Origin of the sequence: Bradyrhizobium genomosp. III, assembly GCF_000261705.1 — a bacterium.
Classification (GTDB): Bacteria; Pseudomonadota; Alphaproteobacteria; order Rhizobiales; family Xanthobacteraceae; genus Bradyrhizobium; species Bradyrhizobium ottawaense.
Map to the genome: position 1 here is coordinate 1 of NZ_AJQF01000381.1, position 53,128 is coordinate 53,128.

Here is a 53,128-nt window from a genome sequence, read left to right on the forward strand (position 1 = left end):
CGGTCGCCGCGGTGATGCAGGGCGTGCCCAATCATCGCGAGCTGATCACGGCAATGCTGGCCTACGATCTGCTCGGCTTCCAGACCGAGGAGGATTGCCAGAATTTTCTCGGCTACGTCGCGAGCGAGCTTGGCCTCGCCGTCGAGGACGGCGTTGCGATTTCGCAGCATGGCCGCACCCGCTGCGAGGTCTTCCCGATCGGAATCGATGCGGAGAAGTTTGCGCAATACGCGGCGAAATCGGCCTCGCATCCCGACGTGTCGCGGCTGCGGCGCAGCCTCAATGGCGAGCGCCTCGCGATCGGTGTCGACCGGCTCGACTATTCGAAGGGCCTCGTCAACCGCATCAGCGCGTTCGACCGGCTCTGGACCGAACAGCCGCAATTCTTGCGCAGCATCTCGCTGCTGCAGATCGCCAACCCCTCGCGCGGCGGCATCGAAGCCTATGGCAATCTGCAGAACGATGTCGCGCGCCTCGTCACCGACGTCAACGGCCGCCACGGCGAGGTCGACTGGACGCCGATCCGCTATTTGAACAAGGGCTTCAGCCAGGCGGTGCTCGCAGGGCTCTACCGGACCGCGCAGATCGGCGTGGTGACGCCGCTGCATGACGGCATGAACCTCGTCGCCAAGGAATATGTCGCCGCGCAGAACCCGGCCGATCCCGGCGTGCTGGTGCTGTCGAAATTCGCAGGCGCGGCCAACGAGCTCGATGCCGCGCTGGTCGTCAATCCGCACGACATCGACGGCATGGCCCGCGCGATCGCGATCGCCGCCGCGATGCCGCTCACCGAGCGCAAGATGCGCTGGGACGCGATGATGAAGAAGCTGCGCGGCCACACCATCCAGCAATGGTCGGCCGATTTCGTCGCCGAGCTCGAGAAGTGCCGGACGGAGAAGGCCGCTGTCACCCCGCTCGCCACGCAGCCGCCGCAGGCTCTGCGCTGGCTGAAGTCGGCGATCTCAGGCGTAAGGCTGATATAGGATTCCGCGTCATGGCCGGGCTTGTCCCGGCCATCCACGTCTCACCCCAAGTCCTTAAGAACGTGGATGCCCGGGACAAGCCCGGGCATGACGGCGTACGACTGCGGCCTCAATAGCAATACGACACCCCATCCAGAATGGCGCATTGCCGCTTGTTCGGCGCGTTGGGATCGTCCATCGGCGCCATGCCCTTGCCCTGGCCGACGAACACGCCGGGCCCGACATGCACCGAGCTCTTGTTGCCGATGATCACGCTCGGATGCGGCGTCGAGCTCGAGCGCGTGCCGTCCGGCCAGATGATGGCGTCGCCCGACAGCACCCCGCGCCGGCCGTCGTTGCAGCTGACATCGACCCCCTGCCGGGTGCAGACCTGGGCGGCGGCGGGCACGGCGAAGGCGGAGCCAAGGGCCGAAATCAGGCCAAGGGCGACGATGGTGCTGCGGATGGTCATGGCGTCCCCGGTCGTGTCTGCTGTTCTCAGGTGAATCGTCGCGCCAAACCCGTCACCGGTTCAGCCGGCAAGCCGGTCAAGGCATCTGCCACGCCAGATATTATCCCGTAAATACAATATCTTACGGAAAATTCACCCGATTTCCCCGCGATCCCTTGCAAAATCATCGGCGCCCCTTCAAGAGAGGGCGCTCCGGAGAGATGGCCGAGTGGCTTAAGGCGCACGCTTGGAAAGCGTGTGTGCGGGAAACCGTACCGTGGGTTCGAATCCCACTCTCTCCGCCATGATCACTGAAATCATTGCTGAATTTTCAGCGTCGGCGTGAAATCCCCGGCGAAACCCCCGGCTTGGCGACGGCCCGCGGGCCCGCTCTTGGACACGCTTCGTCCGCAAGATGTTCTTAACAGCCCGAACTCGCCACCCGGTGTCGCACGGGGCAAAGAATCGTTGTGGTTGTGATAAGTCCTTCTCGTTGCGGAGAAGAAGGAATCAGTCCCGTGAAACGCCTGGAAGTTTTGGACCTTTTCGAGCTGGCCGAAACCCTGGCTGAATGCCGCCCCAATTTGGATGGTGAGCGGAAAGGGCTAGACGTATTCTTTGCATGTAATCGACTCGAGACGTCATTCCGAAAGTTCGAAGCCGACCAGGCAGCCTTCCCACTTACGCGAGACAGCGCAAGACAGGTCATCAACGCGCTGCGCGAGGTCTTGAATAACTATTTCTATGATGGGCCCGGACGTAGCAAGTTTAAGGCCGGCTTAGATTTGGACCAGGATTTTGCAACTTGGCCGCTTTACTCGCTCCGGACCAAGCTTGATGAGTTTCGCCATGTTCTTAGTGCCGAGTGTCGCAACTCAGAGACCTACTTTGTTGAGAAGAAGGTCGGCTTTGATGTTCCGACATTGCTCCATAGTGCCCAAGAAAATCTTCACAGCTCAATACATCCCTATGTTCCGGATGCTGCTCTTGCGGAAATTCGACAGGCTGGCCGCTGCCTAGCTTTGGAGAGCTTTACGGCTTGTGGTTTCCACACCCTACGTGGGTTGGAGGTTGTCATGTCCGCTTACTACAAGGCCGTGAGCGGAAAGGAAAAGGGCTTCCGTAGTTGGCATGACTACATCGAGGCCCTTGAGGAGCTAGCAGCGCAGGCGAAGGAAAGTAATGCCAGTTATCCTTCGCCTAAAGTCGCATCAATGCTGGATAGAATGAGGCAGTTGGATCGAAACCCCTTGATGCATCCAAGCGACTCTCTGGACGAGATGGCGGCGGATACGCTGTTCAAGCTCGGCATCGTTACCATCACTGAGCTGGCGAAGGATTTACGCGACATGGCCGGCCAGTCTGAGCTTAAACTGGTGACGGCAGCGAGTGCATAGTGAATGCGACCCGACAGCGAAAAAAGCAGAATCTTTTTTTCTACGAATCACCTAGAAAGCAAAACGGCGGGCCGGGGTTGAGCCGGACACCGCCGCAAAACTTAGCTTGGGTTATTTACCCTTGCCGGTTTTGATGGTCTCGACAACGTGTGTGTTGGGTTTCCCCTTCGCTGTCTTAACCGTGGTGAAGCGACCGGTGACGGCGCTACGACCAATACGTGCCATGTGAATACACCTCCTTCCGGGGCCGGTAGCCCTCTGTGTAGCTATGGCGACCGGTGGTGTGGCGAATCAGACACGTCTTTAGATCTCATCAGGAAAGTACAACTGAAGCGAGTCCTTTCTGACGAGCTTCCACGGTCCTCTTTAAGGCAAAAGAAAAAGGCACCCCGTCTCCGAGGTGCCTTTCCCTTTAGATCAACCGCGCTAGTGCGGCGACTACCGAAGCCAGCGCCGGATGGAAGGACCATCCGAAGCCGATACGGTAGGTCGTACCGTGCGGCTGACTGGCTTCGAGAACGAGGAATACACCCATAGGTGTCTCCTATCCCCTTGCGTGAGGTCCCTTGCGGTAGCCGGTTCACGCATTAGGCCAGCAGTGTTGCGGGTGGGTTAGCCTGTACTTCGTCCGGTCAAGGTGCCCCGCGGTCACACGCTCCGACTATTTCGGTATCACCACGCATGTAGGCCGGGGTGGAAGCCTTTCAAGGGGGAGGCCACGACGGCGGCTCACGGGTTTGGTGCGCCTTCCATAGGAAATCCGGGGATAGACGCGGGGATTGCGCCGCCTTCACTCACTACCTGCGATACATTGTCGCCTATTCTGGGGAGGACCGAGGTGGTGGATGAAACAATGCCTGAGAAGGCGAAACCTAAGACATTCCGAGAGTTCATCGACCTATGTAATTCACTTCCGCGCGGGCGTCGGATCGTAGGTTACGCGGCAACAATTGGCGTTTTTGTCCTGCTCGCAGCTTTGGCAGCTGCTATCTATTTCAAAGTTGGCTTCTTCGCTTATCTGGTTCTCGCATTCTGTCTGTTTCTTTGCTCTGCCCATTCAAACTATGCACTCAACGTGAACCTCACTCAACGGAAGGTGAGGAGGATCGATTATTGGTACTTAGGCGCCGCGACGATTGGCATGCTTGGAGCCGCTGCTAGCTACTCACATCAACGGGATGCAGTAATCACGAAGATATTCATGAAAGCCCATCAAGCGGCTGAAGAGCCAGTAAGGGAAAAAGTGCTTTCGTCAGTCGCTGATCTAAATAAGCTTCTTTGTGAAGGCACAATTGCGAAGAAATCGAAGGCTCCGTGCGATGGACTAAAGAGGCTTTCGGCGGAGATTAAGCCACACATGCCCTCGGAGCAGATCAGATCCATCAAGGCACGGCTTGATAACGAAGTTATGATGCCATATGCCATGCTTTTCCCGCGCGACTTGCTCGTGCCTAGTCTCTTCTCCCCCTTTTCGATCGTTGCAATTAGGTTGAAGGACTGGGCCGAGTTCATGCAGGAAGCTCCTTCAGAAGAGGTATCGTCCCGCGATGAAGATGTGGAGATGATCTTCGGTTTAGGGCAGTGGGTTATTTGGCCATTCTTCTTTGCTTATGCGCTGGCCCTTCGGATAACCAAAGTAACGACCGACGTCTTTGAATGGGCGAAGTAGGGGCCAAGGTGACCATTCTTCCGGCGGCAGGCTCGTGAGATCGGGCGTGGGTGTCTCGTCATTACTCTTCTCGCGACGCCGCTGCTCCTGCTCATTGTCGCGCTTTTCCAAGCTTGGCCCTCTCGATCGCGAGAATGGGATCAGGCGCATACCGCGATACGCCATGCGCGAGCATCTTCTGTAGGAGCTTCGCGGCCTTGTAGTCGGGATGCGCCGTCCCCAACGCGAGAACGGCCTCCGGATCGTCAATTTGCGATGGCGCGGCCTGCCATGGCTTCAAGTTGAGGGCGTCGATCTGCTCGGACGAAGCCGCGAACCGCGCGACGTCCAGCCAAGGCTCGCTGGCGAGTTTGTCGCTGATCTGCCCGTGTTGCGAATGCTCGGGATTGCCCACGATGCGCGACAGCGCCAATTCTAGCGCGGCTTGATCCGCTTCATTCATCGTCGTCGTCCGTTGCGCGGTCATAGTAGCTCGCGCCGCGCTGCTTCGCGACCAACCGTCCCGCAGTCTTGCGATCAAGGCGGCTCTGGGGGCTGAGCCTCAGTTTGGTCGCGAGGCTCGCTTGCAGCCGCGCCATCCGTTCCAACGAGACGAACGCGCCGGGCGCGGGCTTCCGGTTCGCGACGGCGGCGAGCTTGCGGACCGCGAGCGTGATTTGAACCAGTGAGACCAACAATTGAACGTCGCCTCTCGCGAAGTGGCGAGGGTCGCAGGCATTGACGATTTCGTTGAAGAGCGCGCGTTCGGCTGCCGTCAGGGACGAGGGCGCGACCAGCGGGAGAGGTGTGCCGGCTACATCAAGACGGACCACGGTCGATTGCTGGTTAGCCATTGGTCTCATAATGAAAAATTAAGGACATGTGAAGGTTGTTGTCCTGCGGGCCGCACTGCAATCGGCGTCGGTTCCTCCGCGATGACCTCCCCCCGGGTCTCTTGAAAGCGTGCGGCTCCGGTCCCCTTCGGCGTGCTTACCCAGAGACCGGAGCCGCCTTCTGTCGGAGCTGTCGTCCAATGAGGGCGAGAACGGCTCATTGGGTGCGCAGCTCAACGACATTCGGAACGCCATCGCGCAGTTCTTTGGCGAGACCGGTCAGGATGCCAGCCAAGGCGAGCCGAGCGAACTGGTTGTCGTCACCGACGACTTGAACCGACGTGAATGCGAGAACTGACGCGAGCTTCAGCGGCCGGTAGTTGAGGGCTTCGCTCCGAGCTTGCTCGACCATGGCGTCAAATTCAGCTTGCGTGGTCATCGCTGTCATCCTCACTCTTGTTTTTTCTTCTGCGTCGACGCTTCATCGACTGGACCTCGGTACGCAATGCGTTAATCTCGTCACGCAGCTCTCCTCTTATTTCTCCAAGGACCATTGTCATCACATTATGGAAGAGTGAGCTGCTGAGGATGCGTTGAGCGTCAACGTCGTCTTCGGTCGGTGTCGGCTTCAGCTCTGACTCTGGTGGGGGTGTGTACGCCTCGGGGATCAGCCCTAGCGCCTCGCGAGCACGCCGCTCCGCGATGTCAGCGTTGATGCCAGACGTGCGTCCCAACGTTTCGTGGGCTCTTGCGAGAGCGGCGCAGGTGCGTTCGTAACTCACCAAGCCACTCCCGTCATGTAAGCGATTGCTAACGAGCTTCTGAGGCCCCAAGAGATTTGAAGGATGACGCGCAATGCGAGCGTGTCGGTCTGGAAGAGAGAGCGCGCCGGAGCCGCGACGACATTGGGAGTGCCGACCATGCTAAGCTGCCCAGCCGCGTCGTCCATGACGAGCGCGCCTTCGCTTGCGATCTCGAACCTTGGCACGGGGTCGATAGCTGAGGCAAGCCCGCTTGGCGCGATAGCGATCACCGTTCCGGCAGCGAGCGCAGCGGAGGCGAGAACTGGATACACCTCGCGCGATTGCCGTAGTCGCAGGGCGACGGCCTGATCTGTGGCGGCGACAAGCACAACCTCGCCATTGCCCGCGATAGGTGCAACGGCCGAGACCAGCGCTTTGATGTCGGCGATCATGGCATCTTGCGGACTGGTTGCGGTCGAATGCGCGATTGGGGTGATGCCGAGCAGTAATCCTGGCGGGCGGATCGAGTTGCCGACGGAATTTGAGAACATTGCGGCGTCGAAAGCCAGCCCCAGTGATTCGAGGAGAACCGCGCGCACGATTGCCTCGATGGTTGATATCTCGCGCGTAAACGGAATGATCGTCGCGAACTTCCTTGGAGACAGTGTCGGACCATCTAGGCTCAAGGCCTTGACCGGAATGGGCGCGGCCTCGCCAACAAAGCTGACGTTGTTCGGGTGGGCCACCATACCCGGCACGAGAATGCCGTTGTGCCCGTCGAAGGCGAGTTCCAGCCCATCTGCGAGTAGCGCGGCCGAAGCGCTCGCGCTGCCCATGACAGAGACGAAGTCCGCGACAGCGGTGCTGGCGAGCGAACCGGCCCAATTGCTCGATGATGTCGTTGCTGGCGATGTCGCCGCCTTGAGCAGCATGGATGTATCGATGTCCCCGGGCCAGGTCGCCTTCGCGATGTGGCCCGGAAAGCCGTTGGTGACGCTCGCCAGGAGCGTTGCGACCGCTGCACGGACGAAAGGCGCGGCGCGGTCGCGGCGGAATTTATCGGTGGCCAGAAGCGGCCTTCTTGAAATGCTCATAATCCGAAATATAGTTGCTCCCGGATCGGAGCGGCGCTACCAACGTAGCGTGGGCACAAAATTTATTTCGGGTGGTGCGCGTCCCAACAATCCCGGAGCTTGGACCAGTCGGCCAGCATCGCCTCTAGGCGAGCGGCGACCCTATCCGGGTCGGTCGCGTCCGCTTCGGATAGGAGCCCCCGGCGGAGCGCGTCCGCGAGGAGAGCGTTTGACGCGTAGACCCAGTACTTCCGGCCTTCGCCGCGCCGCCAGCGCCGAAAGCGATCCCGTTCCTTCGGGGAGCACTTTCGAGCAGGTTTCTTTTTCGTCGTCACGGGTTTCTTCTCCCGACTGAGCCCAACGCCGCGCGGCCGGACGGATCGGACGGGAGAAACGGATAACGACGTACGCTTACGCGCGCGCGGGCGTTTAAAATAGGCCTTCCCGTCCGATCCGTCCTGGCCGAGGCTCCTTACCACGGCGGCTCCCAAATTTTTTGGCTTGTGGCGTTCTTGGGATCGGGCGGCTCTCGGTAGATCGTGACGCCCCTAAAGCCGCGCTGACCTTTTTCCTTCTCCGGCATGAAATTGTGGCTCTCCAATCTTTGCGAGAACCGCTTTTGGGTGCCTGAGAATTCCCCCGCGGCCTCAGTCCATTGCCTCCAGCACGCGAACAAAAGGCTGGTTTGGGTCCAGTATTGAGGTCCCGTCCGGCAGCACTCTTCCAACCACCTTTGCAAGCTATCCTCGGTTGCCAAATAGCTCTCGGTGGCCTCTACGACGGAGGATGGATGTTGTAGGCCAACACGCCGCCATTCGGCGCATCCGTCCACCATCCACTTCAAGATACCGGGCCACTCCGCTTTCAATTTCTCCGTCAATTCAGTGTCGCGATCCTCTCGGGGGATCGTTACTGAAAATGGTATCAAGTTCATGCGTCGTCGAATTGCTTCGTCAACCGAGCGCAATCCCGGTCGGTGATTTCCCGCAATCATCAGCTTGAATTGCGGCGTGAAGTCGAAGAAGTCCTGACGCATAAAGCGGGCAGAGATGGTGTCCCCACCGGTAAGCTGCTTCAATCGACTTTCCGCCCACTGTCGCCCTTCCTCTGTCTCAGTGGCAGTTACCAACCGAGCGCCCATTAACCCCGCTAGCTCAGTCGGATGTCTATCGGACATGCTCGCTGTGAAAGTCTCGATCGGCGTCACCCGGTGATACTCGCCCATCACACCAGCAATTGTAGCGAGGAATACGCTCTTGCCGTTGGCTCCAAGTCCATGAAGGAAGAAGATCGCATGCTCGCGAGTCATTCCAGTCAACGCGTAGCCACACACGCGCTGTAGATAGCTCTGTTGCTCGGCGTTGCCGCCGGTTACTTTCACCAAGAACTCAAGCCATTTAGGGCACTCGCCGTTCGGACCAACTGCTGTGGTTTTGGTCATGTAGTCGTCTGGTCGGGCAGGCCGCAGTATCTCATTTGCTAGGTCAAGAACGCCATCAGGGGTATTTAACAGCCAAAGATCTGCGTCCCACTGTTCGACTGTCGCCGCAATCCTAGGATCGTCGGAAACTAGACTTACAACGGCCGCACGCGTCTTCGCGCTAGCAATTGTCTTCGCCAAATTCTCCTTGTTGATGCCCTGAGCAATTTCTCGGCAGATATCTCGCGCGAGCGAGTAGACCCGGCGCTTGTCATCGAACCGCCATCGTCCGGCGTCCCAGATGAGCCATCGGCTCCATTTCGCCACGTAGCGCACTTCGTGGCGGTGCCGGCTCACAAATTCCAGTGCGAGAGCTTCCTCGGAGAAAGGGGGAGCGAGGTCAGCAGCACTTATCTTTCGCGCGGCATCGACGATTTGAGCGATGCTATCGCCCATCGCGCGCCTCCATCAGCAGATCATTAAAATCTTTCCCGCGTGGCGCACGCGCAATTCTCACATCGCGGCCTTCTCCCGCCCACCGCGCAGCAGCGCGACGTGCTGCCCGCTCTCCCGGTTCATCGCCGTCTGCGGCAATCGTCACGCGGCGAACCTCGGATGGGAGCATCAGAAGTTCCATCGCCTTCGCTGAGCCGGCCGCCCACCCCGGACACCCCGTGTCTTGGATCACCGAGAGCGTCGTCTCGATCCCTTCGCCAATGATGAGCTCTTCGGCGACAGGGGATAGTCGGATCGCGGTGCCGGCAGTAGGCCCAAGGTCCATCCGTTGCGGCTCAACGGGAGCCTTTCTTGGGCTATCCCAGTCCAGGAAGGTTCGATGAATCGCTGTCATCGCGCCATGAACGTCACGTCGTTCTGCAATCATAGCCGGAAAGAAGGAACCGCTCGGCTTGTGGAATAAGCGCTTATGGAACAACAGGCACGAGGGCAGGGGCAATATCAAAGCGCGACCACGCAGATACTGCTCGACAACCGTCCCATCAGCCGAACTGCAGTCCACCGAAGCGAGAGTTGCGCCTATGATTTCGCTCTGATCTCGACGAACGGGCTCGCGCAAGTTCAGTCGAGATCGCACAAAGGCGTAGGCGGCCCCCTCGCTCCCGTCGCATTCATAGATGTAAAAGCTCTCCGGCGCGTAGAAGCGGGCAAAGCACGATCGATCATCCGGCGGACGCCCCGGCGAGGGACAACGGACGAAGTTACCGTCAACCTCTCCACTAAGGGCTGCTGCTATAGCGGCCAAGTCGACGACAATTTCTTCTTCGGGCATTCGCCATTCGTTGGCATTGGCCCGGCGTATGAGAAGTCCCTTGTAGTAGCCCATCGGCCCGGTTCACGCGCTTTGCTTCGCGGCCGCTTCTTCTCTCGACCTCTGCCACGCAAGAATGGCTCGGCCAAACCAACCGCGCGCGCGTCCGCTGTTTGATAGAGAAACCGGCCTCGGCACTTCGCCAGCCTCGATCTTTTCCGCGAGAACCGTTGCGCCATATCCAAAGAAGTGCGGGCCGTCAGCCAATCGGTAAAAGTGATCAGGGCAAAGGACAGGAGGCGGCCGCCGCCGCTCTTTCTTTTCTTTTGGTTCGGGGGCTGTCTTCGTTCGGTGCTGGGGCATGCAGTTCGCTCCGTGTTGTGCCGGGGTGATCCGGGCCGGAGCGAACCTTCTCCTAAAAACTGTACGCCTAAAAAGACGGGGGATTTCGGGCGGGCTAGGGCTGCTGCTTGCGCGCATCGCCGCGCCTGCCGGACCTTAGATCAGCGAGCGACTTTGCCGACATCCCCCATCGAGGCGCGATTTCGGCGACTGCTGCTTTCACAGGCCGTCCCTCCTCGACCAACTTGCGAACGTCTTCTAGCGCGAGGTGGTTTCTGATTGCCGTCGATGTCGGAAGAATGCTTGGCCGACCAGCTTTGCGGCCCAGCCGAGCCTTCAGCAGTGCAGCGAGAAAGGGCATTATGGGAGCGGGTACTTTGTTCGCAGATATCAGGTTGATCAGTCGTTCTGGATCACACTTTGCATCGGCGGCATAAATCGCGTCGATCCATGGCCAGTCACGTTGTGAAATGGAAAGCGTTGAGGCGTTGTCGCTGGGCCATTCGCTAAGCCCTCCCTTGCCCGCGTCGGCCTCGAACGACTGCTGCAGACTGTTTGACTGGCTTGCTCTTCTGGTTTTGCTCATCGCGCACCCCTCATCGGCAGCACCTTAGCGCTGGCCGCCGGAGGAGCGGCGCAGTACCGCGCCCAATCCACCATCAGCCGCCGTCTCTTATTGAACAGATCACCGCGCCGATAAGCTGCCTCGACCTTATCGGCCACAATATGCCATAGCGCAGCTTCGGAGACATGGTTGGGATAGTTCGTAGTCTCCGACACCCAATCCTTGAAGGTCGAGCGGAAGCCGTGGACAGTCGCGATCCGATCCGGCGTCGTGGAAGGCCAAGCCATGTCCTTCAGTAGCTCGGCCATCGCCATATTGCTCAGGCCCGATCCAGCCTTGCCGCCAATAAAGAGAAACGGATTATCGTCTTCAATCGGCAACTCCTTCAGGATAACCATCGCCCGATCGCTTAGCGGGACCCGGCGCGGCTGATCCACGCTAATCTTCGTCTCTGCCCGGTCGGGAGGCACGGTCCAAATCTTCTGGTCGAAGTCGACTTCATCGCGCCGCGCGCCAATGACCGCACCGGTGCGGGCGGCGGTTAGGGTCAGAAACTCCAAAGCGCGCGCTGCAATACCTTCGCGCCTGCGCAAATCGGACATAAAGTCTGGAATTTGCACAAAGGCGAGGGCGGGGTGGTGCCTGACCTTTCGGATACTCCCTCGCGCGGGGAGGACATTGTCGAGGTGCCCTTTCCAGCGCGCGGGATTGTCACCCTTTCGATGCCCACGCACCGTCGCCCAATCCAGCACCTGCTCGATGCGGCCGCGCAAGCGATTGGCCGTCTCGGGGATTGCGTCCCAAAGCCGCTGATCCGGGTAGTTTGCGTGGCGCTGCTCTAGGACCGCGATGAGCCGGGGCGTGTCAATCTGGCTGACCGCGACGCGTCCCATGAGCGGAAACGCGTACTGTTCGAGCGTCGATAGGAATTGCGCGCGGTGTTTCGTGTTTCGCCATTTCTGCTGGTGCTGATCGAAGTATTGCCGGGCGGCTTCTTCAAACGAAAGCGTCGAGCTCGGCTCTGCAGCACGTGCCGCCTTCTCCCTCTTCCGTTGCTCCATCGGATCGATGCCGTTGAAGAGTAGCTTCCGTGCTTCGTGAGCCTTGTCGCGAGCTTCCGAGAGCGAGACCAAAGTGAGTGGGCCGAGACCTAGCCATCGTTCCCGCCCGACGCGCTCGTATCTGAAAATCCAACTCGCATTCGTAGGCGAGATGACCTGGAGCAGGAGCCCCCGCCCGTCTCGATAGCGTCCCGGCTTCTTCAGCGCCCGCTCTATGCCCTTTACCGATAGCTTCATCGATCCCGCTCCGAATGAACCCCCGGGGCGACCCCCGGATTGGCTCCGACTTCTAGCGGGTAATATCGGGGTTCGGCGGTGCGAAGAAAAGACCTAAGTCATTGTTATTTCACTAGTATTGCGAGTTTTAGCGAGGGTTAGCGGGGCTCTCCGAGAGGGCGAAAATCGGCCACTCTCTCCGCCAGCCTTCGCAAACAAAGTTTGCGCAAGGCTGTCGCGCCGAAGCCCGCGGGGCGGAGCGGACTCGTTGCCGTTTGCTTTGGTTCAGCAAGCCGGGGCGAACTTTTTTTCAAGGTCTCCGCTCCGACGCCGCCAGCATTCCCTGGACGGAATGCCGATGCCATCCTCTTCTGATGATCCACCGCGGACGCCGCACGAGCGTTCAGCACCGACCTGACGGGAAGCCGACACGCGTCGGATTACACTCCGGCAGCTTGTCCAACGAGCTGCCAAACCATCTACTCGCCAACGAGCCATCATTGTCGATCCAGGGGATCGGTGGCAATCGCGGCAGGTAGGATGCATACGGCATGACTTTCGCAAGCATCACTCTGCCCGGAAATTGTGTGAGGAATGCCTTGTTCATTCCGCCGTCCAGTCCGCTGTATATCGGGGCAGCCGGCAAATTGTCTTCAAGCAATCGCGCGTATTCGAGCTCGTCGGAGCGCCTCTTCTCCAGCGCCCGCCGCGCGATTTCCGGGTTGACGACGAAGGTGGGACATTTTTCGGTAGGGTTGAACACTGGAGGCGACGGCGAATTCGGGGGAGGTCGCGCATCGAACACATAGCGGCGGTCGCACACATCCACCCTTGGTTCGAGTCGCGTCGTCTCGAAATGATCGTTGCCGATCTTGAGCATTTTCCAGAAGGCCAGGTTGGGGCTATTTCGATGCCGCGCCAGGTTTGCCGGCGTCAGGCGGAACGGATAGGCCTGGACCTGGAACGACGGCCGGCCGCCGAGGAATGAGTCGCGTGCCAGCGAATAGATTTCGCTGATCTGTTCGTCGGTCATGGCATAGCAACCGCTCGACCAGCAGTCGCCGTGGATCATGAGGAAGCTGCCGTTGCGCTTGTTCGCCTTGTCGAACGTGTTGGGAAAGCCGAGGTTGATCGAAAGATGGAAGTTGGAGTTGGGATTCATCAGCTCGGGTGTAATCGTATAGAACCCTTCCGGAGCCTGGCGGTCGCCCTCGTACAATTTCGGCCCGAGATCGCCCGACCACCGACAGATCGGATAGGTCTTGAGGATCTGGAAATGGCCGGTCGCGTCCTGCTTCCAGACCTCGAGCTCGGCCTCCTCCTTGAACAGGCGCACGACGATAGGTGAATATTTCGGCATCTTCTTCTGTTCGAGCAGCGAGAGCAGCTCAGCGGGTAGTTCCCTCGTTGCCTTGGCTGGCAAAGGCTTGCTGCTTTCGCCAAGACAAATGACCGGCGTCAAGGCAGTGGCAAAAGCCGCCGCCAGCACAAGTACACGTCGGACCATGGCGCGGATCAATGCTGTGCCTCCAGCCCTTCCGACCGCACGCCGCTACGTCTCGAAACCGACGAACACCGTCGCTTCCTCGACGGACTTCCGCTCCGACACCACGGCATTCGCCGGAAAGGTTTCATCCGGCCAGCCCAGCGCGATGCTTTTCATGATGACTTGATCGTCGGCTATGCCCGCGTGCTCGCGCACCACGGGGGACTGCATGATACCCTGGCTGTTGATCACGGCGCCGAGCCCGCGGGACCACGCGGCATTGACCAGGGCGGTCGCCACGGCGCCGCAGTCGAAGGGCGTATCGTCGCTACCGTCAAGCACGCGATCATAGGTGATGATCACGCAGACGGGCGCGTCGAACTGGCGGAAGCCGCGCAGCACCCAGTCCTGGCGCTTTTCCGTGTTGTCGCGCTCGATTCCCATCGCGGAGAATAATTGTTTGGCGACGCCGACCTGCCTGTCACGGTGCTTGCCTGCAAAGGCCTGGCCCGTGCGGAACTCGCGCGACTGCGGGATGCCCGCCACCATCCGTTCGGTGTTGCCGGCGCGGATCCGATCCAGCGGTTCGCCGGTGATGACATAGAAATTCCAGGGCTGGGTGTTCATCGACGAGGGAGCGCGCATCGCCAAACCAATGATTTCCGCAATCAGCTCCTTGGGTACCGGATCGGGTTTGTAGCCGCGGATACTCCGGCGACCGAGGATGACGTCATCGAACTGCATTTGTGTGGAATTCCCCTGGCAAGCTCTGAAACAGTTAGGACTTTCGCGGTTTCGGCACCCTCGCGCAAGCGTCGGCGGTGCGTCCTCAACGGTCCAGCCACGCGGAACACGATCGCATCAGTCTGGATTGACTGACGCTCTCTCCGCCATCAGCCTCATCCCGCCAGTTTCCACCTCCCATCCCCCGCCCGCTTCAGCGCGGGATCGCTCACTCGCACATGCTCGGCAAGGAAATCGATGAACGCGCGGACGCGTGCGGGCAGGGGGGCGGTGTGGCCGACATAGACGGCGTGGATGTCTTCGCGGTCGCCGGGATTGTAGTTCTGCAGCACCGGCACGAGGCGGCCGGATTCGATGTCGGGGCCGATATGGAAGAGCGCGAGGCGGGCGAGGCCGACGCCGCCCAGCGCCAGCCGGCGGGCGACTTCGCCGTCGCTGGCGCGTGCGACCGGCGGCGGCACGGCTTCCTCGGTGCGATCGCCGCGCCGGAATGGCCATCCGCCGCGGATGCGCGGAAAGGTCCAGCCGATGCCGCGGTGCTCAGTGAGATCCGCCGGCGTCCTGGGCGTGCCAAAGCGCGCCAGATAGTTTGGGGTGCCGACGACCACCATGCGGCTGCTGCCGAGCTTGCGCGCGATCAGGCGGGACGCTTTCAGAGGTCCCACACGGATCGCAACGTCGGCATGCTCCTGCATCAAGTCGACCAGCGTGTCGGTCAGCACGAGATCGAGCGTGACCTCGGGATGCTGTTCCAGGAAGCGGGGGATCAGCGGCATCATATGCAGCATGCCGAACGGGATATTGCAGTTGACCGTGAGGCGGCCGCGCGGCGCCGCGCCTGACGCCGCCTCGCGCTCGGCTTCCTCCATCTCCGCGAGGATCCGCACGGCCCGCTGATAGAACGCCTGGCCTTCCTCGGTCAGGGTCAGCTTGCGCGTGGTGCGGTTGACGAGGCGCGAGCCGAGGCGGGCCTCCAGTCGCGACATCAGCTTGCTCACGCCCGACGGCGTCAGCCGCAGCTTTCGCGCGGCCTGGGTGAACCCGCCGAGATCGACGACGCGGACGAAGACCTCCATCTCGGCGGAGCGGTTGGTGTCGAAGCGGGCCATGTTGAATTCACGTCACAAATGATTGGATTGAGGACATTCTAATGGTTTTGCACGGGCACGGCTATCTGTGGCTCGTCTCATCCATCGGAGCCCACGCATGCCTCCCGCCGTCCTCGCGCTCACCGCCGGTGCCTTCGGCATCGGCACCACTGAATTCATCATCATGGGCCTCTTGCTCCAGGTCGCCGCCGACATGCATGTCTCGGTACCGGTCGCGGGCCTGCTCATCTCCGGTTATGCGCTCGGCGTGTTCGTCGGTGCGCCCGTCCTGACGCTGGCGACGCGGCGGATGCCGCGCAAAACCGTGCTGCTCGCGCTGATGGCGATCTTCACGCTCGGCAATGCGGCCTGTGCGCTGGCGCCGAACTACGAATTGCTGATGGCCGCGCGGGTGCTGACCTCGCTTGCCCACGGTACTTTCTTCGGTGTCGGGTCGGTGGTGGCGACGAGCCTCGTCGCCGAGGACAAGCGGGCCTCCGCGATTTCCACCATGTTCATCGGTCTCACCGTCGCGACGTTGCTGGGCGTGCCCTTCGGCGCCTGGTTCGGTCTGATGCTCGGCTGGCGCGCGGCGTTCTGGGCCGTGACGGTCATCGGCGTGATCGCCTTTGCCGTGGTTGCGGCCCTCGTGCCCGGCCATGTCGGCAACGGCGACAAGCCGGTCTCGCTTGCCGAGGAAGTATCGGTGCTCGGCCGCCCGCAAGTGTTGCTCGGCCTTGCCATGACCGTGTTCGGCTTTGCCGGCCTGTTCGTCGTCTTCACCTACATCCAGCCGATCCTGACGCGCTTCACCGGCTTTTCGGAAGGCGCGGTGTCGCCGATCCTGCTGGTGTTCGGCGTCGGCCTCGCGATCGGCAACGTTGCCGGCGGCAAGCTCGCCGACCGGGGCCTCGCTGGCGCGCTGATCGGAACGCTTGCCGCGCTCGCCATCGTGCTGCTTGGCCTTGCCGCCGTGCTGTCGGTCAAGATCCCGGCGATCGCGCTGATCCTGCTGCTGGGTATCGCCGCCTTTGCGACCGTCGCCCCGCTCCAGCTTCGCGTGCTGGAAGCGGCCGGCCCCAGCGGCCGGACGCTCGCCTCCAGCCTCAACATCGCCGCGTTCAATCTCGGCAACGCGCTTGGCGCCTGGGCCGGCGGCGTCACCATCGACCGCGGGCTCGGCCTCTCGGCGCTGCCTCTGGTCGCAGCCGGCATCACCGCTGTCGGTCTGGTGCTGGCGCTGTGGAGCCTGCGGCTCGACCGCGCGCCGGCGGCCGTCGCGGCCTGCCCCGCGGAATAGCGCAAGCGGCGCGATCGCGGACAATTCGCCGCGTCGCGCCGTTGGCCCATGCAGAAAACGCACCTGTACACATCCTTTCGCCATCCGTAACTTCCTCGGCGCAATTTCAGGAGGTGCGACGTGGCGAAGAAGACGGCCAAGAAGACTGCCGAGAAGAAGACAGCTTCGAAGAAACCGGCGAAAACCTCCAGCAAGACCAGCGCAAGCCGCAAGGCCGTCGTTGCAAAGAAGGCGAAGAAGGCCGCGCAGCTCAAGCCGGCTTCATCGCGCCGTCCCAAGGGACCGGCCTGGCAGTGGTCGGCGGTGGAGACCGCGGCTGCAATCCGCTCCGGCGCAATCTCCGCAGTCGAAACCGTCGAAGCGCATCTCGAACGGATGCGCGCCGTCAATCCGAAGCTGAACGCGATCGTCGTCGATCTCTCGGAAGAGGCGTTGAAGGCGGCGCATGCCGCGGACAAGCAGCGCGCCAAGGGCGGCGAGCTCGGCCTCCTGCACGGCGTGCCCATCACCATCAAGGAAAACGTCGATTACGAGGGGCGGCCGAATTTCAACGGCGTGCCCGCCAACAAGGACCTGGTCGCGCCGTCGGATGCGCCGGTCGTGCGCAACCTGAAGAAATCAGGCGCGATCGTCATTGGGCTCACCAACACACCGGAATTCTCCTTTCGCGGTTTTACCGACAATCCGCTGCACGGGCTGACGCTCAATCCCTGGGATCCCAATATCACCTGCGGCGGCTCCTCGGGCGGTGCGGGTTCGGCGGTCGCCGCCGGCATCGGCACCATCGCCCATGGCAATGACATCGGCGGCTCGCTGCGCTGGCCCGCGCATTGCAACGGTGTCGCCACCATCAAGCCGACGCAGGGGCGCATCCCCGCGTTCAACGCGAGCGCAACGGCCGAGCGGCCGATGCTGGCGCATCTGATGTCGGCGCAGGGGCCGCTCGCGCGCCATGTCGCGGACGTTCGCCTTGCACTCGAGGTGATGAGCCGGCGCGATCCGCGCGATCCCTGGTGGGTGCCGGCGCCGCTGGTCGGCGAGAGGCCGAAGGGGCCGATCAAGGTGGCGCTGGCCAAGATCCCCGAGGACATGGAGGTCGACCCCTCCGTACGCGCCGCACTGCGCCAGGCCGCCGATCATCTCGAACGTTCCGGCTATCGCGTCAGCGAGGTCGAGGTGCCCGACATCAACGGCGTCTGGCAGACCTGGTGCGACATCATCACCAACGAGACCGTGGTGATGCAGGAGGCCGGCATGCTGAAGGTCACCTCCGAGGACTTCCACAAGGCCTGGGGCGGCATGAAGGCCAAGGCCAATGTGCTCGATCTCAAGGCCTGGATGCAGGCGACCGCCGCGCGCAACGGCCACATCCGCGCCTGGCAATTGTTCTTCGAGGAGTACCCGGTCGTGCTGGCGCCGACCACGGTGAAGCCGACGCCGGGCCCGCGCGAGGATACCGTCAGCGCCGAGCGCGTGCGCGAGATCTTCTGGGGCGAGATCCGCTTCATCTCGGCGATCAACGTGCTGGGCCTGCCCGGCGCCGTGGTGCCGGTGGCCGTGCACGACGGCAAGCCGATCGGCGTGCAGCTCATTGCCGGGCGTTATCGCGAGGACCTCGCGCTCGACGCGGCGGCCGCGATCGAGAAGCGCGCCGGCGTGCTCGCGCATCGGCTGTGGGAGAGCATGGTTTAGTCCATGATTGTCGCCGCATTGGCGGCGCCATCTTTCTCCGCAAGGAGAAGGCATGGCGCCGCCACGGCCGTGCAGGTCGCACTTCGTTAATCCGCTTTAACCCGGATTCCGGCCAATTCGCCGACAAGCATTAGGGTTACTTCCTCGATCTCTAAGCGAATTATTGTCCGCTTTACCACCCGCCTCTAACACGGGGGCGGCGGACAACGCACATGCCTCATACAGGCCAATAAGTGCGGCCCGCCCCACGCGGAGGTGGCACGATGCGCAACGAGACGATCGCTATTCACGCCGGCTACGAGCCCGAAGCGACCACGCACGCGGTCGCCGTGCCGATCTACCAGACCGCGGCCTACGCTTTCGATAGCGCCGATCACGGCGCGGCGCTCTTCAATCTCGAGGCCGAAGGCTTTCGCTACAGCCGCATCGCCAATCCGACCAGCGCCGTGCTGGAGAAGCGCATCGCCCAGCTCGAAGGCGGCGTCGGTGCGCTTGCGGTTGCGACCGGACAGGCGGCGCTGCATTTCGCCTTCGTCAACGTCGCCGATCACGGCGGCAACATCGTCTCCGTGCCGCAGCTTTACGGCACCACGCACACGCTGCTCTCACACATCCTGCCGCGGCAGGGCATCACTGGCCGCTTCGCCGAGAGCGACAAGCCGGAGGCGGTCGCGAAGCTGATCGACGAGAACACCCGCGCGGTGTTCGCCGAGACCATCGGCAATCCCGCCGGCAATGTCTGCGATATCGAGGCGCTGGCCAAAATCGCGCATGCACATGGCGTGCCCCTGATCGTCGACAACACCGTCGCAACCCCGATTCTGCTCAAGCCGTTCGACTACGGCGCCGACATCGCCGTGCACTCACTGACAAAGTTTCTGGGAGGCCACGGTACCACGCTCGGCGGTGCCATCGTCGATTCCGGGAACTTCCCGTGGGCGAAATACGCCGATCGCTTCCCGGCCTACAACAAGCCCGACGCCTCCTATCACGGCCTCGTCTATGCCGAGCGCTTCGGCAAGACCGCCTATATCGAGCGCGCGCGCAGCGTCTATCAGCGCACCATGGGCTCGGTGCTGTCGCCGTTCAACGCTTTCCTGCTGCTGCAGGGCATCGAGACCGTGGCGCTGCGCATGGAGCGCCATGTCGAGAACGCGCGCAAGGTCGCCGAATTCCTCCGCAAGGATCCGCGCGTTGCCTGGGTCAATTACACCGGCTTTCCCGACAGCCCCTATTATCCGCTGGTGCAGAAATATCTCGATGGCAACGCCTCGTCACTGTTCACCTTCGGCATCAAGGGCGGGATGGAGGCCGGCAAGTCCTTCTATGACGCGCTGAAGCTGATCACGCGCCTCGTCAATATCGGCGATGCCAAGTCGCTGGCCTGCCATCCGGCCTCGACCACCCATCGGCAGATGTCGGCAGAGCAGCAGCGCGTCGCCGGCGTGCTGCCGGAAACGATCCGGCTCTCGATCGGCATCGAGCATGTCTCTGACATCATCGAGGACATCGACCAGGCGCTGGACAAGGCCTGCCTCTCGGCGCGCCTCGAGGCCGCGGAGTAGGCGGCGGCGTCAATGACGATCTTGATCGACAGGGATCAAGTCATATCGAGCCCGGCGCTGGTGCCGGCCGAGCGCGATCTCGCGCGCGATCACGGCGCTGAGCTCACGATCGGGCTCGTCAACAACATGCCGGATCCGGCGCTGAAGGCGACCGAGCGTCAGTTCTTGAAGCTGCTTCAGGCGGCGGCCGGTCCGCGCCGCATCCGCTTCCATTGCTTCTCGCTGCCCAGCGTGAAGCGCTCGCCGGAGGCGAAGTGGCATGTCGAGAGCGAATATTCCGACCTCTCCGATCTGAAGCGCCAGAAATTCGACGGGCTGATCGTGACAGGCGCCGAGCCGGTTGCGCCCGAGCTCGACCAGGAGCCTTATTGGCGTGACCTCGCCGACCTCATTGACTGGGCCAAGGCCAACACGCGCTCGACGATCTGGTCGTGCCTTGCCGCGCATGCGGCGGTGCTGCATCTCGACGGCATCGAACGGCGGCGGCTGCCGGCCAAATGTCACGGCATCTTCGATTGCGACGCCGTGACGAGCGATGCCCTGACGCGTGCCGCGCCGGCGCCGCTGAAGGTGTCGCATTCGCGCCTCAACGAGCTCGCGGAGAGCGACCTGGTGCAGGCCGGTTATCAGGTGCTGACACGCTCGGCGGAGGCCGGCGTCGACATTTTCGTTCGCCAATATGCCAGCCGGTTCGTGTTCTTCCAGGGGCATCCGGAATATGACGCGCTGTCGCTCCAGCGCGAATATCTGCGCGACATCGGCCGCTACCTTGCGCGGGAGCGTGAGAACTATCCGCGCCTGCCCGTGGGCTATTTTGACGCAGCGACGGAAGAGAAATTGGTCCGCTTCGAGAAGAAGGCGGCGCACCAACGCCATCCGGCGCTCACCAACGAACTGCCCGGGCTGAATTTGCGCGCCGATATCGGCTCCGGCAGTGCGGCCGCGGTGCTTTTCCGCAATTGGTTGCAATATCTCAGTGTGGAAACCGAAGCGCCGGCCCTTGCGCGTTAGCGAAGGATATTGGTTCCGCGTTAGGATTACCCAGGCGTTAGGCTTGCCTCGACCAGCGCGCGAATGTTTCAGTACAGACATACGGAATCACGGGAAACGCAGTCGTGTGGTCGGCACTCCAGGGACGCGTGAGCAATCGGCTGGCCCGGCATTTCCGCGCCGCGCCGCACCGGCTGCCTGCGCATGCGCCGATCGTGAGCTTCACCTTCGACGATGCCCCGGATAGCGCCGCAGGCGAGGGCGCCGCGCTACTGGAAGAGCATGGCGGCCGCGGTACGTTTTATCTCGCCGGCAGCCTGATCGGGCAGCCGTCGGACCATTGGCATGGCCTGTCGGACGATGCGATCGTGCGGCTTCACCGCGCCGGTCACGAGATTGCCTGCCACACCTTCTCGCACCAGAGCTCGGCCAATCTCGACGAGGCCGCGATGGCTCGCGAGATCGAGCGGAACCGCACCTATTTTCGCAGCATCGATTCCTCGATCAATCTGGAGAACTTCGCCTATCCCTATGGGATTGCCTCGGTCTGGCGCAAGCCGCAGCTCGCCAAGGCCTTCCGTTCTGCGCGCGGCATCCTTCCCGGCGTCAACAGCGACGTCATCGATCTCCAGTTCCTGCGTGCGTCGCCCTTGGTCAATTGTGAGATCGACAAGGCAGGCGTCGATCGCTATTTCGACGAGGCGGTGGCGAGCGGTGGATGGCTGATCTTCTACGGCCATGACGTCGCGGACGCGCCGAGCCCCTACGGCTGCACGCCGGACCTGATGCGTCATGCGCTGGAAGCCGCCGGACAGCGCAACATGCCGATCGTGACGGTCGCAGAAGCGCTGCGCAGGATCGGGGCGTAGGGCTTATTCACCTCTCCCCGTAGGAATGGGGAGAGGGAGGAAGCAGCCGCGCCTCGACCCTCAAACGCTCTTGCCACGCCGACGCCAGCATGCGACTGGCCTTGTGACGAATCTCTTGGCCTTGTTCCCCGAACGCCCATGAATGCCCCTTCCACCGCCCCGCGACCTGCGCCGGCCAACGGCCGCGATGCGCGGTCGGAGCTGCATTCGGTGTTCGGCCTGCCGGGCTTTCGCGGTTCGCAGGGCGAGATCATCCGGCACGTCACGGACGGCGGCAATTGCCTGGTGCTGATGCCCACCGGCGGCGGCAAGTCGTTGTGCTATCAGCTGCCGTCCCTGCTGCGCGAAGGCTGCGGCATCGTGGTGTCGCCGTTGATCGCCCTGATGCGCGACCAGGTTGCCGGCCTGCTCGAGGCCGGCGTCAACGCCGCCGCGCTGAATTCGTCGCTGACGCTGCAGGAGGCCTCCGACATCGAGCGGCGGCTGCTCGCGGGCGATCTCGATCTGCTCTATGTCGCGCCGGAACGCCTGGTGACGCCGCGGTGCCTGTCGCTGCTGGCGCAGGCCAAGGTGGCGCTGTTCGCGATCGACGAGGCGCATTGCGTCTCGCAATGGGGCCACGACTTCCGCCCCGAATATGTCGGCCTCTCCATCATCGCCGAACGGTTCCCCGACGTGCCGCGCATCGCGCTGACCGCGACCGCCGACGAGTTGACGCGCAAGGAGATCGTCGCCCGGCTTCAGCTCGCGGACTCGCCGCAGTTCGTCTCCAGCTTCGACCGGCCCAACATCCGCTACGAGATCGTCGACAAGCGCAGTGCGGTGTCGCAGCTGAAGGAGTTCATCCGGGAGCGGCATGCCGGGGACGCCGGCGTGGTCTATTGCCTGTCCCGCAACCGTGTCGAGGAGGTCGCCGCCGCGCTCGACGAGGCCGGCATAGCCGCGCTGCCATATCACGCCGGGCTCGACAGCCAGGTGCGTTCGCGCAACCAGGACCGCTTCCTCAACGAGGACGGCATCGTCATCGTCGCGACCGTCGCGTTCGGCATGGGCATCGACAAGCCCGACGTGCGCTTCGTCGCCCATCTCGACCTGCCCAAGAGCATCGAGGCCTATTACCAGGAGACCGGGCGCGCCGGTCGCGACGGCAAGCCGTCGGCGGCCTGGATGGCCTACGGCCTCTCCGACATCGTGCAGCAGCGTCGCATGATCGACGAATCCAGCGCCTCCGACGAATTCAAGCGGGTCTCGATCGGCAAGCTCGATGCGCTGGTCGGCCTTGCCGAGACGCCGCACTGCCGGCGTCGGCGGCTGCTCGCCTATTTCGGCGAGATCGTGATGGGCGAGAGCTGCGGCAATTGCGACAACTGCCTGACGCCGCCGAAAATGCGGGACGGCAAGGTGCTGGCGCAGAAGCTGCTGTCGTGCGTCTATCGCACCGGGCAACGTTTCGGCGCGATGCATCTGATCGACGTGCTGGTCGGGCGCCTGACCGAGAAGGTGACGCAGTTCGGCCACGACAAATTGTCCGTGTTCGGCATCGGACGCGAGCTCAACGAAAAGCAGTGGCGCACCGTGCTGCGGCAATTGGTGGCGATGGGGCATTTGCAGAGCGACAGCGAAGCCTATGGCGCGCTGAAGCTGACCGAGACCGCGCGCGGCGTGTTGCGCGGTGAGACCGAGGTGTGGCTGCGCGAGGAAGCGCCCGGCACGCGCCTTCGCGCAAGCCGCGGCAAATCCCGCCGCGGCGACCTTGCGCCCGACGCCAACGCCCCGCAAGGCGATGTCGATCCCGAACTGCGCGCGCGGCTGCGCTCGTGGCGTTCGGACATTGCGCGCGAGCGCGGTGTGCCGGCCTATGTGGTGCTGCACGATGCCACCATCGACGGCATCGTCCGGGCCTGGCCGACGACACTCGACGAGCTGCGCAACGTGCCCGGCATCGGCGACAAGAAGCTCGAGCATTATGGCGACGAGCTGCTGCAGATCGTCAGGACGCGGTAGGGCTTCTCGTCATCCCGGACAAGCGGAAGCGCAGATCCGGGATCCATACCGCGTGATTTATCTTGGGGCACGCGGGGAGACGTTCTTCGCCAAACGTCTCCCTGGGGTTATGGGTCCCGGGTCTGCGCTTCCGCTTGCCCGGGACGACAGCGAGTGGAGGCGCGAGGTACGGCGCAGCCTCACCCATTCCTAAACGCGTAGGCATACCCGTTCAGCGCGGGCGCGCCGCCGAGATGCGCGTACAGAATCTTCGCGCCCTTCTCGAAATAGCCCTTCTGCGCGAGGTCGATCAGGCCCTGCATCGACTTGCCCTCGTAGACGGGGTCGGTGATCATGCCTTCGAGACGCGCGGTGAGGCGGATCGCTTCCTTGGTCTCTTCCGACGGCACGCCGTAGGCGGGATAGGCGTAGTCCTCGATCAGCACGACGTCCTCAGTGACGAGGTCCTTGCCGAGCTCGACCAGCTTTGCGGTGTTCTGCGCGATCTCGAGCACCTGCGATTTCGTCTGCGCCGGCGTGAAGGACGCATCGATGCCGATCACCTTGCGGGCGCGGCCGTCGGCGGCGAAGCCGACCAGCATGCCGGCATGGGTCGAGCCGGTGACGGTGCAGACGACGATGTAGTCGAACTTGAAGCCAAGCTCGGCTTCCTGCTTGCGCACCTCTTCGGCGAAGCCGACATAGCCGAGGCCGCCGAACTTGTGCACGGAGGCGCCGGCGGGAATCGCGTAGGGCTTGCCGCCCGCCGCCTTCACCTCGTCGATCGCCTGCTCCCAGCTCTTGCGGATGCCGATGTCGAAGCCGTCGTCGACGAGGCGCACGTCGGCGCCCATGATGCGCGAGAGCATGATGTTGCCGACACGGTCATAGACCGCGTCCTCGTGCGGCACCCAGGCTTCCTGCACCAGGCGGCACTTCATTCCGATCTTGGCGGCGACGGCGGCGATCATGCGGGTGTGGTTCGACTGCACGCCGCCGATCGAGACCAGCGTGTCGGCGTTGGACGCGATCGCGTCGGGGATGATGTATTCGAGCTTGCGCAGCTTGTTGCCGCCATAGGCGAGGCCGGAATTGCAGTCCTCGCGCTTGGCGTAGACCTCGACATTGCCGCCGAGATGTTTTGACAGCCGCTCCAGCTTCTCGATGGGCGTGGGGCCGAAGGTCAGCGGGTAGCGCGGAAATTTGTCCAGCTTCATGGGTCATCCCGATTGGCGTTGGTGTTGGCAGCTGCCTAGCATCGCGTCGGAAAAATGTGCTCTCGAATATTGCGCCAATGTTGCGCCATTTCTTGCGGAAATAGGGCCAATCGCTAATAATCCTTCCGAAAGATCACCTATCTATGAAAGCTTCTTTCATGTCTGCCCGGCTCGATCGCACCGACCTTAAGATATTGAGATTGCTGCAAAACAACGGTCGGCTGAGCAATGCCGAGCTGGCCGAAACCGTCGCAATCAGCCCCGCCACCTGCCATCGCCGCACCCAGCGCCTGTTCGAGGGCGGGTTCATCGCCACTGTGCGCGCCATGGTCGCGCCGAAGAAGGTGGCGAAGGGCACGCTGGTGATGGTCGGCGTCGTGCTCGACCGCTCGACGCCGGAGAGCTTTGCGATCTTCGAGCAGGCGATCGCCAAGCTGAAATTCGTGCTCGACTGCCACCTCGTCGCCGGCGACTTCGACTATTTCCTCAAGATCCGCGTCGGCGACATGGAGGATTTCAACCGCATCCATGGCGAGCAGCTCATCGCGCTGCCCGGCGTGCGCCAGACCCGCACCTTCTTCGTGATGAAGGAAGTCGTCGACAACGCGCCGCTGGAATTTTGAGCGCGCCCTTGATGCGCAATGCGTGTCGTGAGAGATTCGCTCGATGCAGACATTTCCCTTCCGCCCGCACAATCCGGCCGGACCGGCCTATCGGCGCGGCTGGGTCGACGAGGCCGTGGCCGCGATCGAGGCCGACCAGTGCCGCACAGCGGACACGCATCTGATCCGGCTGATCGTGCCGGCGCTATCAGGCATCGACATCTATCTGAAGGATGAGTCGACCCATCCGACCGGCAGCCTGAAGCATCGCCTCGCGCGCTCGCTGTTCCTCTACGCGCTCTGCAACGGCCACATCCGTGAAGGCACGCCCGTCGTCGAGGCCTCGTCCGGGTCGACCGCGGTGTCGGAGGCCTATTTCGCGCAGATGATCGGCGTGCCCTTCTACGCCGTGATGCCGCGCACGACCTCGGCGGAGAAGATCGCCGCGATCGAGCATTATGGCGGCAATTGCCATCTGATCGACGACGGCCGCGCGCTGTATGCGGAGGCCGCCGCGCTCGCCGCGCGCCTGAACGGCCATTACATGGACCAGTTCACCTTCGCCGAGCGCGCGACGGACTGGCGCGGCAACAACAACATCGCTGAATCGATCTTCACGCAATTGCACGGCGAGCCGCGGCCGTTGCCGGACTGGATCGTGATGGGCGCGGGCACCGGCGGCACCTCGGCCACCATCGGACGCTATCTGCGCTATCGCCAATATCCGACGCGGCTCTGCGTTGCCGATGTCGAGCATTCCGCCTTCTTCGATTGCTTCCGCTCGCAGGACCGGTCTCGTGTGTGCGACCGCCCGTCACTGATCGAGGGCGTCGGCCGTCCGCGCTGCGAGCCCTCCTTCGTGCCTGGCGTGGTCGACCGCATGATGAAGATCCCGGATGCGGCCACGATCGCGGCGATGAACGTGTTGTCGCGCCGGCTGCGCCGCCCGGTGGGCGGCTCCACCGGCACAAATTTCCTGGCGCTGTGCCGGCTTGCCTCGGAGATGCGCCAGTCGAACGCGACGGGATCGCTGGTGACGCTGATCTGCGATTCCGGCGAGCGCTATCGGCAGACCTATTACGAGCCCGCTTGGCTGAAGGCGCGCGGGCTCGATCCGACGCCGTTCGAGGCCAATTTGTCGTCGTTTCTCGCGACAGGTGAGCCGCTGACGCTCGCCGTCGACGATTTCGCAAATCCCCAGAGCGCACGAGGCCCCGAGGCGACATAATCGAATTTGTCGGAACGCCCGCCTGGCGTGCGATGTCACGGCAACTTCACTTGCGTTGCGCGCACCTGCGGGCAAGCCTCGTATTCTCAACGAGGAGATCTCCACCGTGCGCCTTCCCATTCTCGATCCGAAGGATCTGACCGACGAACAGAAGCCGCTCTATGACGACATGCGAGCCGGCATCAAGGACCACTTCAAGGGCTTCGTGAATATGCGCGACGACGGCGCGCTGCTCGGGCCCTGGAATCCCTGGGTCCGCGAGCCGCGCTTCGGCAAGCCGGTGTGGGAGCTGGTCAAGGCGATCGCGTCGAACCCGCTGCTGCCGGCCCCGGTGCGCGAGGTCGCCATCCTCGTCACCGGCTCGCACTTCCGCTCCGGTTACGAGCTCTATGCCCATGTGCTGGTCGCCGAGCAGCGCGGCCTGTCTGACGAAAAGCTCGCGACCATCGTCGCCGGTCAGCGGCCGGTGGATCTCACCAGGCAGGAGGCCATCGCGTATGACGTGGCGTCCGCGCTGGTCAGTGGCGGCGTGCTGCCGGAATTGACCTGGCGCGCCGCCGTGAAGGAGTTCGGCGAGCACGGCGCGGCCGAGCTGTCCTATCTCGTCGGCGTCTATTGCATGGTCTCGGTCACGCTCAACACGTTCGACGTGCCGGTGCCGGACTAAAAGCCGCGTCCTTCGATCACTCCGCCGCCTTGCTTGCAGGCGGCGGGGGCGCGAAGGCGATGCAGCGGTTGCGGCCCTCGGCCTTGGCCTGGTAGAGCGCATGATCGGCCGCGCCCATCAGCGCGTCGATGCCGGACATGCTGACGGCGGCCTCGGCGATCCCGACGCTCACGGTGAGGCCGAACTGAATTTCGCCGGCGACGATTTGCGCGCTCATCACACGTTTGCGGATGCGATCGGCCACGGTCCTTGCACGAGACAGGCTGGTCTCGGGAGATCCGGTTTACCACCTATCCACCATGATCCCAGTCAGTTGCGGACCGCATAGAGCGGCGTTCGCAACGTCACCTGGTAGGACGGCTTCGGCATCCAGGCGATCTGCGCGGTGATGCCGAACAGGCGGTTGTCGTTGTCGTCCATGCGATCGAGGTCGAGCCGCAGGATCGGCTGCGTGAAAGACTCCGCCAGCGTCCGGCCCGCGAGCTGCGCCCCGCCGAACGACTGCATGCCGAGGCGCCCGGTGAACTTCCAGTTGCTCGGCCATTGGTAATAGCCGCCGGCATAGAGGATCGTGTTGGGCCGGATGCTGGCGAACGGGCTGGCGATGGTGGTGGTGGTGTACTGCACTCCGGCCAGCCAGCCGCGCGTCTCGTCCTCGTCGAGCGCGTAGTCGAATTCCAGGATGTTGTTGAACGAGTTCGTCATGCCCTGATCGTTCGGCACCGATTGCGTCAAGGTCGATTGCAACGTGATGGTCGGGATCGAGCCGCCATTCTGCCGATAGAGGTCGGCCTGCACGCCAATGTTCCAGCTTGTGACGTCGAACGTCGACCAGCCGCCGCCGATGTCGGTCGTCGAGCCCGACACGCCGCCATAGAGCGAGACGCGGTCGCTGACGTCGACGGTCAGCGGCAGGGGGACGGCAAACGATTTCGCGGCCGGCAAGCCGTTCGACAGCGCTGCGCCTCTGCGCACCGCCAAAGCCTCGAGCGCGGCCGACAGTGACGTGTTGCCGAAGCCGAGCCCGAGCGTGCCCGCCGGAATCGTCGCGTAGGTCGTGCGCAGATCGAGATAGATGTTCGGGACCGCCGGCTTTGCCGGTGCGTCCTCCTCGGCTTCGGCGGAGCAGGCGGCGCTGGTCGAAATCGCCAGACAGGCCAGTCCCATTGCGACAGTGCGCAGAGCCGGACGATGCGATAGGCAGTGACTGGGCACGTGACAATCCGACGCGCGGGGTCTGTGTGGCGAAATCGTGTGCTAGATGGAACGTGATCGCTCCCGTGGTCAAGCGCTATCCGCAAACGATGGACGGCATCGATGTGCGCGGCTACCCTGTCGTGATTGCACCGATACGCTTCGCCGGCCAGAGTGCAGGCCGGGCAATGGAGGACGACAGCCATGACCACGTCACGCCGCATCCTGCTCGCCGGAATGGCGGGGCTCGCCGTCGCTCCGACCGCTGTCGCGGCCGCACCCGCGCCAGTGCGCGATGACGCGACGGTTGCCGAAGAACGCTTTGCGCGCCTGATCGCCGCGGCGCATGCGCCCGACGTCACCTGCGCCCGGCAGGCCGAACGTTATGCGGACGCGCATTGGGCTGACTATGTTGTGGCAGCGAGGGCCGTTATCGATGCGCGCGCCTGATACGCGCTCTTACCTCGCAACCGCTCGTCGAACCTGCTCGCCGATCTGCGACAGCACCAGCTGCGCCTGCGGCAGGATCGCGCCCATGGCGTGGAAATTGTGAACCATGCCGTCGTGGCAGACATGCTCGACGGCGACGCCCGCGGCGAGCAACTTGCGGGCATAGGCATTGCCTTCATCGCGCATCGGATCGTACTCGGCCGTGTGGATGATCGCGGTCGGCAGACCCGTGAGCCGTGTTGCCCGCAAGGGAGAAACGCGGGGATCGGCGGTGTCGATACCGTCAGGCAGATAGTCGGAGAGATCGGCCTCGATCGTGACGCGGTCGATCAGATGGCCCTCGGCAAAGGCCTCTCGTGAGGGCGAGGTTTCCTCGAAATCCAGCACCGGGCAGATCAGGCATTGCGCGGCGATGGCGAGGCCGGCGGTCTGCGCCGCCTCCTGGCATACGATCGCAGCGAGTGTTGCACCCGCGGAATCGCCGCCGACCACCAGACGGTCCGCATCGATGCCGAGCGATTCGGCCTCGCGCGCGACCCATTCGGTGGCGGCAATCGCGTCATCGACGGCGGCAGGGAATTTGTGCTCCGGTGCGAGCCGGTAGTCGACCGAGACGAGGCGGCAGCCGGTGGCATGCGCCAGCGCCGCCGCGATGCGATCATGCGTGGCAATGCCGCCCGCGACCATGCCGCCGCCATGGAAAAACACGAAGCCAGGCGCACGCTGATCGGCATTTGCAGGCGTGTAGAGCCGATAGGGCAGTTCGCTGGCGCGGCCGGGCATCATACCGTCGCGCACCGTCACGTCCGGCGCATCGGTGCGCGCGAACTGCATCAGCTTCGCCAGCGATTGCCGCCGCGCCTCCACGCTCGGCCGGCCGCTGGCCCGCGGCCCAGCCGCAGCCATCATGGTCAACAGGCGCTTTGCGAGCGGATCGAGCGACATGCTGCCTCCTTCTTCCCGTGCGGGAGAGGGTAAACCACCAATTCCGCGCAGGGAATCATTTAGATGTTGCGTCCAATAGTGGCGCTATATTGCGGCAGCATGCCAAGGGAGGCCTGATATGGCCGAGATCAGGAAGCCGATCGAATATTCGCCGAGCTGGACCTTCTTCGAGGGTAAATGGCACGACGGCAATGTGCCGATCATGGGCCCGCGCACGCATGCGGCCTGGCTCGGCTCGATCGTGTTCGACGGTGCACGCGCGTTCGAGGGTGTTGCGCCCGATCTCGATCGTCACGTCGCCCGCGCCAATCAATCCGCGATCAATTTTGGCCTGAAGCCGGTAGTCGATACCGGCACCTGGCTCACGCTCGCAACCGAAGGCATTGCCCGCTTTGCGGCCAATGCAGAGCTCTACGTCCGTCCGATGTATTGGGCGCAGAACGGCTCGGGCGGCGGCGTGCTGTTCGACCCCGAGACCACCAATTGGTGCCTGTGCATCTACGAGGCGCCGATGCCCAAACCCGTCGGCAACGCCATCACCCTGTCGCCATTCCGCAGGCCGACCGCCGAATGCGCCCCGGTCGAGGCCAAGGCGGGCCTGCCTCTACCCGAATAATTCGCGCGCGCTCGCGGAAGCCGCCTCGCGCGGCTTCCAGAACGCGTTGATGCTCGACATGCTCGGCAACGTCGCCGAGTTCGGCAATTCCAACGTGTTCATGGCCAAGGACGGCGTGGTCTATACGCCGGTGCCGAACGGCACCTTCCTCAACGGCATCACGCGCCAGCGCGTCATCACCCTGCTTCGCGGCGACGGCGTCACCGTGGTCGAGAAGACGCTGCGCTATGCCGACTTCCTGGCTGCCGACGAGATCTTCTCCACCGGCAATTTCGCCAAGGTCGCCCCGGTGATCCGCATCGACGAGCGTGAGCTGAAGCCGGGCCCGTTCTACACCCGTGCGCGCAAGCTCTATTGGGACTTCGCGCATGCGGTGAAGCTGGCGGCATAGCTGCCATTTACTCCGCTGTCATCCAGCATTCCAGAGACAGCATGATTGAACCGATGGGCCTCGGCGTGCTGGATGCCCCTTCGCGGGGCATGACAGCTGATCTTAGTTGCGCTTTCGAAACCGGCTGAACTGAAACGCCTGCGTCGAACCCCAGGGCGTATGATGCGTCTCGCGGCGCGTCTCGACCAGCTCGAAATCCGGCCCGAGCTCCGCAGCAAGGCTGGCGCTGTCATGGCGTTGCACCGGCAAGCCGCTGCATTTCTCCGGACCATCGGGCGCAAAGGTCGCGATGATGATCTGGCCGCCAGGCGCAATCGCGGATCGCAGGCGCTCGACGTAAGCCGCCCTGTCGTGGGGGTCGGTCAGGAAGTGAAACGCCGCGCGGTCGTGCCACACATCGTAAGTCCTGGTCGGCCGCCAAGTCGTGGCGTCGGCGACGATCCAGTCGACCGCGGAAGAGGCCCGACCGATTCGCGTCTTCGCCGCGTCGAGCGCGTTGGCGGAGAGGTCCAGCACGGTGAGATCGCGATATCCGTCTTGAAGAAGAGCATCGACCAGCCGCGAAGCGCCCCCGCCGATATCGATGATCGCCGCGTCGCGATCCGGATTGGCAGCGCGGATCATGTCGCGCGAGATCGTCGGGCTATCCTGAAACCAGCTGACCTCGGCCTCGCCCTTGGTGGCGTAGACGTTGTCCCAATGCATGGTGCGGTCGGGCATCGCGCGCTCCGTGCGTGTCAACCCGTCATCCTGAGGCGCCGGAGCGGAGGCCTCCAGCGACAACGGCTTCGCCGTTGCGCGAGGATGACTGGGTTAAAGCCGGTGAGGAAGAAATGGTAGGCGCGCGCGAAATTGCCAATCGCGCGCCCGCCGCGGGCGGACGCGCTGGTCGACGCGAAAGGTCCTACTCGTCCTTCTTCGACATGCGCTCGAGGCGCTCCTGCATGTCCTTCATCTGCTGGCGCAAATCGTCGATGTTGCTGTCCTTCGGCGTCTCGGCGTTCGCGTCGGACTCCGGCTCGGCGGCGGCCGCCGGACGGCCCGCATTGGGAGCAAACGGCTTGAACATCGAGAAGGTCTGCTGGAACAGCTCCATGTTCCGGCGGACTTGTTCTTCCAGAGGAGCAAAAGGAGTGCCGGACAGGGTGTTGGCGATCTGCTTGCGGAACTTCTCTTGCTCCTGGGTCAGGGTCGCAATCGACTGCTCCAGATATTTCGGCACCACCATCTGCATGCTGTCGCCGTAGAAGCGGATGAGCTGGCGCAGGAAGGTGGTCGGGAGCAGGTTCTGGCCGGCCTTGTTCTCCTGCTCGAAGATGATCTGGGCGAGCACGGAGCGGGTGATGTCGTCGCCGGTCTTGGCGTCATAGACCAGGAAATCTTCGCCATCCTTGACCATCGCGGCGAGGTCTTCCAGCGTCACATAGGTACTCGTTCCGGTGTTATAGAGCCGGCGGTTCGCGTATTTCTTGATGGTCGTGGGTTGGTCTGATTTCGCCATGGGCTCTCACTTGCAAGCGCGGAGAACGGGAACCGAGCGGGCTATGCCGCAGGGCGGGAAGAGTACGCAACGCAACAAAATAAGCATTTTCAAAGGGCTCACGCTACCGTTTTGTGCGGCACGGTTAATCGCAGAGCAAAATCTTGCTTGCGAAAGCGCCAAGAACGCTATTTTGAATGCGCTGCGGTATGAATTCGGTCGCCGGCCGATTGACATGCCTCAACGACGTTAACAGGATGGCTGACGAGACTGGCGAGCCGTTTTCTCAAAGCCCCGCCTGCCCCTTTCAAGAAACCTCAAGCCTCAGGAGATGCCCATGTCAGACGATGTCGTCATCGTCAGCGCCGCCCGCACCCCGGTCGGAAGCTTCAACGGAGCGTTCGCGACACTTCCCGCCCACGATCTCGGCGCCATTGCCATTAAGGCCGCGCTGGAGCGCGGTGGCATCGAGCCCGGTCGGGTCTCGGAAGTCATCATGGGTCAGATCCTGACCGCCGCCCAGGGCCAGAACCCGGCCCGTCAGGCCTCGATCGCCGCCGGTATTCCGGTGGAGAGCCCGGCCTGGGGCGTCAACCAGCTTTGCGGTTCGGGCCTGCGCACGGTCGCACTCGGTTACCAGGCGCTGCTCAACGGCGATTCCGAGATCGTGGTCGCCGGCGGCCAGGAATCCATGAGCATGGCCCCGCACGCCCAGTATCTGCGTGGCGGCGTCAAGATGGGTCCTGTCGAGTTCGTCGACACCATGATCAAGGACGGCCTGTGGGATGCCTTCAACGGCTACCACATGGGCAACACCGCCGAGAACGTCGCACGGCAGTGGCAGATCACCCGCGCCCAGCAGGACGAGTTCGCGGTCGCCTCGCAGCAGAAGGCCGAAGCGGCGCAGAAGGCCGGCAAGTTCACCGACGAGATCGTTCCCGTCACCATCAAGACCCGCAAGGGCGACATCGTCGTCAGCGCCGACGAATATCCGCGTCATGGCGCCACGCTCGACGGCATGGCCAAGCTCAAGCCCGCCTTCGAGAAGGACGGCACGGTCACCGCGGGCTCGGCATCCGGCATCAATGACGGCGCCGCCGCCGTGGTGCTGATGACCGCCAAGCAGGCCGCCAAGGAAGGCAAGAAGCCGCTCGCCCGGATCGTGTCCTGGGCGCAGGCCGGCGTCGATCCGAAGATCATGGGCTCCGGCCCCATCCCGGCCTCGCGCGCCGCGCTGAAGAAGGCCGGCTGGAATGTCGGCGATCTCGACCTGATCGAGGCCAACGAGGCCTTCGCGGCGCAAGCCTGCGCCGTCAACAAGGATCTCGGCTGGGATACCTCCAAGGTCAATGTCAACGGCGGCGCGATCGCGATCGGTCATCCGGTCGGCGCGTCCGGCGCACGCGTCCTGGTGACGCTGCTGCACGAGATGCAGAAGCGCGATTCGAAGAAGGGCCTCGCCACGCTGTGCATCGGCGGCGGCATGGGCATCGCGATGTGCATCGCGCGCGACTGAAGATGGCTGACACGTAGCTTACGCGCAGTTTGCGCGTGCGCTGCACACGTCAGTGAGTGCGTTGCACGCGACTAAAAAGGCAGCGGTTGCAAATCAAATATTCTTCGCAATCTTGCAGGCCTCGACTAAATACAAACGCCCGGCTCAACGCCGGGCGTTTTGTTCTTGATGTCCGTCAAACCAACCGCATAATCCAACGTTAAAAAACAATCGCTTCAGAAACGTCCGAAGAGTCCAAGGGAAGGAATACGACATGGCACGTGTTGCATTGGTCACGGGTGGTACGCGGGGCATCGGTGCTGCGATCAGCAAGGCACTGAAGGCGGCGGGATACAAGGTTGCGGCGAGCTATGCCGGCAACGATACGGCGGCGGAGAAGTTCAAGGCCGAGACCGGCATTGCCGTCTACAAATGGGACGTCAGCAGTTTCGATGCCTGCGCCGAGGGCGTGAAGAAGGTCGAGGCCGAACTCGGACCGATCGAGGTGCTCGTCAACAATGCCGGCATCACCCGCGACACCGCCTTCCACAAGATGACGCTGGAGCAGTGGAACGCGGTCATCAACACCAATCTCGGCTCGCTCTTCAACATGACGCGCCAGGTCATCGAGGGCATGCGTTCGCGCAAGTTCGGCCGCATCATCTCGATCTCGTCGATCAACGGCCAGAAGGGGCAGTTCGGTCAGGTCAATTATTCCGCGGCGAAGGCCGGCGACATCGGCTTCACCAAGGCGCTCGCGCTGGAGAATGCCAAGGGCGGCATCACCGTCAATGCGATCTGCCCCGGCTACATCAACACCGAAATGGTGCAGGCGGTGCCGAAGGACGTCCTGGAGAAGAACGTGATCCCGCAGATCCCGGTCAGCCGGCTCGGCGAGCCCGAGGAGATCGCGCGGGCGGTCGTGTTCCTGGCGGCCGACGAAGCCGGTTTCATCACGGGCTCGACGATGACCATCAATGGCGGCCAGTATCAGGCCTGATATGGCGCCAAGCCTTCAGGTCAAAAGCCTGTAGCTTCAGGCGCGACAAGGCGTTAGTGAAGACGACAATGCCCGGCCTCGTGCCGGGCATCGTTGTCCTCAGAGCCTTCGTCAATGACCCCGCGCACAGCCACGCTGATCGGATTGACCGCGATCCTGATGTGGTCGTTGCTGTCGGTGATGACGGTGGCGACCGGAACGATCCCGGCGTTCCAGCTCGCCGCGATGACCTTCGCGATCGGCGGCCTGGTCGGCCTGCTCACCTGGATCGGCCGCGGCGAGGCGGCGAAGAGCCTGCGTCAGCCGCTGGTCGTCTGGGCTGTCGGCGTCGGCGGCCTGTTCGGCTATCACGCGCTGTATTTTCTCGCGCTGCGCTTTGCGCCGCCGGCCGAAGCCGGCCTGCTGAATTATCTGTGGCCGCTGCTGATCGTGCTGTTCTCGTCCTTCCTGCCGGGCGAGCGGCTCGCCCTCCATCACATCGTCGGCGCGATGCTCGGCCTTGTCGGCACCGTGCTGCTGTTCGCCGGCAACACCTCCGGCTTCGTGGCGGGGCAGGTGCCGGGATTGGCCGCGGCCTTCATCGCCGCGTTCGTCTGGGCGGCCTATTCGGTGCTGTCGCGCCGGCTCAAGGCCGTTCCGACCGATGCGGTCGCCGGATTCTGTCTGGCCACCGCCGTGCTTGCCGCGCTGATGCATGGCCTGCTCGAGACCACCGTCTGGCCGGAGACCACGCTGCAATGGCTCTCGGTGATCGCGCTCGGCATCGGTCCCGTCGGTGCCGCGTTCTACGCCTGGGACATCGGCATGAAGCGCGGTGACATCCGCGTGCTCGGCGCTGCCTCCTACGCGACGCCGCTGCTCTCGACCGGCTTCCTCATCGCCGCCGGTTTCGCCAAGGCCAGCGCCAACATCGCGATTGCTGCGATCCTGATTGCCGGCGGCGGTTTGATTGCCGCGAAGGATATGGTGCTACGGAAGCGGTGATCGTCATTCCGGGCGAATCCGGAATGACGGTGCGGGACTACGGCTCCCAGCCCTGTGGTGCGAGCTCGAAGCCTGCGAATTCGAATGCCGGGGCCACGGTGCAGCCGACCAGCGTCCACTCGCCCGTCGTCTCCGCCGATTGCCAGGCCTGTGCCGGCACGATCGCCTGCGGCCGGTCTCCATTCGCAAGGTCAGTGCCGAGCCGCACCTGGTGCTGCGAGCAGCCGTCGTGGGCGATGCGCAGCATCAAGGGACTGCCGGCGTAATAGTGCCATGTCTCGACCGCGTCGACGCGATGCCAGTGCGAACGCTCGCCGCGTGCCAGCAGGAAGTAGATCAGGGTCGAGCGCGAACGCCCGTTGGCGTCCGTGGTCTGGTCGCGAAACGTCTCGCGATAGTGGCCGCCCTCGGGATGCGGACGGAGTTCGAGGCGCGCGATGATCTCGGCTGCAGTCGGCATCGATCCAGTCAGGACTTTCTTCTGCAGGACTTGTGCTTCAGGACTTGTTTTTGCGCTCGCGCAGCTCGCCGAAGACTGCGGCGGCATCCGCGCCCTTCATGTGCAGCCTTGCCGCGACCTGCGGCTCATCGGCGCGCAGGAACACGTTGGCCCGCTTCTCGTCGCCAAGCAGCGTGGGAATGGTCGGCTTGTTCTCGGCCCGGAGCCTCGTCACCTCCGCTGCACGCGCCTGGAGCGCCGCATTGTCGGGATCGACGGTGAGCGCGAACTTGACGTTGGAGGCCGTGTATTCGTGGCCGCAATAGAGCTTGAAGTCGTCGGGCAGGGCACGCAGCTTCAGAAGCGAATCCCACATCATCGGATAGGTGCCCTCGAACACCCGGCCGCAGCCGATCGAGAACAGCGTGTCGGCGGCGAACACCGTCTTCTCGGTGTCGAACACGTAGGAGATGTGGTCGAGCGTGTGGCCGGGCGTCTCCAGGACGCGCGCCAGCAAATTGCCGATCTTGATCACGTCGGCATTGGCAACACGCAGATCGACGTCCGCAATTTTCGTGGTCTTGTCGTGCGGCGCGACGACGCGGCAGTTGTATTTCCGCTTGAGTTCGGCGACCCCGCCGACATGATCGCCGTGATGATGGGTGATCAGGATGTCTGTGAGCTGCCAGCCCTCGCGCTCCAGCGCTGCCAGGATGGGGCCGGCCTCGGGCGCGTCGATCGACGCCGTCGCCTTGGTTTCCACATCGTGGATCAGATAGCCGAAATTGTCGTTTAAACAGCTGAAAGTACGAATTTCGGCGGCCATGTCATCTCCATCGGGCTCAGCCCCGCCAGACAAATATGGCGTTAACGTTGCGCAGGCAATGCAATATTCCGCGCGCGGCGGCGGTCTCGCGCATGTTACATTGCCGTCATGACCATCGACGTCGTCGACCTCCGCGAGTTCTATTCCCGCCGCCTCGGGATCGTGGCGCGGCAAATGATCAATCGCGGCATCAGGGAACGCTGGCCGAGGGCGGAGGGCCACCGCGTGCTCGGCCTCGGCTATCCCACCCCCTATCTGGGGTTGTTCCGCGAAGACGCCGAGCGCTGCCTCGCCTTCATGCCGGCGGCCCAGGGCGTCCTGAAATGGCCGACGGGACGGCCGGCGCTGGCCTCTCTGGTCGACGAATTCTCGCTGCCGCTTCCCGACGCCGCGGTCGACCGCATCCTGCTGGTTCACGCGCTGGAGATGTCGGACGATCCGGCCGCGCTGCTGCGCGAGGTCTGGCGGGTACTGTCGCCGTCCGGGCGCGTGATCGCGGTGATCCCGAACCGGCGCGGGGTATGGACCCGCACCGACAGCACGCCGTTCGGTCACGGCCGGCCCTATTCGCGCTCGCAGATCACCGACCTGCTGCGCCAGACCTGGTTCACGCCGACCGCCTGGGGAGAGGCGCTGTTCATGCCGCCCTATGCCGGCGGCTGGGTGCTGAAATCGGCGCAGATGTGGGAGCGCGCCGGTGCGGCACTGTCGCTGCCCTTTGCCGGCGTCCATATCGTGGAGGCGACCAAGCAGGTCTACCGCGCGATCCCCGCCAAGCGCGAGCGGGCGCGGCTCATTCCCTCGCTCGCGAAGCCCGTGCTGGTGCCATCCTCGACGACGGTGACGCGCGGCTAGGTCACAAGCGTTGCCGCGACCGATGGTCGTCAAAAACAAAATCGTCCCGGCGAGGCCGGGACGATTCCAGATCAGTCGATCAGAAGAAGCTCACTTACTCGCTGGGCGCGAGATCATCGCCGGACGCGGCCGGAGCTGCTTCGCGCTCGGGGCGCGGGCCATGCGGCCGGCGCCGCCGGCGCGGGAAGCGTTCGCCACCGCCGGCACCGCCCTCGAAACCGGCCTGGCCGCCATTCGCGCCGCCGTTCACCTGCGGCTGCGCGCCGGTGATGAAGGAGGGCAGGCGATCGACGCTGCCGGTGTCGGTGACGACGGGCTGCGGCTGATTCTGCGGTTGCGGCTGGGGCTGATATTGCGGCTGCGGGCGATGGTCGCGCTCGCGGTGCTCGCGCGGTTGCTGCTGATCGCGCTGATAGGGCTGGTTTTCGCGCTGCTGATGGTCACGCTGGTGATGATCGCGCTGGCCGTCGCGGTCGCGCGCGAAGGGCTGCTGCTGTTGCGGCTGCGGGACGAAGCCCGGCTCCTGGCCGAAATTCGAGAAATTCTCGCCGTCGTCGTCGCTGTCGTCGCTGTTGCTGCTGATCGGCTCGTCGCCGCGCGGCTGCTGATTCTGGCGGAACTGTTCCTGGGCCGCGGCGATCAGACGGAAATAATGCTCGGCGTGCTGGTAGTAGTTCTCGGCTGCAACGGGGTCGCCGGAAGAGCGCGCGTCGCGCGCGAGCTGGAGATACTTTTCAGCGATGTGCGAGGCGGTGCCGCGGATCTTGATGTCGGGTCCGTTGGACTCGTAGACCCGGGTCATCGGGTTCTGGCTGCGCCGGTTGTTGTTGTTATTGTTATTGTTGCGGTTGCGCATCCGCTGCTTGTTCTGACCGTTTCTCATGTCCTGCCTTTAATTCCAGCCCTAAACGTTGCACGCATTACTTGATTGCTAGGAGTGACCTGGACAGCGGTTCACATCGCTCGCGCGCACCGCGCGCAAGAGCGGATCGAACCCTGCCGATGTTCGTCGACCGTCGCGTTCAAACAAGGACGCGTTCCCCACCCGCCAGCACTGATCGCCAGCGAACCCATTCATTTTGCCTGCCGAAACAAGCCCAGCTGTGTTGCGTAAGTCTTCAAGCGCAATATCAGGCTTTCGTTCACTTTGCGGTCGGAGAGCAGCGCAGCTCCAATGGCTATCGCGCTTCACAGGACCTGCGGCTTGGAACCTTTATCAGTAAAGCTCTCGCCCGAGAGCCCGGCTTTCGCCCGTAGGTCTACGGGGCCGGCACCGATGTCTTGATCGGAACGTAGTCGTTCCCAAGGGATATTCCAAGAGCTTTTTGCAAGCCAATCCGGCTTTTATGGGGGCATTTTTCGGGCCGAAACGGCCCGCAGAATGCCCGCCAGGTCGGCCTTGGGCGGCCTGTCCACCGTTAACGCGCCTGCTATCATCAAGGTTTCAATATTTCTGGCCTGCCCCTGTCCGGCCTCGACGATCAGCGCTCCGCCGGGGGCGAGACGCTCGGCGGCCTGCGGGATCAGGGCGCGATAGGCGTCATATCCGTCATTGCCGCCGTCGAGCGCTAGATGCGGATCGTGCTCGCGCACCTCGATGCTCAGTTTCGGAATTTCGGCGGAGGGAATATAGGGCGGGTTCGAGACGATGAGGTCAAACGGGCCGCGCAGCGCCGTCAGATAGGAGCAGGCGACGAAGCCGGCGCGATCGACGAGGCCGAGGGCGGCCGCATTGTCGCGCGCCGTATCGAGCGCCGTCGGGCTGACATCGGTGCCGACGCCAAACGCGTCGGGAATCTCCCGCAGCAATGCGAGCAGGATGGCGCCCGATCCGACGCCGATATCAGCGATTCGCGGGCGCCGCCCCGATATCGACAGGCCCCAGAAGATCTCGAGCGCCAGTTCGACGACGGTCTCGGTGTCCGGCCGCGGTACCAGCGTCGCCTCCGACAACCGCAACGGCATGCCCCAGAAGTCTCGCACGCCGAGAATGCGGGCGACCGGCTCATGCGCGAGCCGGCGTTGCGCGTATCGTTCGAGCCGCGTGGTCTCCTCAGGCGTGAGTTGTCGCGATGCCTGCGTCACCATACCGGTCAGATCGAGCTCCAACGCGGCCCCGACGAGCAGGCGCGCATCGAGGGTCGCCTGCTCGATGCCGGCCGCTTGCAGCCGTGCCCCGAGCGCGCGCCGCGCACTCTCGACATTATGTCCGGGATCGATATTTGTCGCCAATGGAGCCATCCTGCCTGCCATCGTGGATAGATCGGCCGGCTCGCTTGCGTCAACGGAAAGGAGCGCGTTTGATCGCGCCTCGCAAGCGTGGAGGGGTCCATGACGGCCTATGACGATCAGAACGTCTTCGCAAAGATCCTGCGCGGCGAGATTCCCTGCTTCGAGGTTTTCAGGGACGACCGCAGTCTGGCCTTTCTCGACATCATGCCGCGCGCGCCCGGACACACGCTGGTGATTCCGCGGGCGCCGGCGCGCGGCATCCTGGATATCGCGGAGGACGATCTGGCCGCCGTCGCCCGGACGGCCAAGCGAATCGCGATTGCGGCGATGAAGGCGTTTGACGCGGAGGGTATCATCCTCCAGCAGTTCAGCGAGCCGGCCAGCGGGCAGGTGGTGCTTCACCTGCACATGCACGTCATGCCTGTCAGGGCCGGCGTCGATCTCTTGCCGGCGCAGACGCGCAAGGAAGATATGGCCGTGCTCGCCGATCACGCCAAGCGGATGATCGCGGCGCTTGGCGGCTGAGCCTGACAGCCGAGATCGGCGGGTGGCTAGACGCCGAGATAGCGCTGCAGCAGCTCCGGCTGGGCCTTGAGCTCCTGCGCCGGACCCTCGTGCACGATGTGGCCGTTGTTGACGATGTAGATCCGGCTTGCCAGCGCCAGCGTCGCCGCCAAATTCTGCTCGACCAGCACGATGGTCTGGCCGGCCGCCGCCAGCTCGCGGCAGGCCTTGACGAGATCGTGGACGATGACGGGCGCGAGCCCCTCGAACGGCTCGTCCAGCAGCACGATCTTGGGATCGCGCACCAGCGCCCGCGCGATCGCGAGCATCTGCTGCTCGCCGCCGGAGAGCTCGGTGCCGCGGTTGCTCCGTCGCTCCTTCAGCCGCGGAAACATCTCGTAGACGCGGTCGAGCGGCCAGCGTTTCGGCGCGGTGATCCCGGCAAGGGTGATGTTCTCCTCCACCGACAGGCTGCCGAAGATACGGCGCTCCTCGTGCACGAGCTGCATGCCCGCCTGCGCGATCCTGTGGCTCCTGCGTCCGGCGATATCGATGCCGTCGAACCTCACGCTGCCGCTGCGCGGCGTCACGACGCCCATCAGGCTCTTCAGCGTCGTGCTCTTGCCGGCGCCGTTGCGGCCGAGCAGCGCCACCACCTCGTGACGTTCGACGTGCATGGCGACGTCGAACAGGATGTGGGAATCCCCGTAATAGCTGTTCAGGCCGTTGACCTCGATCAGGCTCATGCGGCGATCTCCCCGTGCACGCCGCCGAGATAGGCCTCCTGCACCGCGGCGTTGGTCCTGATTTCCTCCGGCGTGCCGTCGAGCAGCACCTTGCCCTCCTGAAGCACCGTCACGCGCTCGACCAGCTCGAACAGCGAATCCATGTCGTGGTCGATGATGATCGTGGTGCGGCCGCGCGCGATCGATTTGAGCAGCTTGACGGTCTCGACCCGCTCGCGCGGGCTCATGCCCGCGAGCGGCTCGTCGAGCAGCAGCAGGCGTGGCGAGGTCGCCAGCGCGAGCCCGATCTCGAGCCGGCGCTTCTCGCCATAAGCGAGTTCGGCGACCGGCGTGTCGGCGCGGCGGGTCAGATTGACCAAAGCGAGCGTATGCTCCACCTGCTCCGCCAGGCCCTTGACGCTGGAGAGCTTGCGGAAGAGATCGAGGCGGAACTTGCCGCGCAGCTCGGCGAGCGCGGCAATCGTCAGGTTCTGCCGCACCGTCAGCCCGGTGAAGAGCTGGTTGACCTGGTAGCTCTTGGTGAGCCCGAGCTGGCAAACCTCGGTGACCTTCAATCCCGTGATGTCGCGTCCCTCGAACACGATCTGGCCCGATGTCGGCGCGATCTCGCAGGTCAGCATCTTGAAGAAGGTCGACTTGCCGGCGCCGTTGGGGCCGATGATGCCGCGCAGCTCGCCTTGATTGACGCTGAAATCGATGTCGCTGTTGGCGACGAGGCCGCCATAGCGCTTGGTGAGACCGGTGGCTTTCAGGATCGGCCCGGAATAGGCGGGGTGCGCGACCTCCTTGGCCTGCATCGGCGCGGGCGCAAGGTGCAGTGTCGTCTCAGTGTCAGGCTCGGCCTCCGTATCGCTTCGCTTACGCCTGCCGGAGAGAAGGCGATAAAGGTCCGCAAGACCGCCGATGATGCCGCCGCGCAGGAAGCAGACCAGCAGCACGAACACGACGCCGAGCACCAGCTTCCAGGCGGCGCCCAGGCCCAGCGCGGACTGGAGGAAATCCTGGAGGAAGAGCCAGACGGTCGCGCCGACCAGCGGCCCGAACAGCGTGCCTCGGCCGCCAATGGCGGTCTGCATCACCAATTGACCGGACGTGTCGAAAGTGAAGGCGTCCGGCGGCATGAAGGCCTGGAGCACGCCGAGCAGGCCGCCGGCGAAACCGGCGTAGGCGGCTGCGATCACGAAAGCAGTCAATTTGTAGCCGTGGATGTTGTGGCCGACCGCGGTGGCGCGCAGCGGATTGTCGCGGATTGCGCTGAGGATGGCGCCGACCGGCGAGCGCACGATCCTGAGTGCGATGATGACGCCGATGAAATAGCACAGCGCGATGAACTGGTAGAGCGACCAGCCATTGGTGAAGTGGACGGTGGTGAAGCCGAGATTGAAGCTCGGCGTTGGCACGCCCGGCAGGCCGTTCTCGCCGCCGGTGAAGTCGGAGAGCGGATTGAACTCGACAAAGAAGAACACCTCTGCGATCGCCACGGTGATCATGGCGAAGTAGATGCCGGTGCGGCGGAGCGCGATCAGGCCGATCAGATAGCCGGTCGCGGCCGCCGCGATCATGCCGATGATCAGCGCGCCCAGCACGTTGCCGAAGCCGGCGCGGGTCAGGAGGTAGGCGGCGACGAAGCCGCCGGTGCCGTAGAAGGCGGACTGGCCGAACGACAACAGGCCCGTGAAGCCGAACAGGATGTCGAAGCCGAGGCCGAACAGGCCCCAGACCAGGATCCGGTTCACGGTGTTGGGTGCGAAGCCGAGATGGGGCAGCACGAAGGGAGCCGCGATCAGGCCGATGGCCGTCAGTGCCTCGATCAGGAAGGGGCGTTGCTTGAGCATCAGGCGATCACTCACTCGCGGCCCTGGACGCCGAGCAGGCCATGCGGTCGCACCACGAGCACGAGCGTCATCGCCGCAAACAGCATCACATAGGCGTAGCCGGGGTTGAACATGGAGGTGACGCTGATGATCTCGCCGGCGATCAGGCCGCCCAGGATCGCGCCTGGGAACGAGCCGACGCCGCCGATCACCACCACCACGAAGGTCTGGACCAGGATGTCGTCACCGATGCCCGGCGTCAGCGACACCACCGGCGCGTTGACGATGCCGGCAAAGCCGGCGGCCATCGCGCCGATGCCGAACACCACCATGAAGACCCGGTAGACATTGATGCCGAGCGAATCCACCATCACGGAATCCTCGATGCCGGCCCGCACGATCATGCCGAGACGGGTCCGGTAGAGGATGATGAACAGCGCGCCGAGTGCGATCGCGACGATGCCGACCACCGCGAGGCGGTAGGTCGGATAGAACATGAAGCCGAGATTGGTGATGCCCTGGAATATCGCCGGCGGCGGCACCAGCTGCGACTGGCTGGAGAAGATCAGCCGGATGATTTCGACGAAGCAGATGCCGAGCCCGAAGGTCACGAGCAACTGGTCCTCGTGCGGCCGATGATAGAAATGGCGAATGATGACGCGTTCCATCGCAACGCCGAGCAGCATCACGAACAGCGAGCCGGCGATCACCGCAAGGATGAACGATTCGGTGTACTGGTAGGCGACGAAGCCGGCATAGCCGCCGATCATGAACATCGCGCCATGCGCGAGGTTGAGCACGCCGAGCGTGCCGTAGATAATGGTCAGGCCGGAGCTGATCAGTGCGAGCAGCGCGCCGAGCGCGAGCCCGTTGAAGAGCTGCGAGACGAGGTTGGGCCAACTAATCATGCAATGGTCACGGTTGTGGCGCGTTCCGGCGGTGCGCAAAAATGGGTGACGCCGCAGGAGCCGGAAGCGACCTACGGCGTCACAGGGGGTTAGCGCGAGCTCAGCTGTAGTCGCCGGGATGGCAGCCAAAGGCGTCCGGCTTCTGCATCAAGCCTTCGCCGGGCACGATCTCGACCACATCGTACCAGTCTTCCTTGGTCTTCATGTCCTTCTGCTGCTTGCCCTTGACGATGATCACCGGGCGGACGCACTGATGGTCCTCGGGGCGGTAATGCACGTCGCCGACCAGGGACGGCAGCGTCTCGCCCTTCTCATAGGCCTTGATCACGTCGGGCGGGTTGAAGCTGCCGGCCTGCTCGCACATGCGGGCCCAGTGCGCGAAGCTGACATAGGCGTTCTCCGCGCCCCATTCCGGCTTGTAGCCGTACTTCTTCTCGAAGGCCTCGTTGAACATCTTGGCGAGCGGAAACTTGTCCTCGAGCGTCCACCAATAGTCGGTCGCGGCGTAGACGCCCTGCATCAGCCCGCCGGTCTCGCGCGCGATGAAGGGCACCTGGTAGGGGACGACCAGCTTCATCTTGTCGAGCACGCCGAACTGCTTGGCCTGCTGGGTCGACAGCACCGCGTCGTGGCCCCAGTTGACGTTGATCAGCACGTCGGCGCCGGAATTCGCGACGTTCAGCAGATAGGAGGAATAGTCGGGCGCGCCGAGCGGCGCGACCTGGTTGGTGACGGTGGTCCAGCCGGCAGTCGCAAGGAAGTCCTGCATCGACTTGGTGACGGTGTGACCGTAGGTGTAATCAGGCGTGAGATACGCAGCCTTTTTGCCCTTGCCGAACTCCTTGACCATGACGGGGCCGATCGCCGCCGCGGCGGTCTGGCCGAAGAAGTTCTGGCGGAAGCCGTAGCGGACGCAGTCCTTGCCGGTGGTGTCGTTCGAGCCGGAGATGCCGCAGACGAAGATCACCTTCTCGCGCTGGGCGAGCTTGTTCAGCGCGACCGCAACGGCGCTCGAGGTGCCGCCGGTGATCATGATCGCCTTGTTCTCGCTGATGAAGCGCTGCTGCGCCTGCACCGCCTCGTTCGGCTTGGCCGCGGAATCCGCGACGCCGAATTTAAGCTCCTTGCCGAGCACGCCCTTGCTGGTCTTCGGCGAGATCTTCTTGATCAGGTCGTGACCGCTGTTGATGTGCTCGATCGCGAGCTGATAGCCCTTGAGCTCGTCCTCGCCCTGCACGGCATAGGTGCCGGTGCGCGGCACCGAGATGCCGATGAAGGCGGTGGAGCCCGAAACGCCCGCGGGATAGGAGCCGACGGCCGGCTTGTCCTCGGCGAAGGCCGGCATCGCAGGCAGCACCGAGCCGCCGATGAGGCCTGCCGTGGTCTGGAGCAGGCCGCGGCGCGAGAGGCCACGGCGAATGAGATGGTCGGTCATGATCGTTTCCTCCGGATATCGTTCTTGTTTGCAGGCAAAACACGACCTGTCCGGCGGCAACCGGCCTCGAAAGGCCTGCCTGCACCGGGCGCGTCACATCCGCGTGTAGCTCCTGGACCTAAACATTGCTCGTGAGCACCATCTGTCAATTTCGCCTTTGGTCGAACGACGAAAATTATCGCGTGAAAACATATCGGATCACGATATATATTAGCCTTTGTGAGTACGAGATTGGCAGGTTCGGCGAGAGAGATGCCGCGGCAGACGACAGTAGCGGGTACCCGGAAGCGACGGTCCTGGCCGCAAGAGGCGGAGCGGCAGGAGGCGGCGTGGCCTGCCGGGGAGGGAAGCGACCAGCGCGCATCGCCGCAGTCCGGCGATGCCTCGCGCATGCCGGAGTCGCGCGGCCGGTCCGCCGGGCAGCGGGGGCCGGCCATCGGCTCCGTTCAGGCCAAACGCACGCCGGTGCCGATGCAGAGACTGAGCGTGCGGGCCCAGAATGTCCTGAAGGAGCTCGCGGTCGAGCTCACCGGCGAGCAGCCGCCGAAGGGGACCTGGTCGCCCTCGCGCGAGCTGCTGCTCGCACTGACGGCGGAGCGGCTTGCGACGACGCGCAATTGCGGTCCTCACACCATGCGGGAGATCGTGGACTGGGCGCAGGGCTGCGGCGTGACCATCAAGCCGGTGATCCCGCCCGGCGGCTCGCTGTCGCAGATGTGGGGCGAGTTGATCACGAATGCATCCGAAGGCGCCTTGACCAGCGCCGAGATCGCCAGTGCGCTCCAGCGCTCGATCAGGCGGAAGAGCGTTCGTATTCCGATCGCGTTTCAGGTCATCCTGGTGAAGATCCTGCTCTCCAACTTCGAATAGGAGGGCTGCAAAGCCCGCTATATTTGTGCATCTGCGAGGCCCATCGGTGGTTCCGCCCCGCCTTCCTTGCTAGTCTCGGCAGCGCCCGCTCCGCCGGCGGGCGGAGGTCGAAAGGCACGGAATGGCTGACTCGAAGCGGAAGACGGGACGCACGGCGCGTGCTGCGCCCTCGAGGGGCGGCGCGATGCGCGAGGCTGACTACGCCGCGCTCGCCCAATTCCGCTACCAGCTGCGCACCTTCCTCGCCTTCAGCGAAGCGGCGGCCCAGAACGCCGGATTGACGCCGCAGCAGCACCAGGCGCTGCTGGCGATCAAGGGATTGGCCGACCCCAACGGCGCCAGCGTCGGCGACATCGCCGGCTTCCTCCTGATCCGGCACCATACGGCGGTGGAGCTGGTGGACCGCATGGCGAAGTTGAAGCTGATCGGCCGGGAGGCCGATCCCGAGGATGCAAGGCGCGTCCTGGTCAAGCTGACGGCCAAGGGCGAGCAGAAGCTTCGCTCGCTCTCGCGCATTCACCTGGACGAGCTGAGCGCCGCTGCACCCGCATTGGGCAAGATCCTGCGATCGTTCCTGGCAAAGGTGCGCTGAGCAGGGATCAGGCTGCCGCGCCTTGTGCGGCGAGCTGCGCGGCCTGGTGTTCGGTGGTCAGCGCGTCGGTCAACTCGCCGAGCGCTTCGCCCGCGATCACCTGCGGCAGCTTGTAGAGCGTCAGGTTGATGCGGTGGTCGGTGACGCGGCCTTGCGGAAAATTGTAGGTGCGGATGCGCTCGGAGCGGTCGCCTGAGCCGACCTTCTCCTTGCGCTCGGCCGACCGTGCCGCATCGACGCGCTGGCGTTCGGCGTCGTAGATGCGCGAGCGCAGAATGTTCATGGCCGAGGCGCGATTCTTGTGCTGCGACCGGCTGTCCTGCATCATCACCACGATGCCGGTCGGGATGTGGGTGATGCGGATCGCCGATTCGGTCTTGTTGACGTGCTGGCCGCCGGCGCCTTGCGCGCGCATGGTCTCGATGCGCAAATCGTCGTTCTTGATGTCGACGTCGACGTCCTCGACCTCCGGCAGCACGGCCACCGTCGCGGCCGAAGTGTGGATGCGCCCCTGCGTCTCGGTGTCCGGCACGCGCTGCACGCGATGCACGCCGGACTCGAACTTCAGCTTGGAGAACGCGCCGCGGCCCTGCACCTCCGCGATGATTTCCTTGTAGCCGCCGACGGTGCCTTCGCTGGCCGAGATCACCTCGACCTTCCAGCCCTGCAAGGCAGCGAAGCGCTCGTACATCCGGAACAGGTCGCCGGCAAACAGCGAAGCCTCGTCGCCGCCGGTGCCGGCGCGGATTTCCAGCACCACGTTGCGGTCGTCCATGGCGTCCTTGGGCAGCAGCGCAACGCGAATCTTCTGGACCAGCTCCTCGATTTTCGGCGCGAGCTCGTCGCGCTCGGCTTCCGCCATGCCGCGCATCTCGGCATCGGTCGCGGGATCGGCGATCAGCGCCTCGGTGTCGGCGAGTTCTTTGACGGCAGACCGATATGCCTTCACCGCTTCGATCAGCGGGGTGATCTCGGCGAGCTCGCGCGTGATCTGCACGTAGCGCTCGGAGGCGAGCTGTCCCAACGATTCGGCCTCGAGAGAGGCATGATGTGCAAGGAGCACGTCCAGTTTGGCTTCGGGGAGTGACGACATCGGTTCAGTCTCAAATGGCGGAAGGAGGCGAGGCGGCAGGGAGCGGCGACAGGCCCGCTACAACGCCAGGCCTTCGGCCTCGGCGAATTCCGTCAGTTTCTGCCGGATCGAGACGCTGCCCGCCGGCGCGTCGAGGAGCGGACCGAGCACGGCTTCGGCCTTCTTTGCATCGAGATCGATGACCATGGCCTTCACCGGACCGAGCGCGGTTGCCGAAAGCGACAACGAGCGGTAGCCCAGCGCAATCAGCGCCAGCGCGCCAAGTGGCTTGGACGCCATCTCGCCGCAGAGCGAGAGCGACTTCTTCGCCGCCTGTGACTTGCGTGCGATCTCGCGCAGCGCGCGCAGGATCGGCGCCGACATGGTGTCGAAGCGCTCGGAGACCTTGGCATTGCCGCGGTCGACCGCGAACAGGAACTGGAACAGATCGTTGGAACCGACCGAGATGAAGTCGACCTTCTTCAAGAGCTCGTCGAGCTGATAGAGCAAAGCGGGGACCTCGACCATGGTGCCGATGTCGATACGCTCCGGCAGCGTGTGGCCGTGCTGGCGCAGATAAGTGAGCTCGCGTTCGACCAGCGCCTTCGCCGAATCGAATTCGGCGACCTCCGAGATCATCGGGAACATGATGCGCAGCGCGCGGCCGCCACCGGCGCGCAGCAGCGCGCGGATCTGGCCGCGCAGCAGGCCGGGACGATCGAGCCCGAGCCGGATCGCGCGCCAGCCGAGCGCGGGATTTTCCTCGATCACGGCTTCCATATAGGGCAGCGCCTTGTCGCCGCCGATGTCGAGGGTGCGGAAGGTGACGGGCTTGGTGCCGGCCGCATCCAGCACGGTGCGATACAGCGCCAGCTGGTCGCTGGTGCGCGGCAGGCTCTGGCCGACCATGAATTGCAGCTCGGTGCGAAACAGGCCAATGCCGGCGCTGCCGGTGTCCTCGATATGCGGCAGGTCGATGGCAAGGCCCGCGTTGATCATCAGCTCGACCTTCTGGCCGTCCCTGGTGACGCAGGGCAGGTCGCGCAGCGCCAGATATTGCGCCTGGCGGCGGGCGCGGAAGCGCACGCGCTCGGCGAAGGCCGCCTCGACTTCCTGCGAGGGGCGCACATAGATCGAACCGGAGGTGCCATCGACGATGATGGCATCGCCGGGATCGGCAATGCCGGGCGCGTTCGGCACCTCACCGACCGCGGGGATGCCGAGCGCGCGCGCCACGATCGAGACGTGGGAGTTGGCGGTGCCTTCCTCCAGCACGATGCCGCGCAGGCGCTTGCGGTCGTAGTCGAGCAGCGCCGCCGGGCCCATCGCGCGGGCGATGACGATGGCGTTGTCGGGCAGCTGCTCGCGCGAGGGCGCGTGGTCCTGGCCGACCAGCTGCCGCATCAGGCGGTAGCCGAGATCCTCGAGATCGTGCAGCCGGTCGCGCAGATAGGGGTCGGTCGAGCGCAGCATGCGCGCGCGGGTGTCGGACTGCACGCGCTCGACGGCGGCTTCCGCTGTGAGGCCGGTGGCGACCGCCTCGTGCAGCTTGTGCGACCAGCCCTGGTCGTTGGCGAACATGCGATAGGCTTCCAGCACCTCGCGATGCTCGCCGCCCTCGGCGACGTCGCCGCGCTCCAGCATGCGGTCGAGATCGGCGCGGAGCTTGGCCAGCGCGGTGTCGAGCCGCTTGATTTCCTTGGGCAGGTCCTCGGCGATGTAGTCCTTGATGACGACGCGCGGCTCGTGCAGCACGACATGGCCGAGCGCGATGCCCTCCGACAGGATCGCGCCGACCTTCTGCGCGGAATGGCGCGCGGCAGGCTCCAGCCCCGGCTGGGCCAGCGCGGACAGCTCGCCGGAGGCGATCAGCTCGGCCAGCACCATCGCGGTGGTCTGCAGCGCCTCGAGCTCCTCCTCGACATAGTTGCGCTTGGCGCGGTTCTGCACCACCAGCACGCCAAGCGTGTTGCCGGCCCGCAGGATCGGCACGCCGAGGAAGGAGTGGTAGATTTCTTCGCCGGTCTCCGGGCGGAACGAGAAGGCCGGGTGGGTTTGCGCATCGCTCAGGTTGAGCGGCGTCGCCTCGCTGGCGACGAGGCCGACCAGGCCCTCATGGGCGCTCAGCACGGTGTGATGCACGGCCTCACGGTTGAGGCCTTCGGTGGCGTAGAGCTCCAGCGTGTTGTCGATGCGCAGCACATAGACCGAGCACACCTCGGCCACCATGTTGGCGGCGATCAGCACCACGATCTTGTCCAGCCGCTCCTGGGCCGAGACCTGTTCCGCCATGGTTTCGCGGAGCCGTCTCAACAAGACGCGGGGACCTCCCGACGCGCTCCGCATGTCCCGTCAATCTCCTCCGTGTGCCCGGCCCGGCCGTATCGGCCGGCGGCTGGCCTAAAATTCCAGAAAAACAACCAATTTGTTTGTCCGGCGCCGGCACAAGCCCAAAATCCACTGGAGATTTAGCGCTTGCACCGAATCAGCGCCGCCTAACTGGGACACAGTCTGCGGCAGCCCACCCTGTTCGCCGTATAGCGAATTGAGGCTTGTTTTGCCAAGCAAAACGCCTGCCAAACGCGAAGGTGTGTACACCTTCGCGTTTGCTGCGACCGCTAAGAGAAAATTAGTCCAGGCATGGTCCGGAAAGTGCGAAACGGTTTTCCGGAAAGACCATGCTCAAACAACAACCTGAAGCGCGACGATGGTCGCGTTTCAGGCCTGATCGAGACCGTAGAGCGTGTGCAGGGTGCGCACCGCGAGCTCGGTATAGGCGGTATCGATCAAAACCGAGAATTTGATCTCGGAGGTTGTAATGGCCCGGATGTTGATATTCCGTCCGGCGAGGGCCGAGAACGCCTGGGCGGCGACGCCGGCATGGCTGCGCATGCCGCTGCCGATCACCGAGATCTTGGCGACGTCGGTGGCGGTATCGAGCCGCGCGTAGCCGATCTTGCCCTTGGCGGCGGTAATCGTGTCCTTGGCGCGGGTATAGTCGGCCGCCGGCACCGTGAAGGTGAGGTCGGTCGTCTTGCCGTCCTCGGAGACGTTCTGCACGATCATGTCGACGTTGATGTTGGCTTCTGCCAGCGGGCCGAAGATCGAGGCCGCAACGCCCGGCTTGTCCTCGATCTGGCGCACCGAGATCTGGGCCTCGTCCTTGGAGAAGGCGATACCAGTGACGACGTGGCTTTCCATGATCTCCTCCTCGCTGCAGATCAGCGTGCCGGGCGGCTGGTTGGCATGCGGGTCGATATCCTCGGGCTTGTCGAAGCTCGAGCGGACGAAGATCGGCATGTTGTGGACCATGCCGAGTTCCACCGAGCGGACCTGGAGCACTTTGGCGCCCTGGGAGGCCAGTTCCAGCATGTCTTCGAATGCGATCTTGTCGAGCCTCTTGGCCTTCGGCACGATTCGCGGGTCGGTTGTGTAGACGCCGTCGACGTCGGTGTAGATGTCGCAGCGGTCGGCCTTGACGGCGGCGGCGATCGCCACGGCCGAGGTGTCGGAGCCGCCGCGGCCGAGCGTGGTGATGCGGTTGGTCTTCGGGTCGATGCCCTGGAAGCCGGCGATGACCGCGACTTCCTTGCGATCCTTGAAACGGCTGATGATCTCGCTGCCGTCGATGTCCTCGATCCGGGCCGAGGCGTGGGCGTCGCTGGTCTTGATCGGGATCTGCCAGCCCTGCCAGGAGCGGGCCTGGATGCCCATGCCCTGAAGCACGATGGCAAGCAGGCCGGATGTCACCTGTTCGCCGGAGGCGACGACGGCGTCGTATTCGCGCGCGTCGTGCATCGGCGAGGCCTCGGTGCACCAAGCCACCAGCTCGTTGGTTTTGCCGGACATCGCCGAGACGACCACGGCCACTTCGTGGCCGGCGTCGACCTCACGCTTCACATGGCGTGCGACGTTGCGGATACGTTCGATGTTGGCGACGGATGTGCCGCCGAATTTCATCACGAGGCGGCTCATGACGACGCGTGCATTCCCTCATAAGGATAAGTATGGTGACCCGCGCGAGGCGATGCCGCAGGCCCGACCGCGCGTATACAGAGGGGCGGGGCCGGGGGCAAGCGGGTTCCTGCTGCGGCCAATCCGGGCAATGGGTTATCAGAGGTTATGGCGCGCTATATTGACGAAATCCTGCAGCCCGGGGAGCGGGTGCTGTATTCGACCAATGCGCATTGGATCTTCTATTTTCCGGCGATTTTGGCCTGGATCGTGGCCTTGGGCCTGCTGATCCTGTCGCGGCAGGCGGCCGTCGACTGGCTCGTTTTGCTTTGCCTGGGAGCCGCAAGTGTCGCGGCGCTGGCGGCCGTGTATTGGACCCTCAAGGGCTGGTTCCACCGCTTCACCACCGAGACCGACGTCACCAATCTCAGGGTCGTGCACAAGACCGGCTTCATCAAGCGCCGCACCTTCGAGATGGCGCTCGACAAGGTCGAGAGCGTCGATGTCGATCAGACCATCCTTGGACGTATTCTCAACTACGGCGACGTGACGATTCGCGGCGTCGGCGAGGGGATCGAGACGATCAAGACCATCGCCTCGCCGCTCGCCTTCCGTAGTTCGATCACCACGCGGTAGGACCGCGCGTAACCATGAGCATGCAGCAAAATACTTCCCTCTCCGCCAGCCCGCAGCCGGGCTCGACCGTCGACGCCGCCGAGATCGCAAAATTCTCGAAGCTCTCGGCGGAGTGGTGGGACCCCAACGGCAAGATGGCGCCGCTGCACCGGATCAACCCGCTGCGGCTCGGCTACATCCGCGACGCCGCCTGCCGCAAGTTCGAGCGCAACGTGCGCAGCCTCAACTGCCTCGGCGGCCTGCGCGTGCTCGACATCGGCTGCGGCGCCGGCCTGTTGTGC

The 53,128-nt window shown here is 63.8% G+C and carries 51 protein-coding genes, 1 tRNA gene and 2 pseudogenes; 24 read left to right on the forward strand and 30 right to left on the reverse strand.

The window, feature by feature from the left end; genetic code table 11:
* Window positions 1–983: alpha,alpha-trehalose-phosphate synthase (UDP-forming) (locus tag IC66_RS0130865; protein WP_038950225.1), on the forward strand; the 983-nt coding region annotated here is incomplete at its 5' end.
* Between the two features lie 109 nt (window positions 984–1,092).
* Here IC66_RS0130865 and IC66_RS0130870 read toward each other — a convergent pair.
* Complete coding sequence (locus IC66_RS0130870; protein ID WP_038950227.1) at window positions 1,093–1,434, reverse strand: hypothetical protein; 342 nt, start codon at window positions 1,432–1,434, stop codon at window positions 1,093–1,095.
* Window positions 1,435–1,628: 194 nt separating this feature from the next.
* Here IC66_RS0130870 and IC66_RS0130875 point away from each other — a divergent pair.
* From IC66_RS0130875 to IC66_RS0130885, 3 genes are all read left to right on the forward strand, one after another.
* Window positions 1,629–1,718, forward strand: a tRNA-Ser gene (locus IC66_RS0130875).
* Window positions 1,719–1,931: 213 nt separating this feature from the next.
* Window positions 1,932–2,810 (forward strand): hypothetical protein, encoded by an 879-nt coding sequence (locus tag IC66_RS0130880; RefSeq protein WP_038950228.1) that lies wholly within the window; start codon window positions 1,932–1,934, stop codon window positions 2,808–2,810.
* 838 nt (window positions 2,811–3,648) lie between these two features.
* On the forward strand, window positions 3,649–4,479 hold the full coding sequence (locus IC66_RS0130885) for a hypothetical protein (RefSeq protein WP_157158108.1): 831 nt from the start codon (window positions 3,649–3,651) through the stop codon (window positions 4,477–4,479).
* Window positions 4,480–4,570: 91 nt separating this feature from the next.
* On the opposite strand, the gene IC66_RS0130890 is transcribed toward IC66_RS0130885, so the two are convergent.
* The 12 genes from IC66_RS0130890 to IC66_RS0130945 all read right to left on the reverse strand — a co-directional run bounded on the left by IC66_RS0130890 (window position 4,571) and on the right by IC66_RS0130945 (window position 15,317).
* Entirely contained in the window at window positions 4,571–4,921 is a 351-nt protein-coding gene (locus IC66_RS0130890) for a hypothetical protein (protein WP_038950231.1), read from the reverse strand.
* A complete protein-coding gene (locus IC66_RS0130895; RefSeq protein ID WP_038950232.1) occupies window positions 4,914–5,312 on the reverse strand; it encodes a hypothetical protein in 399 nt (132 codons plus the stop codon). Before IC66_RS0130895 ends, IC66_RS0130890 begins: the two co-directional genes overlap by 8 nt.
* Before the next feature lie 196 nt (window positions 5,313–5,508).
* A complete protein-coding gene (locus IC66_RS0130900; RefSeq protein ID WP_157158109.1) occupies window positions 5,509–5,730 on the reverse strand; it encodes a hypothetical protein in 222 nt (73 codons plus the stop codon).
* The gene (locus IC66_RS0130905) at window positions 5,714–6,073 is read right to left on the reverse strand and encodes a hypothetical protein (protein ID WP_038950235.1); all 360 of its coding nucleotides are present in this window, start codon (window positions 6,071–6,073) and stop codon (window positions 5,714–5,716) included. The genes IC66_RS0130900 and IC66_RS0130905 overlap by 17 nt, the downstream gene beginning before the upstream one ends.
* Window positions 6,070–6,966, reverse strand: coding sequence for a phage major capsid protein (locus tag IC66_RS0130910; protein WP_157158110.1), 897 nt, complete (start codon window positions 6,964–6,966; stop codon window positions 6,070–6,072). Before IC66_RS0130910 ends, IC66_RS0130905 begins: the two co-directional genes overlap by 4 nt.
* A 613-nt stretch (window positions 6,967–7,579) precedes the next feature.
* On the reverse strand, window positions 7,580–8,983 hold the full coding sequence (locus IC66_RS0130920; protein ID WP_049806677.1) for a phage/plasmid primase, P4 family: 1,404 nt from the start codon (window positions 8,981–8,983) through the stop codon (window positions 7,580–7,582).
* Window positions 8,973–9,869: a DUF7146 domain-containing protein gene (locus tag IC66_RS42725; protein ID WP_083859357.1), complete on the reverse strand. Its 897-nt coding sequence runs from the start codon at window positions 9,867–9,869 to the stop codon at window positions 8,973–8,975. The genes IC66_RS0130920 and IC66_RS42725 overlap by 11 nt, the downstream gene beginning before the upstream one ends.
* Before the next feature lie 382 nt (window positions 9,870–10,251).
* On the reverse strand, window positions 10,252–10,722 hold the full coding sequence (locus tag IC66_RS46540; RefSeq protein WP_157158111.1) for a hypothetical protein: 471 nt from the start codon (window positions 10,720–10,722) through the stop codon (window positions 10,252–10,254).
* Window positions 10,719–11,999 (reverse strand): tyrosine-type recombinase/integrase, encoded by a 1,281-nt coding sequence (locus tag IC66_RS0130930; RefSeq protein ID WP_049806679.1) that lies wholly within the window; start codon window positions 11,997–11,999, stop codon window positions 10,719–10,721. Before IC66_RS0130930 ends, IC66_RS46540 begins: the two co-directional genes overlap by 4 nt.
* Before the next feature lie 382 nt (window positions 12,000–12,381).
* On the reverse strand, window positions 12,382–13,497 hold the full coding sequence (locus IC66_RS0130935; RefSeq protein WP_244429196.1) for a L,D-transpeptidase family protein: 1,116 nt from the start codon (window positions 13,495–13,497) through the stop codon (window positions 12,382–12,384).
* A 33-nt stretch (window positions 13,498–13,530) separates the two neighbouring features.
* Complete coding sequence (locus IC66_RS0130940) at window positions 13,531–14,208, reverse strand: nitroreductase (RefSeq protein WP_038950243.1); 678 nt, start codon at window positions 14,206–14,208, stop codon at window positions 13,531–13,533.
* 155 nt (window positions 14,209–14,363) lie between these two features.
* Window positions 14,364–15,317: a LysR family transcriptional regulator gene (locus tag IC66_RS0130945; RefSeq protein ID WP_028141932.1), complete on the reverse strand. Its 954-nt coding sequence runs from the start codon at window positions 15,315–15,317 to the stop codon at window positions 14,364–14,366.
* A gap of 97 nt (window positions 15,318–15,414) precedes the next feature.
* Between IC66_RS0130945 and IC66_RS0130950 the strand changes: the two genes are divergently transcribed.
* The 6 genes from IC66_RS0130950 (at window position 15,415) to recQ (ending at window position 23,716) form a co-directional block, all read left to right on the forward strand.
* Complete coding sequence (locus IC66_RS0130950; protein ID WP_038950244.1) at window positions 15,415–16,596, forward strand: MFS transporter; 1,182 nt, start codon at window positions 15,415–15,417, stop codon at window positions 16,594–16,596.
* Window positions 16,597–16,716: 120 nt separating this feature from the next.
* On the forward strand, window positions 16,717–18,288 hold the full coding sequence (locus IC66_RS0130955; RefSeq protein WP_038950245.1) for an amidase family protein: 1,572 nt from the start codon (window positions 16,717–16,719) through the stop codon (window positions 18,286–18,288).
* Window positions 18,289–18,551: 263 nt separating this feature from the next.
* Entirely contained in the window at window positions 18,552–19,853 is a 1,302-nt protein-coding gene (locus tag IC66_RS0130960; RefSeq protein ID WP_038950247.1) for an O-acetylhomoserine aminocarboxypropyltransferase/cysteine synthase family protein, read from the forward strand.
* A 12-nt stretch (window positions 19,854–19,865) separates the two neighbouring features.
* Window positions 19,866–20,864, forward strand: a complete 999-nt coding sequence (metA, locus tag IC66_RS0130965) for a homoserine O-succinyltransferase MetA (protein WP_038950248.1) — start codon at window positions 19,866–19,868, stop codon at window positions 20,862–20,864.
* A 104-nt stretch (window positions 20,865–20,968) separates the two neighbouring features.
* Window positions 20,969–21,712: a polysaccharide deacetylase family protein gene (locus IC66_RS0130970; RefSeq protein WP_038950250.1), complete on the forward strand. Its 744-nt coding sequence runs from the start codon at window positions 20,969–20,971 to the stop codon at window positions 21,710–21,712.
* Between the two features lie 138 nt (window positions 21,713–21,850).
* The gene (gene recQ / locus IC66_RS0130975; RefSeq protein ID WP_038950251.1) at window positions 21,851–23,716 is read left to right on the forward strand and encodes a DNA helicase RecQ; all 1,866 of its coding nucleotides are present in this window, start codon (window positions 21,851–21,853) and stop codon (window positions 23,714–23,716) included.
* Between the two features lie 179 nt (window positions 23,717–23,895).
* On the opposite strand, the gene IC66_RS0130980 is transcribed toward recQ, so the two are convergent.
* The gene (locus IC66_RS0130980) at window positions 23,896–24,912 is read right to left on the reverse strand and encodes a 1-aminocyclopropane-1-carboxylate deaminase (protein ID WP_038950252.1); all 1,017 of its coding nucleotides are present in this window, start codon (window positions 24,910–24,912) and stop codon (window positions 23,896–23,898) included.
* Window positions 24,913–25,070: 158 nt separating this feature from the next.
* On the opposite strand from IC66_RS0130980, the gene IC66_RS0130985 reads away from it, so the two are divergent.
* From IC66_RS0130985 to IC66_RS0130995, 3 genes are all read left to right on the forward strand, one after another.
* Window positions 25,071–25,535: an Lrp/AsnC family transcriptional regulator gene (locus IC66_RS0130985; RefSeq protein WP_038950254.1), complete on the forward strand. Its 465-nt coding sequence runs from the start codon at window positions 25,071–25,073 to the stop codon at window positions 25,533–25,535.
* A 43-nt stretch (window positions 25,536–25,578) separates the two neighbouring features.
* Window positions 25,579–26,742, forward strand: a complete 1,164-nt coding sequence (locus IC66_RS0130990) for a PLP-dependent cysteine synthase family protein (RefSeq protein WP_038950255.1) — start codon at window positions 25,579–25,581, stop codon at window positions 26,740–26,742.
* A gap of 106 nt (window positions 26,743–26,848) precedes the next feature.
* On the forward strand, window positions 26,849–27,409 hold the full coding sequence (locus IC66_RS0130995; protein ID WP_038950256.1) for a carboxymuconolactone decarboxylase family protein: 561 nt from the start codon (window positions 26,849–26,851) through the stop codon (window positions 27,407–27,409).
* Window positions 27,410–27,425: 16 nt separating this feature from the next.
* Here IC66_RS0130995 and IC66_RS0131000 read toward each other — a convergent pair whose 3' ends face one another.
* Together IC66_RS0131000 and IC66_RS0131005 are read right to left on the reverse strand one after the other, a co-directional pair.
* Window positions 27,426–27,671 carry a diguanylate cyclase gene (locus IC66_RS0131000; RefSeq protein WP_085971847.1) on the reverse strand — a complete coding sequence of 82 codons (246 nt, stop codon included), beginning with the start codon at window positions 27,669–27,671 and terminating at the stop codon, window positions 27,426–27,428.
* Between the two features lie 47 nt (window positions 27,672–27,718).
* Complete coding sequence (locus IC66_RS0131005; RefSeq protein ID WP_038950259.1) at window positions 27,719–28,591, reverse strand: hypothetical protein; 873 nt, start codon at window positions 28,589–28,591, stop codon at window positions 27,719–27,721.
* Window positions 28,592–28,807: 216 nt separating this feature from the next.
* Between IC66_RS0131005 and IC66_RS43760 the strand changes: the two genes are divergently transcribed.
* Window positions 28,808–29,053 (forward strand): hypothetical protein, encoded by a 246-nt coding sequence (locus IC66_RS43760; protein ID WP_083859358.1) that lies wholly within the window; start codon window positions 28,808–28,810, stop codon window positions 29,051–29,053.
* A gap of 9 nt (window positions 29,054–29,062) precedes the next feature.
* On the opposite strand, the gene IC66_RS0131015 is transcribed toward IC66_RS43760, so the two are convergent.
* A complete protein-coding gene (locus IC66_RS0131015) occupies window positions 29,063–29,998 on the reverse strand; it encodes an alpha/beta hydrolase (RefSeq protein WP_038950260.1) in 936 nt (311 codons plus the stop codon).
* Between the two features lie 118 nt (window positions 29,999–30,116).
* On the opposite strand from IC66_RS0131015, the pseudogene IC66_RS0131020 reads away from it, so the two are divergent.
* Window positions 30,117–31,005: pseudogene (locus tag IC66_RS0131020) on the forward strand (branched-chain amino acid aminotransferase).
* A gap of 102 nt (window positions 31,006–31,107) precedes the next feature.
* On the opposite strand, the gene IC66_RS0131025 reads toward IC66_RS0131020, so the two are convergent.
* A complete protein-coding gene (locus IC66_RS0131025) occupies window positions 31,108–31,725 on the reverse strand; it encodes a class I SAM-dependent methyltransferase (protein ID WP_038950261.1) in 618 nt (205 codons plus the stop codon).
* Between the two features lie 184 nt (window positions 31,726–31,909).
* Window positions 31,910–32,506 (reverse strand): polyhydroxyalkanoate synthesis repressor PhaR, encoded by a 597-nt coding sequence (gene phaR, locus IC66_RS0131030; protein WP_038950262.1) that lies wholly within the window; start codon window positions 32,504–32,506, stop codon window positions 31,910–31,912.
* A 316-nt stretch (window positions 32,507–32,822) separates the two neighbouring features.
* Between phaR and IC66_RS0131035 the strand changes: the two genes are divergently transcribed.
* The 3 genes from IC66_RS0131035 to yddG all read left to right on the forward strand — a co-directional run bounded on the left by IC66_RS0131035 (window position 32,823) and on the right by yddG (window position 35,964).
* On the forward strand, window positions 32,823–34,001 hold the full coding sequence (locus IC66_RS0131035; RefSeq protein WP_028141914.1) for an acetyl-CoA C-acetyltransferase: 1,179 nt from the start codon (window positions 32,823–32,825) through the stop codon (window positions 33,999–34,001).
* A gap of 253 nt (window positions 34,002–34,254) precedes the next feature.
* A complete protein-coding gene (gene phbB / locus IC66_RS0131040; RefSeq protein WP_028141913.1) occupies window positions 34,255–34,980 on the forward strand; it encodes an acetoacetyl-CoA reductase in 726 nt (241 codons plus the stop codon).
* A gap of 114 nt (window positions 34,981–35,094) precedes the next feature.
* The gene (gene yddG, locus IC66_RS0131045; protein ID WP_028141912.1) at window positions 35,095–35,964 is read left to right on the forward strand and encodes an aromatic amino acid exporter YddG; all 870 of its coding nucleotides are present in this window, start codon (window positions 35,095–35,097) and stop codon (window positions 35,962–35,964) included.
* Window positions 35,965–36,001: 37 nt separating this feature from the next.
* On the opposite strand, the gene IC66_RS0131050 is transcribed toward yddG, so the two are convergent.
* The gene (locus IC66_RS0131050) at window positions 36,002–36,424 is read right to left on the reverse strand and encodes a cupin domain-containing protein (protein ID WP_018320528.1); all 423 of its coding nucleotides are present in this window, start codon (window positions 36,422–36,424) and stop codon (window positions 36,002–36,004) included.
* A 37-nt stretch (window positions 36,425–36,461) separates the two neighbouring features.
* Window positions 36,462–37,229, reverse strand: a complete 768-nt coding sequence (gene gloB, locus IC66_RS0131055; protein WP_038950263.1) for a hydroxyacylglutathione hydrolase — start codon at window positions 37,227–37,229, stop codon at window positions 36,462–36,464.
* A gap of 108 nt (window positions 37,230–37,337) precedes the next feature.
* On the opposite strand from gloB, the gene IC66_RS0131060 reads away from it, so the two are divergent.
* Entirely contained in the window at window positions 37,338–38,084 is a 747-nt protein-coding gene (locus tag IC66_RS0131060; protein WP_028141910.1) for a methyltransferase domain-containing protein, read from the forward strand.
* Between the two features lie 94 nt (window positions 38,085–38,178).
* Here the strand turns inward: IC66_RS0131060 and IC66_RS0131065 are convergent, their stop codons facing one another.
* Both IC66_RS0131065 and prmC read right to left on the reverse strand, forming a co-directional pair.
* Window positions 38,179–38,967 (reverse strand): DUF4167 domain-containing protein, encoded by a 789-nt coding sequence (locus IC66_RS0131065; protein ID WP_038950264.1) that lies wholly within the window; start codon window positions 38,965–38,967, stop codon window positions 38,179–38,181.
* Between the two features lie 461 nt (window positions 38,968–39,428).
* Window positions 39,429–40,325 (reverse strand): peptide chain release factor N(5)-glutamine methyltransferase, encoded by an 897-nt coding sequence (prmC, locus tag IC66_RS0131070; protein WP_038950265.1) that lies wholly within the window; start codon window positions 40,323–40,325, stop codon window positions 39,429–39,431.
* Window positions 40,326–40,415: 90 nt separating this feature from the next.
* Between prmC and IC66_RS0131075 the strand changes: the two genes are divergently transcribed.
* Window positions 40,416–40,841 (forward strand): HIT family protein, encoded by a 426-nt coding sequence (locus tag IC66_RS0131075; RefSeq protein ID WP_038950266.1) that lies wholly within the window; start codon window positions 40,416–40,418, stop codon window positions 40,839–40,841.
* A gap of 26 nt (window positions 40,842–40,867) precedes the next feature.
* Here IC66_RS0131075 and IC66_RS0131080 read toward each other — a convergent pair whose 3' ends face one another.
* The 4 genes from IC66_RS0131080 to IC66_RS0131095 all read right to left on the reverse strand — a co-directional run bounded on the left by IC66_RS0131080 (window position 40,868) and on the right by IC66_RS0131095 (window position 45,723).
* Complete coding sequence (locus IC66_RS0131080) at window positions 40,868–41,566, reverse strand: ABC transporter ATP-binding protein (protein ID WP_028141906.1); 699 nt, start codon at window positions 41,564–41,566, stop codon at window positions 40,868–40,870.
* Complete coding sequence (locus IC66_RS0131085; protein ID WP_038950267.1) at window positions 41,563–43,401, reverse strand: branched-chain amino acid ABC transporter ATP-binding protein/permease; 1,839 nt, start codon at window positions 43,399–43,401, stop codon at window positions 41,563–41,565. The genes IC66_RS0131080 and IC66_RS0131085 overlap by 4 nt, the downstream gene beginning before the upstream one ends.
* A gap of 11 nt (window positions 43,402–43,412) precedes the next feature.
* Window positions 43,413–44,288 carry a branched-chain amino acid ABC transporter permease gene (locus tag IC66_RS0131090; protein ID WP_026202378.1) on the reverse strand — a complete coding sequence of 292 codons (876 nt, stop codon included), beginning with the start codon at window positions 44,286–44,288 and terminating at the stop codon, window positions 43,413–43,415.
* A 100-nt stretch (window positions 44,289–44,388) separates the two neighbouring features.
* A complete protein-coding gene (locus tag IC66_RS0131095; protein ID WP_038950268.1) occupies window positions 44,389–45,723 on the reverse strand; it encodes a substrate-binding protein in 1,335 nt (444 codons plus the stop codon).
* 390 nt (window positions 45,724–46,113) lie between these two features.
* Between IC66_RS0131095 and IC66_RS0131100 the strand changes: the two genes are divergently transcribed.
* Window positions 46,114–46,593, forward strand: a complete 480-nt coding sequence (locus IC66_RS0131100; protein ID WP_049801891.1) for a hypothetical protein — start codon at window positions 46,114–46,116, stop codon at window positions 46,591–46,593.
* A 121-nt stretch (window positions 46,594–46,714) separates the two neighbouring features.
* Window positions 46,715–47,185 carry a MarR family winged helix-turn-helix transcriptional regulator gene (locus tag IC66_RS0131105; RefSeq protein ID WP_028141902.1) on the forward strand — a complete coding sequence of 157 codons (471 nt, stop codon included), beginning with the start codon at window positions 46,715–46,717 and terminating at the stop codon, window positions 47,183–47,185.
* A gap of 7 nt (window positions 47,186–47,192) precedes the next feature.
* Here the strand turns inward: IC66_RS0131105 and prfA are convergent, their stop codons facing one another.
* The 3 genes from prfA to IC66_RS0131120 all read right to left on the reverse strand — a co-directional run bounded on the left by prfA (window position 47,193) and on the right by IC66_RS0131120 (window position 52,232).
* Window positions 47,193–48,278: a peptide chain release factor 1 gene (gene prfA / locus IC66_RS0131110; RefSeq protein WP_028141901.1), complete on the reverse strand. Its 1,086-nt coding sequence runs from the start codon at window positions 48,276–48,278 to the stop codon at window positions 47,193–47,195.
* Window positions 48,279–48,335: 57 nt separating this feature from the next.
* Window positions 48,336–50,603, reverse strand: a complete 2,268-nt coding sequence (gene ptsP, locus IC66_RS0131115) for a phosphoenolpyruvate--protein phosphotransferase (protein ID WP_038950269.1) — start codon at window positions 50,601–50,603, stop codon at window positions 48,336–48,338.
* A gap of 372 nt (window positions 50,604–50,975) precedes the next feature.
* Window positions 50,976–52,232: an aspartate kinase gene (locus IC66_RS0131120; protein WP_038950271.1), complete on the reverse strand. Its 1,257-nt coding sequence runs from the start codon at window positions 52,230–52,232 to the stop codon at window positions 50,976–50,978.
* A 147-nt stretch (window positions 52,233–52,379) separates the two neighbouring features.
* Here IC66_RS0131120 and IC66_RS0131125 point away from each other — a divergent pair, with 147 nt between their 5' ends.
* Window positions 52,380–52,847 carry a PH domain-containing protein gene (locus IC66_RS0131125; protein WP_038950272.1) on the forward strand — a complete coding sequence of 156 codons (468 nt, stop codon included), beginning with the start codon at window positions 52,380–52,382 and terminating at the stop codon, window positions 52,845–52,847.
* Between the two features lie 14 nt (window positions 52,848–52,861).
* Window positions 52,862–53,128: pseudogene (locus IC66_RS0131130) on the forward strand (bifunctional 2-polyprenyl-6-hydroxyphenol methylase/3-demethylubiquinol 3-O-methyltransferase UbiG); the annotation flags it as partial.

What these genes read in the sequence shown, in the direction of transcription:
- IC66_RS0131060 (WP_028141910.1), top strand. Translation starts at nt 37,338, where the DNA reads ATGACCATCGACGTCGTCGACCTCCGCGAGTTCTATTCCCGCCGCCTC.
- IC66_RS0131105 (WP_028141902.1), top strand. Translation starts at nt 46,715, where the DNA reads ATGGCTGACTCGAAGCGGAAGACGGGACGCACGGCGCGTGCTGCGCCC.
- IC66_RS0131025 (WP_038950261.1), bottom strand. Translation starts at nt 31,725, where the DNA reads ATGCCCGACCGCACCATGCATTGGGACAACGTCTACGCCACCAAGGGC.
- IC66_RS0130870 (WP_038950227.1), bottom strand. Translation starts at nt 1,434, where the DNA reads ATGACCATCCGCAGCACCATCGTCGCCCTTGGCCTGATTTCGGCCCTT.
- IC66_RS0130910 (WP_157158110.1), bottom strand. Translation starts at nt 6,966, where the DNA reads ATGCTGCTCAAGGCGGCGACATCGCCAGCAACGACATCATCGAGCAAT.
- yddG (WP_028141912.1), top strand. Translation starts at nt 35,095, where the DNA reads ATGACCCCGCGCACAGCCACGCTGATCGGATTGACCGCGATCCTGATG.
- IC66_RS0131100 (WP_049801891.1), top strand. Translation starts at nt 46,114, where the DNA reads ATGCCGGAGTCGCGCGGCCGGTCCGCCGGGCAGCGGGGGCCGGCCATC.
- IC66_RS0131015 (WP_038950260.1), bottom strand. Translation starts at nt 29,998, where the DNA reads ATGTCGCTCGATCCGCTCGCAAAGCGCCTGTTGACCATGATGGCTGCG.
- IC66_RS0131080 (WP_028141906.1), bottom strand. Translation starts at nt 41,566, where the DNA reads ATGAGCCTGATCGAGGTCAACGGCCTGAACAGCTATTACGGGGATTCC.
- IC66_RS0131035 (WP_028141914.1), top strand. Translation starts at nt 32,823, where the DNA reads ATGTCAGACGATGTCGTCATCGTCAGCGCCGCCCGCACCCCGGTCGGA.
- IC66_RS0130990 (WP_038950255.1), top strand. Translation starts at nt 25,579, where the DNA reads ATGCAGACATTTCCCTTCCGCCCGCACAATCCGGCCGGACCGGCCTAT.
- IC66_RS0131095 (WP_038950268.1), bottom strand. Translation starts at nt 45,723, where the DNA reads ATGACCGACCATCTCATTCGCCGTGGCCTCTCGCGCCGCGGCCTGCTC.
- IC66_RS46540 (WP_157158111.1), bottom strand. Translation starts at nt 10,722, where the DNA reads ATGAGCAAAACCAGAAGAGCAAGCCAGTCAAACAGTCTGCAGCAGTCG.
- IC66_RS0130950 (WP_038950244.1), top strand. Translation starts at nt 15,415, where the DNA reads ATGCCTCCCGCCGTCCTCGCGCTCACCGCCGGTGCCTTCGGCATCGGC.
- IC66_RS0130900 (WP_157158109.1), bottom strand. Translation starts at nt 5,730, where the DNA reads ATGACCACGCAAGCTGAATTTGACGCCATGGTCGAGCAAGCTCGGAGC.
- IC66_RS0130945 (WP_028141932.1), bottom strand. Translation starts at nt 15,317, where the DNA reads ATGGCCCGCTTCGACACCAACCGCTCCGCCGAGATGGAGGTCTTCGTC.
- prmC (WP_038950265.1), bottom strand. Translation starts at nt 40,325, where the DNA reads ATGGCTCCATTGGCGACAAATATCGATCCCGGACATAATGTCGAGAGT.
- IC66_RS0130980 (WP_038950252.1), bottom strand. Translation starts at nt 24,912, where the DNA reads ATGAAGCTGGACAAATTTCCGCGCTACCCGCTGACCTTCGGCCCCACG.
- IC66_RS0131090 (WP_026202378.1), bottom strand. Translation starts at nt 44,288, where the DNA reads ATGATTAGTTGGCCCAACCTCGTCTCGCAGCTCTTCAACGGGCTCGCG.
- IC66_RS0131065 (WP_038950264.1), bottom strand. Translation starts at nt 38,967, where the DNA reads ATGAGAAACGGTCAGAACAAGCAGCGGATGCGCAACCGCAACAATAAC.
- phaR (WP_038950262.1), bottom strand. Translation starts at nt 32,506, where the DNA reads ATGGCGAAATCAGACCAACCCACGACCATCAAGAAATACGCGAACCGC.
- IC66_RS0131075 (WP_038950266.1), top strand. Translation starts at nt 40,416, where the DNA reads ATGACGGCCTATGACGATCAGAACGTCTTCGCAAAGATCCTGCGCGGC.
- IC66_RS0131120 (WP_038950271.1), bottom strand. Translation starts at nt 52,232, where the DNA reads ATGAGCCGCCTCGTGATGAAATTCGGCGGCACATCCGTCGCCAACATC.
- prfA (WP_028141901.1), bottom strand. Translation starts at nt 48,278, where the DNA reads ATGTCGTCACTCCCCGAAGCCAAACTGGACGTGCTCCTTGCACATCAT.
- IC66_RS0131050 (WP_018320528.1), bottom strand. Translation starts at nt 36,424, where the DNA reads ATGCCGACTGCAGCCGAGATCATCGCGCGCCTCGAACTCCGTCCGCAT.
- IC66_RS0131125 (WP_038950272.1), top strand. Translation starts at nt 52,380, where the DNA reads ATGGCGCGCTATATTGACGAAATCCTGCAGCCCGGGGAGCGGGTGCTG.
- IC66_RS42725 (WP_083859357.1), bottom strand. Translation starts at nt 9,869, where the DNA reads ATGGGCTACTACAAGGGACTTCTCATACGCCGGGCCAATGCCAACGAA.
- phbB (WP_028141913.1), top strand. Translation starts at nt 34,255, where the DNA reads ATGGCACGTGTTGCATTGGTCACGGGTGGTACGCGGGGCATCGGTGCT.
- gloB (WP_038950263.1), bottom strand. Translation starts at nt 37,229, where the DNA reads ATGGCCGCCGAAATTCGTACTTTCAGCTGTTTAAACGACAATTTCGGC.
- ptsP (WP_038950269.1), bottom strand. Translation starts at nt 50,603, where the DNA reads ATGCGGAGCGCGTCGGGAGGTCCCCGCGTCTTGTTGAGACGGCTCCGC.
- IC66_RS43760 (WP_083859358.1), top strand. Translation starts at nt 28,808, where the DNA reads ATGACCACGTCACGCCGCATCCTGCTCGCCGGAATGGCGGGGCTCGCC.
- metA (WP_038950248.1), top strand. Translation starts at nt 19,866, where the DNA reads ATGACGATCTTGATCGACAGGGATCAAGTCATATCGAGCCCGGCGCTG.
- IC66_RS0130940 (WP_038950243.1), bottom strand. Translation starts at nt 14,208, where the DNA reads ATGCAGTTCGATGACGTCATCCTCGGTCGCCGGAGTATCCGCGGCTAC.
- IC66_RS0130890 (WP_038950231.1), bottom strand. Translation starts at nt 4,921, where the DNA reads ATGAATGAAGCGGATCAAGCCGCGCTAGAATTGGCGCTGTCGCGCATC.
- IC66_RS0130920 (WP_049806677.1), bottom strand. Translation starts at nt 8,983, where the DNA reads ATGGGCGATAGCATCGCTCAAATCGTCGATGCCGCGCGAAAGATAAGT.
- IC66_RS0130960 (WP_038950247.1), top strand. Translation starts at nt 18,552, where the DNA reads ATGCGCAACGAGACGATCGCTATTCACGCCGGCTACGAGCCCGAAGCG.
- IC66_RS0130985 (WP_038950254.1), top strand. Translation starts at nt 25,071, where the DNA reads ATGTCTGCCCGGCTCGATCGCACCGACCTTAAGATATTGAGATTGCTG.
- recQ (WP_038950251.1), top strand. Translation starts at nt 21,851, where the DNA reads ATGAATGCCCCTTCCACCGCCCCGCGACCTGCGCCGGCCAACGGCCGC.
- IC66_RS0130895 (WP_038950232.1), bottom strand. Translation starts at nt 5,312, where the DNA reads ATGGCTAACCAGCAATCGACCGTGGTCCGTCTTGATGTAGCCGGCACA.
- IC66_RS0130930 (WP_049806679.1), bottom strand. Translation starts at nt 11,999, where the DNA reads ATGAAGCTATCGGTAAAGGGCATAGAGCGGGCGCTGAAGAAGCCGGGA.
- IC66_RS0131085 (WP_038950267.1), bottom strand. Translation starts at nt 43,401, where the DNA reads ATGCTCAAGCAACGCCCCTTCCTGATCGAGGCACTGACGGCCATCGGC.